Source organism: Shewanella sp. H8, from assembly GCF_040285065.1.
Classification (GTDB): domain Bacteria; phylum Pseudomonadota; class Gammaproteobacteria; order Enterobacterales; family Shewanellaceae; genus Shewanella; species Shewanella polaris.
This window is the reverse complement of record NZ_CP157213.1, coordinates 576714-634384: the sequence shown is the minus strand read 5'-3', so window position 1 is coordinate 634384 and position 57671 is coordinate 576714. Positions and strand designations below refer to the sequence as shown.

Sequence of the window (57671 nt, the reverse complement as noted above, 5' to 3'; positions counted from 1 at the left end):
TTGCCGGAACAGAAGCCCAAGCCTTTGTTACTGAGCATTTTGGTGATGTATCACAAGCACTCAATCTTGTAGAACAAGGTGTGATTATTCGTGATAACGAGCGCTTTATTGCCATTATTCACAATGCGGCAGCAGAAACCATCATCAGCCAGTCTGGACAAACGTTGTTTGATGCAAGTGCATGGCAAGCATTAGAAATTAAAGCCGGTTATCCAAACATCGATGCCGCTCATTCTGGTCAGTACGTACCACAAATGTGTAATCTGCAAGCCATTAATGGCATTAGCTTTACCAAGGGCTGTTACATGGGCCAAGAAACGATTGCTCGGATGAAATACCGCGGTGGCAATAAGCGTGCGTTATATATTTTGTCTGGCACCAGCAGCAAAAATATCAGCACTGACACACAATTAGAAATTGCCCTTGAAGACGGTTTCCGCCGTGGTGGTAATATTATTGAGTGCGTCCAATATGGCGATAAGGTATTACTGACGGCTGTACTGCCTAATGATACTGAAAATAGCGTTCAACTGCGTGTTGCCGAAGATGAAAGTTCACAGTTATCAATTATTGAATTACCTTATTCACTTATTGATGAGTAATTAATTCATTGTTTTACTTAAATTAAGCGAGCCATTGGTTCGCTTTTTTTATTTTTGAACAAAAACCACTTATATCGCGTATATTATTGATAACATTACTCAGTTAAGTCAGTTTATTAAAAGATGGAGCGACTATGACAAGCATCGTCACCTTAGAGAACATCAGTAAAGGGTTTCGTGATGGTGAGTCATTTCATCCAGTACTACAACAAGTAAACCTTACCCTGCAGCAAGGTCAAACGATTGCACTCACAGGCCCTAGTGGCAGCGGGAAAAGTACTTTACTTAATATCATTGGTGGCTTTGAAACCATCGACAGTGGCGACATGTTGATCCGCCAAGGTGATAGCATGCGCTCGGTATCGCAATGGCAAGATAAACAGTGGAGCCAATATCGACGTCAGTCACTTGGGGTGGTATTTCAACAATTTAACTTACTTACACCATTAAATGTCCGTGACAACATTCAATTTTCACTCGCGTTAAATCAATTAACTTGGAGCACTTGGTGTGATGAATTATGCCACCAGCTCGGATTAACTGCATTACTCGACCGTAACGTTGAAAATCTCTCTGGTGGGCAACAACAAAGAGTGGCGATTGCCAGGGCATTAGCCCATAAACCGCAGTTAATTTTGGCAGATGAACCCACAGGTAATCTCGACCAACACGCAGGCATGCAGGTGATGCAATTACTCACAGACATAGCCCAGCAAGCTAATTGTTGTATCTTAATGGTCACCCATAGCGAGCAATGCGCAGCGTTTATGCAACACCGTTGGCATGTTGAAAATCAACAGATTGTCGTTAACCCTATCGACAAAAAGCTGCAGGGTTAGAGCATGATGACCGCCTCATCATCGTACTTCTCAGCAATAAAGCGCTTAAGTTTATGCTTGCGTTTATTCGCCAGTCATTACCGGCATGCACCGCTACAAGCCAGTGCCATTTTGTTAGGCATTATGCTGGCGGTAACATTATTGATTGGTGTTTATGCAACCAATGAAAATGCCAAACAAAGCTATGGCAATGTATCAGAGTTACTCAGTCAGCAAGCACGCTTATCCATTAGCCACAGTACACAAGGCAGTATTGATGAGTCGGTTTACTTTGTATTAGCTAACGCAGGCTTCAATACTATTGCCAGTATTGAAGGGATCGCAACCGACGAACAAGGGAGACTATGGCGCGTTAATAGTAGCGATATTATTGCGGCAATCAGCAGTCGTAAGCAGCAAGATAATGACTCAAACTCATCGCATTCCTCTACCAAAATAACGTCGACTAATATTCCACTTGCCGAGTTAATCGGCGGTAAGCCTAAGGTATTGATGTCGACAAGCCAACGCGATCGCATTAGTAACGTCACCAATCAATCGAATAGCATAACCTTAAATGGCATGCCCCTTGAAATCATTGTCATCGATGATAGTTGGGGGCTGGGCTCGGCTTTGTTGGCTGACATATCACTAGCCCAACCCTTGCTTAATATGCAAGGGAAGCTAAGTTACATTGCCGTTTTTGGCTCTAGCTCCGCAGATACGGCTGAATCCGATGAGCAGCTTATCGCTCGGTTAACAGATACCCTAACTCAAGCTGGCATTGATACCAGCAAACTGAATTTCACTACTCAAACTCGTGAAGGTGAATCGCTAACCGCCCTAACAGCCAGCTTTCACCTTAATCTCGATGCCATGAGCATGTTAGCCTTTGTGGTTGGATTATTTATTGCTTACAACGGGGTACGCTACAGCTTAATGAAGCGTCAAAAACTGCTGGTGCAAATCATGCAGCAAGGACTCGATAGGCGCACGGTGATGCTTGCCTTAAGCCTTGAAATACTCATCTTAGTGTTTGTGGGTTGTGTATTGGGCTTTATTGTTGGTTTGCAGTTGTCGCAGTGGTTGCAACCTATGGTCGCGATAACACTTGAACAGCTTTATGGGGCTAAGCTATTACCTGGTATCTGGCAATGGCAATGGTTTGTTCAGGCGCTTGTATTGACCTTGTCAGCAGCCTTCGCAGCTTGCATTCCGATGTTGTTCAGCCTTATAAACACCCCATTAGCCCAAGGGGCTCAAAAACAGCCGCAAAACCAACGATTCAATATTATCCATTGGCGACAATTTGTTATCGCAGCGCTGCTATTATTGATCTGTACTGTCGCATTTGCCTTTACCGAGGAATATCGCCATAGCTTAGTGTTATTGGGTATTCTTTCAGTCGCTATTCCATTGCTATTACCACAATGTCTACATTGGGCGGTAAACGTACTCAGCCCATTGATGCCTAAAGGACTTTGGCAATATGTGATAGCCGAAACCAAAGAAATCATTGCCCCGCTCGCCCTTGCTATGATGGCCATGTTGTTAGCGTTGTGTGCCAATATTGCCATGAATACCCTAGTTGGTAGCTTTGAAATTACCTTGAAAAAATGGCTCGATGCCCGTTTACATGCCGATTTATACATTAGACCCAATCCTAATCAAATCGATGCGCTAACTATTTTATTAAAGCAAGATCCCAAGGTTGAAGCCATTTATGATCAATGGACTATAGATAGCCACCTCAATCGAATTACAACACCGCAAACACAAGTGCCCATTCACCTTGTTAGTCGTGACCATTTGTCGCTAACTGAAACAACCGTCTTTAAAATAACGGCCGATGATTTTTGGCCAACATTCACGTCTGGTGAAAGCGTGATGATCAGTGAACCATTATCGATAAAATACCAACTCGATATAGGCGACAAGGTTCAACTATCACAATTTGACCAACACCATTTAACCATTGGCGCTATTTATTACGATTACGGTAACCCTCAAGGCGAAGCCATTATTACTCAATCGTTATGGCAGCAATATAAGTTACCCGCCAAACCTATTAGTTTAGCGGTATCCTACCAAGGGGATATCACGTCACTACAAAACAACATTAGCCAGAAAATCAATTTGTCTTCCGCTTATATGTACAGCCAGCAGCGGATTAAAACGGAAGCGATTAACATATTTAATAAGACATTCTCAATCACTGTAGTGCTTAATAGCTTAACGTTACTGGTAGCGGCCATAGGTTTGTTCAGTGCCTGCATGATGTTGACACAAGCTCGACAAGCCCCTTTGGCACGCTTATATGCCTTAGGCGTCAGCCGTAATCAATTACGTTTCATGGTATTGGTACAAATGTTATTTATCGTGCTGTTAACCTGCTTGGTGGCTTTACCCACTGGCGCATTACTTGGCTATTTATTAATTCATAAAGTCACATTACAGGCATTTGGGTGGAGTATCGCTATGGTGTGGGATTGGGGCGCATATTTTCAAGTGGTGATGATTACGGTAGTGAGCTGCTTATTCGCCGTGTGTTTACCCTTATATTGGCAAACTCGAAAACCATTAATATCCAGCTTACAACAGGAAGCACTATGATCTCTTTTTCGTTCAAAAAAGTGCTCAGTTTCAGTTTAATCGCTTTTACCCTGACTACCTTAGTATCAGCTTGTTCGCCGCCACAAGCACTTGGTAAAAAACAGTCAACCATTAGCAGTATGTCAACAGGCTCTTCCGATGGTTATAGCAAGGTTATGGAAGGTAAAACCCTTCAATTTCCACAAGATCATTTAGCCCACGATGACTTTAAAATTGAGTGGTGGTATTTAACCGCTAATTTAACGACATCAACTGGTGAAGATGTTGGCGTGCAGTGGACTCAATTTAGGATTGCACTTTCACCGCCAACAGATGCTCAAGCACCCGCAAAAAACAGCTGGGCAACTAATCAGCTTTATATGGCCCATGCGGCTGTGACTACTAAAAGTGAACACTTACTTGCTGAAAAATGGTCACGCGCGAAGCCACAACTTGCCGGAGTAGACCCCCAGCCATTCCAAGTACATTTACAAAACTGGCAATGGTTAAGCCAATCAGACAAGCTGTTTCCTGCCACATTGAAAGTAGTGGGTGAACAATTTAGTTATCAACTTCAGCTTAATAGCCAACAACCTCTGCAATTACAAGGCAAACAAGGCTATAGCAGTAAAAGTGCAGATAAAAGCGTGGCGTCTTATTACTACAGCCAACCTTTTATTGATGTTTCTGGAGATATAACCCGTCACGGTATTACCGAACATGTCACTGGTAAAGCTTGGCTAGACCGCGAGTGGAGCTCACAATTTTTAACCAAAGCCCAACAAGGCTGGGACTGGTTTTCACTGCGTTTAGACGATAACTCAACACTCATGATGTTTAGACTGCGCGGAGCAACTGACGATGACCACTTTTACAGTGGCAGAAGAATGTTTGCCGATGGGAGTGGCCGCAATATCAACAGTAAAGATAACCCTAATGATATATCAATGGAGCCAAGCCAATGGCAACAAACTGCATTAGGTAACCACCCTATCGCTTGGCGTTTACGTATTAACAGCGAAGGGGTAGATGTAACAACTCAAGCACTGAATCCAAACAGTGACATGCTGGTATCAACCGCATACTGGGAAGGCCCAATTACCATTAAAGGCAGCCACCAAGGACAAGGTTATATGGAGCTAACTGGATATTAACCATACCTACAAAGATCCATCATTAATCAACATAACCAATCAATGAATCAATCTAGGTTAACCATATAGCCTAGATAGGTTTTCAATAAATAGAAAATCCCACACTTCAGGCACAACATGCTTTACAAGCAACTTCTAAAACAGCATTTACCTAATTGTTAAAATGAGATTTATATCACATGGAAAAATGTGACCTTGCACAACTATTAATCACTATACCCATTCGGAGGTATACCCATGTTGATTGTAAGGACTAGACTCACTCTATCACGTCACCTCCAATGACTATCACACACTAAGTAAACATTCTAAGAGTGAGGAACACCATGAGCATAAGCCGTCGCGAGTTTTTAAAAGCCAACGCCGCTGCCGCAGCAGCGTCGGCAGTGGGTATCGCTATTCCCATCAACATAGTTCAAGCAGCAGAAGGCAAGAGCGATGTCACGTGGGATAAAGCCCCGTGTCGTTTTTGCGGTGTTGGTTGTAGTGTATTAGTAGGAACCAAAAATGGCAAAGTGATCGCAACTAAAGGCGATCCAGAAAGCCCTGTTAACAGAGGCTTAAATTGTATTAAAGGCTACTTCTTATCAAAAATCATGTATGGCAAAGACCGTTTAACTACGCCATTACTAAGAATGACAGATGGTAAGTATGATAAAGAAGGTGATTTCACTCCTGTAAGCTGGGATGTTGCTTTTGATACCATGGCCGAAAAGTGGAAAGCCAGTATTGCTAAAAAAGGCCCAACTTCTGTCGGTATGTTTGGTTCTGGCCAATGGACAGTTTGGGAAGGTTATGCCGCGTCTAAACTTCACAAAGCTGGCTTTTTGACTAACAACATCGACCCTAACGCTCGCCATTGTATGGCATCTGCCGTGGGTGGATTTATGCGTACCTTTGGTATTGATGAACCAATGGGTTGTTATGATGACATCGAAGCCGGTGATAATTTTGTGCTTTGGGGCGCTAACATGGCAGAAATGCACCCAATCTTATGGGCTCGTTTAACTGACCGTCGTTTAAGCCATAAAGATGCACGTGTACATGTACTTTCTACCTATGAAAACCGCAGCTTTGATTTAGCTGATAACCCAATGGTTTTCAAGCCACAAACTGACCTTGTGATCCTAAACTTCATCGCTAACTACATTATTCAAAACGATGCAGTGAACAAAGACTTTGTCAGCAAACATACTAACTTTGCCTTAGGTGTTACCGACATTGGTTATGGTTTACGCCCAGAACATCCGCTAGAAAAGAAAGCTAAAAACTCTGGTAATGGTGGTTCTAAGCCAATTACCTTTGAAGAATATGCTAAGTTTGTCAGTACTTATACTGTTGAATACGCATCAGAAATGAGCGGTGTTGCAGTTGAAAACCTTATCACGCTAGCCAAAGTATATGCCGACCCTAAACAAAAAGTGATGAGTTTGTGGACTATGGGTATTAACCAACATACTCGTGGTGTATGGGCAAATAATATGCTCTACAACATCCACTTATTAACCGGTAAAATTGCCACCCCAGGCAATAGCCCGTTCTCTCTAACAGGTCAGCCATCAGCTTGTGGTACTGCACGTGAAGTGGGAACATTCTCACACCGTTTACCAGCAGATATGGTGGTTAAAAACCCTAAACATCGTGAAATTACCGAAAAACTTTGGCAAGTTCCAGCGGGTACTATTCCACCTAAACCTGGTTACCACGCGGTGCAACAGAGCCGTATGTTGAAAGATGGCAAGCTAAACTGTTACTGGACCATGTGTACCAATAACATGCAAGCAGGCCCAAATATCAATGATGAAATTTATCCAGGTTTCCGTAACCCAGAAAACTTTATCGTGGTATCAGATCCATATCCAACAGTAACCGCAATGGCTGCAGACTTAATTTTACCAACGGCAATGTGGGTAGAAAAAGAAGGTGCTTATGGTAACGCAGAACGTCGTACCCATTTTTGGCACCAGCAAGTCAAAGCACCTGAAGGGGCTACATCAGATTTATGGCAGCTAGTTGAGTTTTCAAAGCGCTTTAAAGTATCTGAAGTATGGCCTGCTGAACTAATTGCCAAGCAACCAGAAAATGCTGACAAAACACTTTACGATATCTTATTCGCCAACGGTGAAGTAAACAAATATCCTAAAGAACAGTGCAAAGGTGCATATAACGACGAAAGTGAACACTTTGGTTTTTATCTGCAAAAAGGTCTTTTTGAAGAATACGCTAAATTTGGTCGCGGCCATGGTCACGATTTAGACGCCTTCGATAACTACCATGAAAACCGCGGTAAACGCTGGCCTGTTATTGATGGTAAAGAAACCCTGCGTCGTTTTGTCGAAGGAAGTGATCCGTACGTAAAAGCGGGTGAAGGATTTAATTTCTACGGTAAGCCAGACGGTAGAGCGGTTATTTTCGCCCTCCCTTACGAGCCTGCTGCAGAAGAGCCAAACAAAGAATATGATCTTTGGATGTCAACGGGTCGAGTATTAGAGCACTGGCACACAGGCTCAATGACAGCTCGTGTACCTGAACTTCAACGCGCTTATTCTGACGCTCAAATCTTTATGCACCCAGAAGATGCAAAAGTACGAGGTTTACAACGTGGCGATGAAGTTGTCGTAGCGTCTCCTCGTGGTGAAGTTAAAACTCGTGTTGAAACCAAAGGCCGTAACAAGCCACCTAAAGGCGTAGTCTTTATGCCGTTTTTTGATGCGCGCCAACTAGTCAACAAGCTAATACTCGATGCTACTGATCCCTTGTCAAAAGAGACCGATTTTAAGAAGTGTCCAGTAAAAGTAATGAAGGCTTAATCAATACCCTAGTGCATAAATGGAACGCAATATCATGAGCAAAATTAATAGCAAACTAGCAAGTGTAAACGGTGTCAACCGTAGACAGTTTCTTGCAACAACGGCGAAAGCCAGTTGTGTAATGGGTATGGTCGGTTTGGGGTTAACAACTGTTTCCACTCAATCCCGTCCACTTGACCCATTTGCTATTCGTCCGCCCGGCGCATTGCCAGAAGACGATTTTCTCTCAGCGTGTGTTCGCTGCGGCTTATGCGTAGAGGCTTGCCCCTACGATACCTTAAAACTAGCACGCTGGTTTGATGGAGCCCCAACGGGTACGCCTTATTTTACTGCGCGTAATATCCCTTGCGAAATGTGTGATGATATCCCTTGTGTTAAAGCCTGCCCTAGCGGCTCGCTTGACCAAAAACTAGATAACATTGACGACTCAAAAATGGGAATAGCAGTCTTAATAGATGAGAAAAATTGTCTTAACTTTAGAGGTTTGCGATGTGATGTCTGTTATCGGGTTTGCCCGTTAATAGACAAAGCCATCACACTAGTACTGCAACGCAATGAAAAGAGCGATCACCATGCGATGTTTTTACCTACCATCAATCCAGATTTGTGTACCGGATGTGGTAAATGTGAACATGCCTGCGTGACAGAACAAGCAGTGATAAAAGTATTACCAAGGCATATTGCAATGGGTAAGGCTGCTGCTCATGATACTTATCAACACACCGAAGAAACGACACTTGAGATGCTAAATAAGGGGCTATCATTATGAATATAAAACATAGCAATAGCCCAAAATCAGCAACACGTTTTGCCAATGCTGCAGTCAACGAACTTGGTTGGTGGGGGGCACATCGTTTCCTCATTTTACGCAGAATATCGCAACTGAGTGTGCTGAGCTTATTTGCCATTGGTCCATTTTTGGGCTTATGGCTCCTTAAGGGAAATCTCTCAACCAGTTTACTGTTGGACACAATTCCATTAAGCGATCCGTTAGTAATGTTACAAGTGCTTATGAGCGGCCACTGGCCCGAAATAAGCCTGTTACTCGGCGCGGTTATCATAGTCGGGATTTATGCCCTACTTGGCGGAAGAGTGTTTTGCAGCTGGGTATGCCCAGTTAATATTGTCACCGATTTAGCCAGCTGGATTAGACGGAAATTTTCACTGCCTCGCACCAGTGAAATACCAAAAAATCTGCGTTATTACATGCTTGGATTAGTGTTGATATTACCTATACTCACTGGTGTTACAGTGTGGGAATGGCTAAATCCAGTCCCCGTCGTCTATCGCGCAATATTATTTGGCGCAGGCAGCGGGCTATGGGTATTAGCGGTTATCTTTTTGCTCGACACCTTTGTGGTTGAACGAGCTTGGTGTAGCCACCTGTGCCCAACGGGAGCATTATTTTCACTGATAGGCAAAGTTAGCCCAATAAAAATAGCCGCTATTCGAGCTGAAGCATGCAATAACTGCATGGATTGTTTTACTGTTTGCCCAGAACGTCAGGTGTTAAAACCTGTGTTAAAAAAAGGCAGTATTCAGCCATTTATACTCGATAGTGACTGTACTCTTTGTGGCCGCTGTATTGATGTTTGTGCACCGCGCGTATTCCAATATACCAACCGATTTAATTCAAATAATTCGAACAGAATTCCTCTTAAGGTGGAGAGCAAGTTATGAAAAAATTAATCACTTTAGCAGCCGTGATGCTAGCGATTAGCGCTTACTCAGGTCAACAAGCACATGCAAACCCTGAACCCGTAAAACTATCTTCTCTTGCGGGTGACTCGCAAGTGACAGAAGTACGTCCTGCAGACGAGATGCCAGTTTACCCAACACGTGGTAAAGCAATTGAACGCACGTTTGTACATCAACCACCCATTATTCCACATAAAGCAACTTACTCAATTACGACTGATAAAAATGGTTGTTTAAGCTGTCACAGTTGGGATAAAGCTAAGCGCATGAAAGCGACTCCAGTCGATAAATCACACGTGATGGACGACAAAGGTACTGTAAAAGGCATGTATTATTTTTGCGATCAGTGCCATGTGCCTCAAGCTGAGAATAAACAGCAATTGGTAGAAAACACCTTCAATTAGTCAACTTCCCCCCTATGACTATTTTGGCCGCTTGCATTGTAAGCGGCTTTTTTTTACCTGCTTAATAGGGAAATTAGAAGATTGAATAAAAAGCGACAATAACACGTAGTGAGTATACCAATACTCCTCAAGCGAAGGTACATACAGACTAATGACAAGAGGGGTATAAAACAGCAAAAAGCCCAGCTTAAGCTGGGTTTATTGGTTGAGATTTTTGCTCAATAGGCTGTGTACTCGGTGCAGCAGCTGTTTGTGACACATTAGATGATAACATCTCATGCTTCACTGGCATCGCCGCTTCCCATAATGCGCCAACCCATAAACTTGAAGTTGATTTCATTGCCATGGCTCCATTTCGTTAACGAGTTCAAAGTAATCCTTTATGCTTCATAGGTAAAATGAATAATCATAATAGACTGGATTCCATTTAAGCATGAACATCCCAATAAAGAACTTGCAGAGTTTTTTAACTTTAGTTGAAACCGAAAACTTTACCCGTGCAGCGCAAAAATGCTTTATGACCCAACCGACTCTAACAAAAATAATCCAACGTTTAGAACACGATGTGGGTGAACAATTGCTTGTTAGGAACAACCAAAAGGTTGAGTTAACTCAAGCAGGGCATCTCGTTGAGCAAAGTGCTCGAGAAATTTTAGGCCATTGGCATCGACTTCAAGAAGATATTAGTAATCTTAGTGGTTTAAAAACTGGACGCTTACGGCTTGGGATATGCCCAATGATGAGTAGTTTATTTATTGGTTTACTCACAACCTACAGAAAGCAATACCCAGGTATCGAAATGCAAATGTATGAATACGGTGGTTTTGGGTGTGAGCAAGCATTAATTAATAACAGCCTTGATATTGCCTTCACAGCGCTTCCAACGACTCACAAAACAGAGCTAGCCAATCAACTACTCATTAAGCACCCTATGCTTGCCTGCTTGCCTGAAGGCCACTTGTTAAGTGACAAAGCTGAAATCAGCTGGCAAGATCTCGAGTCTTATCCTTTTATTTTATATAATGAAGACTTTTCATTGGCTAAATTAATACGCCGCTTAAGTCGTAAAGCTGGTGTACAACTTAATATTGCTTTTCGAAGCGGTCAGTGGGACTTTATAGCAGCCATGGTTGAAGCTAACTTAGGCGTGGCTATTTTACCCGAACCCATTTGCCAACGATTAACCAATAACAAGTTAGTATTTAAACCGATGCAACCAGCAATGACATGGGACTTAGCATTAATATGGCGTGAAAACCTGCCGTTAACCCCACCAGCAAACGCATTATTAACACTTAGTAGAAACAGTCATAAATAATATTTATCCCATCAGTATTAAAGTCTAGTGCTGATATCATAAAATTAAGGCATAAAAAAACCGCTGCCTAAGCAACGGTTTTTATCAGCAAATCGAAACTAGAATTACTTCTTAGCTTCAGCAGCCTTACGCTCTTTAACTTGAGCAACTACTTTTTCAGATACGCTGTTAGGACATGGTGCGTAGTGAGCAAATTCCATAGAGAATTGACCACGACCAGAAGTCATTGTACGTAATGAACCGATATAACCGAACATTTCTGATAACGGTACGTCAGCTTTAATACGAACACCTGTAACACCAGCATTTTGATCTTTAATCATACCGCGACGACGGTTAAGGTCACCAATTACGTCACCAACGTTGTCATCTGGGCTGAATACGTCAACATTCATGATAGGTTCAAGAAGTTGTGCACCGGCTTTAGGCATAGATTGACGGAACGCACCTTTAGCAGCGATTTCGAACGCGATAGCTGACGAGTCAACTGCGTGGAAAGCACCATCTTGAAGTTCAAGTTCAACGTCTAACACAGGGAAACCAGCGATAGTACCGGTATTCATCATGCTCTTGAAACCTTTCTCAACAGCAGGCCAGAATTCTTTAGGTACGTTACCACCAACAACTTTCGAGGTGAAAGTGAAACCAGTGTTTTGCTCGCCAGGGCGAATAACGTAATCAATTTTACCAAACTGACCAGAACCACCAGACTGTTTCTTATGCGTGTAGCTATCTTCAATTTCTTTCGTGATAGTTTCACGGTAAGCAACTTGAGGCTCACCAACAATTAGGTCTACGCCGTAAGTACGCTTAAGAATATCAACTTTAATGTCTAAGTGAAGTTCACCCATACCTTTAAGGATGGTTTCACCTGAATCAATGTCAGTTTCAACGCGGAAAGATGGATCTTCTGCAATCATTTTACCGATAGCAATACCCATTTTCTCGCTTCCGCCTTTATCTTTTGGCGTTACAGAGATAGAAATAACTGGCTCAGGGAATACCATGGCTTCAAGAGTACAAGGGTGCTTAGGATCACATAAAGTGTGACCAGTTTGCACGTTCTTCATACCCACGATAGCGATAATGTCACCAGCTTGTGCTGATTCAAGTTCGTTACGTTCATCAGCTTGCATTTCAACCATACGGCCAATACGCTCAGTTTTACCGGTAAACGAGTTAAGGATGGTGTCACCCTTCTTGATACGGCCTGAATAGATACGTACGAAAGTTAATGCACCAAAACGGTCGTCCATGATTTTGAATGCTAATGCTTTGAAAGGCGCATCAACATCAACAATAGCGAACTCACCATTTTCGTTACCTTCTTCGTCAGTTAGAGGTTGTGGATCAACTTCAACTGGATCAGGTAAATAATCAACAACGGCATCTAGTAGTAACTGCATACCTTTGTTTTTGAATGCGCTACCACAATATGTTGGGAACACAGCCATTGTACGAGTACCGGCACGGATACAACGCTTAACGTCTTCTATAGATGGTTGAACACCTTCCATATAAGCTTCTAATAAGTCATCGTCTTGCTCAAGAGCAGTTTCGATTAACATTTCACGGTATTCTTCAACTAAGTCAACCATGTCAGCAGGTACAGGTTGAATTGTGAAGTTTTCAGGTAAACCAGTATCGTCCCAAACGTGAGCTTCGCGAGTTAATAGGTCAACAACACCAATGAATTCGTCTTCAATACCGATTGGTAAAACCATAACTAAAGGATTAGCCGCTAATACGTCTTTAGTTTGCTTAACAACACGTAAAAAATCAGCACCCATACGGTCTAATTTGTTTACGAAGATGATACGCGAAACTTCAGAATCGTTAGCATAACGCCAGTTAGTTTCTGACTGAGGCTCTACACCGCCTGAACCACAGAATACACCGATACCGCCATCAAGCACTTTTAGCGAACGATAAACTTCAACTGTAAAGTCAACGTGGCCTGGAGTGTCAATAACGTTAAAACGGTAGCCTTTCCAGAAACAGCTTACTGCTGCTGACTGAATGGTAATACCGCGCTCAGCTTCCTGTTCCATGAAGTCTGTGGTTGATTCACCATCATGTACTTCACCGATCTTATGGATCTTACCGGTTAGCTTAAGGATACGCTCGGTGGTCGTGGTTTTACCCGCGTCAACGTGAGCGAAGATACCAATGTTTCTGTATTTGGATAATTCGGTCATGATTCAACTTTAATGATTAGTTTAAGAAGTAGACGGAGCATGCGAAAAAGAACCGACACACCGCACATCAGGTTATTAAGGCGCATATTGTAAATTGGAACCTTGCTGGGCGCAAATAGCTGGTGCAATATTTATTTATTTTTAGCTCAAAAAATCGATATTAATGCCTAGAATCACATATAAAACAAACGACTAAAAATAATAGATTATTTTTTAGCCGTCACGTTATTTTACCCTAAAAATGTTAAATTCGAGGTTAAATACCTAAAATAGCATTTTTAGGTGCATTTTATGATGAATATGAGTTTGCCGCGATGCCCACTATGTTCTTATTATCGAATAAGACCAGTGACGAAAAAAGAGTATACACATTAATCAAAATAATTTTATCAGGCGCTACAATATTGATTACGCCCAGACTGCTTGGCTTTAAACAAAGCCCCATCGGCACGTTCAAAACAAGCTTGAATTGGTTCATTGTCCTTCAATAGGGCAATACCATAACTACAGGTCACTTTGATATTATTGTAAAAATGGAAGTGGGTAAGTTCATCAGTAATTCGTTGGCAAAGTTCGGTAGCATCGTGCAATGCTACATGCTGACACACCACCACAAATTCTTCACCGCCCCACCTTGCAACAACATCCAGATCTCTCACCGATGCTTGTAACACTTGTGCGACTTGAACTAATATTTTGTCACCAACAGTATGTCCATGCTTGTCATTTATTGCTTTAAAAAAATCGATATCAATAACAACCAAACTAATATTATTGTTTGCTTGTTTGTTCTGTTGAGGCTGCCTAGGATCATCTAAAAAGGTTTGATTAAAATATTGACGATTAAATAGTTTTGTCAATGGGTCGTGTTGAGCTAAAAAATCCAAATCGCTATTTTTTTGTTCCAATTCTAAATGCAATTGTTGTAACTGCTTATTGTTTTTTTCTAAGTGGACATTGTACTTACTCACACAAATCGTTCGATAAAGTAAGAATAGAATAAGCATCCCAAGTACAGTACCAACTTGGATAACAACACTATAATCAATGTCTTCAATGACGGTAATATTATGCCATTTTTTATAAATAGCATTATGATCAGCTTGAGTGATTTTTGCTAGACCAGCATTAATCTGCGGTAACAAAGTTTTTTTTGCCTTGATAACGCCTATGCGTAACTCATCTTCAGGGCCACCCCAACCTGCAATTTTAAGTGATGTTAATCCCTGTTGCTGAATATACGCATTAACCGAAAACATCGATCCGACAAATACGTCTACCTCACCATTAGCGACTTTTTCTAATCCCTGCCGTTCATTACTGGTTAATATGGTGTTAAGGCTGGGGTAATACCGTTGTACATACTCGACTAAGCGATAATCTTTGGGGATGGCCAATAAGCGGTTGCCGATATTTTCAAACCCTTGTAAAAATGGTTGAGATTTTAGTGACACCAATACATTTGGTGATTTAAAAAAGACCTGACTAAAGGATAGATATTGCTCACGTTTAGGCGTTTGATTTAAAATGGGCGTTAGTTCGCATTCACCCTGTTTGAGTAATTCCAGGCTCTGTCGCCAAGACGAAGTGGGGACTAACACAAAAGTCAGATTGGTATAATGTGCTAATAAAGCTAAATAATCAGATGAAATTCCAGTATGACGACCATCAACAATGGCTTCATAAGGTAACCAATCAGGATCAACACAATATCGTACGACATTACTATTTTTTAAATTAACGATGGATTGACTATCCACCACCGAAGCATGAGCATGCTTAGTGTCGATTCCATTAATCAATATCCAAAGCGTAATCAATAATACTTTAGAAGATCCAAGCCAACTCAATTCTCTCAATAGTGTGATCCAACAATTCTAATAAAATAGTTGAACGAAAAAGTGTATACAATGTTGAGTGTATTACAACATACGAAAGTATGACAAAAAAATACCCACCAAAAGGTGGGTATTTTATTCAACAATCAATCTAACGTATTATGCTTCGACTGGTGAGATAACAAACAGTAAGTCACCTTGTGACACTTGCTGACCATTACTATTGAGAATACGTTCTATGCGATACTTTTGATCTTCAGGATATAACACACCCGTTTGACGATTAAAGCCCGCTAACGTAAGTTGAGAGAACATCTTCATTGCTTCCATCAATGCTAATGTTTGTTCAACCGTGACAATGTCACCTTCTTTAACAAAGTCTGCTTCACCCGGTGCTGGAGAGGTATAGAAAATACCTGCGCCTTGGGCCAATACTTTCAGTTCATTACTTTCACCAACACGTAATGATTCAGTATCAACGCCAATGGTTTCAGCAGCCGCTTCCATTTCAGCAATCAGTGCTGGAATATCTAACTCAGCCATTAAACGTGGTAAGTAGTTAGTGTCATACACACCTTCATTGAACGTTGGATCTTTAAGGATAAGCTTCAATAATGGAATGTTAGTCGCAATACCTTTAATCACAACGCTATCAAGGTACTCATACATTTTAGCTACTACGTCAGCACGATCAGTACCGCGTATGATGATCTGTGCGATCAAGCTATCATAGTATGGCGACACTTCTTTGCCTGTTGCTGCAATCGAAATAATTTCAACATCATCACGCTGAGGCAAAATACATTCAGTAATGTTACCTGGATTAGGTATAAGCTGAAGAATACCTTGACTATCTAGTGCCGCTTTCTCTGCTGTCACACGCACTTCCATGGCGTAACCTTGGTCAACTGGCTCCAATTTTTCAATTGAACGACCTGCAGCAATATCAAACTGCGCACTAACAATATCAATACCAGATGTTGCTTCAGTGACGGGATGTTCTACTTGAAGACGCGTATTCATCTCCATGAAGTACACTTCGTTTGCATCCAAGTTATAGATAAACTCAACAGTGCCTGCGCCCATATAATCGGTCGCCTCACCTAACGCACGAGTGTATTCCATCACACGTTGTTTAAGCTCTTCAGGCAACATAGTTGAACCTGATTCTTCAATCACTTTCTGGTTATTACGTTGAACTGAACAGTCGCGAATACCCAATACTTTGGTATTACCAAACTTATCACGCAGTAACTGCACTTCAATATGGCGTAATGATGTAACGTATTTCTCTAAATACAAATCACCATTACCAAATGCAGCGGCGGCTTCTGTTGCGGTTCTCTGGAAGAAGCTAATCATATCCTCAGGACGTTTAACTACTTGGATACCTTTACCACCACCACCTTGTACCGCTTTTAATAGTACAGGATAACCAATTTCAGACGCTACGTTCACCGCTTGTTCGGCGTTACTCAAAATACCGTGACTACCAGGCACAACGGGAACATTTTGCGCTTGAGAGGTGTGGATGGCATTAGATTTGTTACCCATAGTGGTCATCGAATACACACTAGGACCGACAAAGTTAACCCCATTGTTTACACATAACGCTGCAAACTGCGGGCTTTCAGATAAGAAACCGATACCAGGATGTAACGCATCAACATCTTCATATTCAGCTACTTTTAATACTGAGTAAGCATTAAGGTAACTTTCATCTGAAGTATTACCGCCAATACACACAAGCTTATCGCTATCTTTAAGCATGTCTGCAGGAACAGATGTCATGTCAGGATCTGAGGCAACCAATACAACATTAATATTGTTGTCATGTGCTTTACGGATTAATTTAACCGCCGTACAACCACGAGCATGTATTAACACTTTATGAATTGGCTTCATCAACGCACGAGGATCATCTTGTACAATGACTTTTTCTAACTCAACGACTTCAGGTACAAGAGTAGACAAGGCTTTACCGATCACTTCTTCAATCTTCATTGTCGGTAATGGCATAAGTGGGTCAATACCAGACAACTGAGTATCTAAGGTCTCGCAAAACGGGTTATGAACTAACCCTGTCATCGCACCAGGTACTTTAGATAAGTAGTTCGATAAAGTTGCTGTTGACGGTAAGTACGCAGGTACTACCATTTGTCCAGCAAATGGCATATTGGTGCCTGACAAATAGTAAGTCTGCACTAAAGGGTGCGTCACGAAGCTAGCTTGAGCACCACCAGTACAATCACCAAAACCAAACATCAACACAGGTAATTCATTATCACGTATAAAGCGGGTAATACGGTCGTTTACAACAGCCATAGAGAATAGTGCTGCTGCACCTTCTTTAGTCTGCATACCACCAGAACTGATAAAGCAAATAACCGGTAATTTACGTTTAGCACATTCAATCAGTAACGAACTGAATTTTTCAGCACTGGCCATATCAAATGCGCCGGCTTGGAAGGCCGTATTTGAAACCGCAACACCTACGCGTAACTTGCTACCATTATTATTAAAATCAGCTAGACCAGTAATTAAACCACAAGGACGGATCTTTTTATCGATAGCATCTTCAATTGATAAACGGAAACCAGGGAAGTTAAGCATGTTAGCTGACATTTTGTCGGCATCAATTTCATCAAACTTAGTAAAGAACTGTTTGACAACACTTTCCCAGCCCATCTTGCCTTTCTTTTTCTCTTCACGAAGTACTTTTTGGATCAGTAAATCCTGGTAACCCATCGTTAAACGGTTCCAGAAATCTTTACGACGGCCAATACGTACAGGGTTAATTGTCCCAGTGTACTTATCATGATCGTCTTCGCTATCAAAGTACTCAGGTAACAAGCGTTCAAAGAAGTAAGTTAGGATAACAAAAAGCGAATCGTTTAATTGTGGGAAACCCACACTCTTCCATTGCTCTACACGTGTTAACAGTTCGGCACGATTCGATTGATCCATAAAGTATTTAAGCCACTTATAGAACTTGTTCTTATCGTTAGCGTTATCACTGTTCGATATTGCGTTATCAATCGCTTTATGAAGTAACTTATCCACTGACTCGCGAGACAAACTTTTAGACATCATGGCTTCTTTGGAAATTGACGCCAAACTGCCCACTACATTGTCATATAACGCATTGAAGATAAGCACGTTGTGACACTGCCAAATAAAGTCTTCACGTAATTCATCATTAACAACAATGTCCAGCACAGTAAGCTGACTAAGTTCTGGCCATGGAGCTTGGGTCGCAGACTTAGGCAGCGACTCTAAATACTTAATTAAGCCATTGAAGTTGTTAGCCGCATTACTTTTCCAACGATGATATAACGACCAACCGATGTTAAATAACAATGCTTTACGTGCTTTTTTGTAGTTCTCTTTAGGTTCACCCAAAATAAAACGCGTAATCACGTTACGTTCGGTAGAAATCTCTTTACGTTTAGCGCTAAACGTACCCCATAATTTATTTAACTCTTCATCGTAAACTAACTTATCAGGGTTAGTTAACCACGCTTGGAATACACGCTCTTGCTCTTGTTTAATACGCGCTAACAAATCACCTTCAGGCACGCTCACTTTTGACAAGCGACCATATTGGTCTTGTGTAATTGAATGAATACGACTGCGCAAGGTCAAGTAACGCAAATAACGATAGGCACTACCAAAAATATTGTGGTACATCGTTGGGTTATTGGCGACAGATAAACGAGTATTGTTTTCGAGCGTAAGTAAGTTAGCCGAAGGCGATAAGAAACGCTGTAAACTTCTATCGTAGTGCTCTTTTAAATCTGTAGAATCACGTACAAAATTCATCGCAGCGCGTTCAACAGCTTCAATAGAGCTAATAATCGCACGACGTAAATTATGCTGGCGTTCATCTTTATCTGACGGCGTAAAATCGATAATGCCGTCAATACAACCGGCGGTATACAACTCTTCTGGTGATACGCCAACAGACTTAGCACATTCTTGCCATGACAAGTTGTACTTACGCGCAATGCTTTGTAAGCCTTGTGGCTGGATAGTATTGAAAATACCGTCTCGTACAGATAGTAAAATGTTGGCGGCTGCTAATGGAATAGCGCCACCTGAATAGCCTGCACCAATCACAATACCGACAGTAGGCACATCAACGTTAGCACTTTCAGCAATGGCTTTAGAAATGGTATGCGCTTGGTTTTGACTATTGGCAACTTCACCAGCATCAGCACCTGGAGTATCAATTAAATATACAATTGGCATACACAATTCAGCGAAGTGACGAATTGCTTTACATGCTGCAAGATGATGCTCTGGCATCCAAGCACCGTTTGCGGTCGTACGCTCTTGCGCAATAAAACCGATACGGCGTGTACGAGTGCCAAAATTAAGTTCCACTTCAGCACGATAAAACGGTCCGATATGACTTTCGGCAATAATTTTGCCTTTTAAGTCAGCGATCATACGCTTCGCCCCTGGGCGGTTTTTATCCAACGTTGGTTGAATAACTTTATTGACATAACCATCAACGTCTAAAGATGCCAAACTTTTCAAGTTAGCTTGAATGGTATCTTCTGTTAATAGTCCTTTCACTTCTTCAGATAAACTCTGCTTGTTATGAGCAGGAAATAATGAAAAATCTTTAGCCAAGTGTTCAGCTTGTAAGAAAAGTGGGTCAGCCGATAGTACTTGGGTCTTGTTAGCGGGCTGCTTTTTGCTGGTCATCCTTAGATCCTCTGCTTATATAGCCTCTGAAAAATTTTATTAGCCCGTAAATATAACTTTGTTAATGGGTAAATTACCATATAAACTACGCTGGACGCTTTGTTCCATATTTGAGACAGTGAGGTTTGAATGCCCGATTTGAACGGTATGATGCTGTTTGCAGCCGTTGTTAGAGCCAGAGGATTCTCTCAAGCAGCACGAGAGATCGGACAACCTAAATCAACAATTAGCCGTAAAGTTGCCCAATTAGAAGAACAACTCGGGGTGCGATTACTCCAACGAGATACCCGAAATTTAAGTCTTACTCAAGTAGGCGCATTATTTTTTCAGCACTGTGATTCAATTAGTCATGAAATTGAGGCAGCCAAAGCCACGATAGAAAATACCCATAATGATATTTCAGGCTCATTACGCATTGCTATTCCAGTGTCATTTTCGCAAGATGTTATTGGCCATCTATGCTCTAGTTTTATGCGACTTTATCCCAACATAGAACTGGATATTCAATTTACAGACAGTGATGTAGGTCTTGTTGGTGAAGGTTACGATATTGCCATTAAGTATGGTCCGCTGCAGTCTTCCGATCTTGTGGCTCGATTATTATTTGAACGCCAACCTATTTTGGTTGCCAGCCCAGGTTATATTAAAAAATTCAGTAGTCCTGCAACACCACAAGAATTAACCCAGCACAAAGGTATTTTACTCGGTACGACTTTATCGGCCCCTATTTGGCCATTAGGGAAAGGCAACCGTAGAATCATGGCAACCTTTAAACGAAAAGTGCGAGTCAATAGTGCCAGTATGGTGAAGCGCTTAGCATTGGATGATTATGGTATCGCCATGCTGTCTAACACAAGTTGCAAACAAGAACTTGCAACCGGAAGCTTAGTACCCATTTTACAAGAATGGCCAATGGAACCCTTTAAAGTGTATGGGGTTTATTCAAGCCGCCGTCAGCTAGCCAGTAATATTAGTGCTTTTTTAGACTTCTTTACCAAGCGATATACCAGCCAAGAATCACTACATTCGATGATGAGTTAAGGCTAAACGACTTGTAAAAATATCGCCACCGCCCCTTTGTTATTGTGAATATTATTTAGTATTTAATACCAGAGCGATTAACGCGATAAATAACCTCAAATGGCCATATAATAAGCCTTTTGAGGTTATCTCGATTTAGAAACTTATAACGCTAAACTATCTGATCCGCACTAAAATCGATAAGGAAACCGCAAACTGATTTGGTAGTCAGGGGAGTCTTCTGTTAGTCCAGCACCCATTGATGTCACCATAGACAGATTAGGCGATAAAGCTAACGTAGCTCCAATACCTAAACTTGCGGTATTAGTGTCTGTACGAGGGATTTTCTCCCACTCCCCACCTTCTGGCCTTTGTTTGGTTTTACTGTAAAATCGCTGATTAAAGCTCATACTCAAACTCATTCGCTCAGACACCGCGAAAGCCAATCCCACGCTGTAATCCAGATAATCACCTAAATCAATTTCACCAGGGCTTAACCCTGTTGCACCAGATAAATCATCAAATGACTCTTTGAAGCTAACGCCATAATTCAGATTGAAAAATACAATTGCGGGATCAAACGTTTTTGCTAAGCTAAACCCTGTCGATACCCCCCAAACACCTGACCCTGTTGCCATTTCGGTCGGATAGGTCAAATTACCGGTTTCAGATGTTTCGAGCGGGATCCCAAACGGATCCTTTCCAGTTGGGGCACGAACTCTGACATTCCATACCCAATCGGGCCAATCTACTGATTCCGCATTAATTCGATAATAAACAGCACCACTGACATCGCCAATTTGACCACCACTAATTTTGGCGGTTTCATATCGTTGGCTAGAATTCCCTTCACCCACCGAGTCATATTGAGTCCATCGATACAGATACGGTAACCCGAGCTCGAACTGCCAGTTATCATTTAACGTATAACGGGTGGTGAGATCCAATTGTGTAGTATTCGTGCGAATACGATCTAAGTTTAAGTTACCCAAAAAAATGGCATCAAGCGCTAAAAAACCTCTCAGTATGAGATCTTTACGGCTGTAGTAACTATAGGTAAATGAAGGTTCTACAGTAAATTTTCGAGAAAAAACATTATGTGATTCTTGTAATACATCATCAGTACTTCTTGCTCTGTCTGGCGCTTTTTTTCGCTTTGTAGTCTGGCTGGCAATTACTGATTGCTGGCTTGATTGAGCACTTGGTCGCTCTGTTGGTAGTGCGGGTGCAGATGAGGGGGTTGATGCTGGCTGCTGGGTTGTTAAGGCGACATCTTTGTTGCTGGCTTGTCTGTTTAATGCCTCTTGCTTAAGCACCTGTTGAGCCATCTGATTAATCGTTTGTTGCTGCAATTTAATTTGTTGATTCAACTGAATCAGTTTTTGTTTAAGTGCTGCAATATCTTGTTCCGATAAGGTTGATTGTAAGGCTGGTTGAGGATCAATATCTGCAGCATATACAGGTACTGCCAATATTCCAGGCAGTATCACTGCAACTGCAGAGGTCCATTTCTTATTCATATATACATCCTTGCCTTGTACAGAATGAATTAAAATCCGAGTGCGGTTAAATCACTGATTTGCCTACCAAGTATATTTGACTCAATTGGCCCAACAGGCATACCGTCATACCTTAATGTTGACTGGTTTATCACGCCATGACTGAGTCCATCAATAAAAATGCTTTGAACTAACTGTCCATTACCATTTTGATAGCTAATACCTTGATTTGCCCTGCCTGAAGCCAGTTCGACCTGATAGCCAACGGTGTTACTGTTAGCCGAAAAAATAGTATTGCCATTATTGCTCACAAGCGTTGTCCCGACGGCAACATTGATTCCATTCAATAATGGTGCTAATCGACCTTGGGCCATGTCTAATTCATTTATGGCTAAGTTTTCATTGCCAGCAATTTGAATTCGTTGTTGTAACCCAGCAGTTTGTCCCAAGGTATCTAACTGAAAACTATTTTGACTAGCAACAACATTTGGATCGCTAATAGTAATATTTACCGAGGGTTGATTATCGACTTGAGCAAATTCGATTTGCATGCCAACCTGTTGCTGGACGCCATTATCTTGAATAAACTGCGTTTGCATTTGTAATCCAAAATAATAATCTTGACCATTATTGATGTATTTACCTTTCATTGAATCAAGTTCAAAATCAGTCAATACTTGACTGTGTTGAAATATCGTCAATGAAGGAGAACTCGCCATCACTGGAGCTGATATAGCCATTAATAGCATCATGCTTGGTTTCATACCTTCCTCCTTAAAGCATATCTGAATAAGAAAAACCAAATTCGAGTAACTCAGCATCTGTCATCGGTGAGAGTGGGTCGAGTGCTTGAAACGTTAATTTTGCTCTTGGGTGCAATAAAGGATTATCGCGTTGATATTCTTGCCCAATAACCACAAATACCACCCCATTCCACTTTTCGGTAAACTCATCCACTGTCATAATCCGATTTCCTAACGCAGGATCACCTAAATAGACGTCTCCACCATTCTGGCGACGAAAAACAACAAAATGGCTATAACCACCATCATTGAGTAATACAATTGCAGGGATTTTGAGCAATGACATTTCAGCTTCACCGACTTTATATCCCCGTCCCCTTAATCCTTGAGATTGCAGATACCGTTTCATATTAAGCAATGAAAAGCCTTGTTCCTTAACCATAGTCAAATCAGCATGCTCTAACATACCAATTAGCACTTTCTGCTCATCAATATCTTGACGGTCATAGGCATATTTCAACAAACTAGCCAAACTGGCGGCACCACATGAAAAATCTGTTTTTTGCTCTATAACATGTTCAAATTTTCTTTCACGTATACTCTGAATAGATTTAGAATAGGTTCCCATACCAGGCACAACCCCCGTTAACGGGATCTCGGCAGCATAATTGTAGTGAATGAAACTGAAAATGATCAATACACAGATAATCAATTGAGTAATGTTGCGCATAAGATGAATCAGGGGGCTAGCCCCCTGCCTTATTCATAAAAAGCTGAATAGCACTATTCAGCACTTACAAGTGTCGAAGCAGCGGTAATGCTAGTTAACGCTAAATTATTTGACTGTAAGTTACCGGTACCACTTGCCAAGTTAACACCAATGTTACCCGATGCATTTTGGAAAGCTGTTCCTGCTAACAATGAGGAATTGTTGGTTTTTTGCACTTCAAGGATAACGTATGGCAATACACCGCTCACTGTTCCGCTCAACTCAACAGTACCAATCTCTTCAAAAGTCATCATACCGGGGCTACTTGGATTCTCAGCATCAAAATCAATATGACCAATTACTTGGCCATTACCATGAGTTCCATTACCGGAGATTACTTCTGGATAATAATTCTCAGCTAGAGTTGACGTTCCGCTCGAGGTTCCATCAGCAGTGAAAGAAAGTTCTATATTAGCTTCTCCCATTGTTTCATGCATGGCAGCCATATTCATCGTGCCGTTATAAGCAGTTTTTTGAACATTTGATACACTGGCTTCACCTAAACGTCCATTATAAGTGGATGCAGCCATATTATTGGCTTGAATATTATTGTTACCTGCAGCTACGTTGACGCCAATATTACCTGTGGCATTCATGAATGAAGCACCATTAATAGTAGACGTATTGGTTGAGGCATCATTCCACACTTCATTGCCTCCGCCCATTTGAGTACTGAAAATTTCAGCATCACCAGAACCAAAAGCAAAGTCGGCATCAATGGAGGCTAACGCAGCTGAGTTACTTTGAGCATTGAAATCACCAGCGGCCTGGTTTACACCAATATTACCGCTTGAGTTTCTAAATGCATCGCCAGTGATTTTGGCGTCATTATCATGATAAAAATTCTCACCATAGTTACTGCTTGATTCTTGTACATTTTCTATAACAGCCATGCCTAAGCCATTTGCTGTAATAGTACCTTCAATGGTGACCTTTCCTTTGTATTGAAGCTCTTTAGACACATCTACTTTTTTATTTAGCTCAACACTGCTGTCAGAATCGTTCATTCCATTGCCATGTCCATTTCCTGGTCCATTTGCATATGCAGAACCACTCATTATTGCTGCAATACTTAGCACTAGAGTTAGTTTTTTCATCTTCCATTCCTCCGATCGATGATTATTAATTCCCGCTTGGTAACTGCAACGAGAACTGGTTAATGGCAACATTATTGTCACCAGAAATTTGATTAACTTGCATCACGCCCTGCGCATCCAAAAAACTGTCTGGAGCGATGTCGGCCTGATAGTATGATGATTGATAGGATGCCGGTGTCATTTGGCCTGACACTTGAGTTAGTGCTTCATCATTTAACCCCTGCCCCATAATGGTTTCTAGGGTCGAGTCCATGGCTATACTGCCTATGTTAGCTTGTATGTTTTGCTCACCGCTGACTTGATTAATACTTGCTAAGCCTTGAAACTGAGCAAATGCTTGACTGTCTATTACTGCAGTAAGTTGCTTAGTGGATTCTGGTAATAATCTTGGTTGAGTTAATTGACTATAATCAATCGTTTTGATCGATGTGCGTTGGCCTAATGCATGACTGTTAGACTGAATATTAAAATCGCCAGCAGCTTGGTTGATACTTGCTCGACCTGCTCCTTGCATCACATGTGAACCAATGACAGTAGAATCATCAGCGTAAGAATGAGCAACCAGTACTAACACACTAAGTTGTATTCCTCGTTTCAATGACAATTGCAATAGGCTGCAATATGATCTGCTAATGATATCCATAAGATGTTCCTTCCATACTCGATATAAGGATATAGCAACACTTATGCCAACATATAAAAGTTATTATTTTCAATTAGATAGATATTTTTTAGTGGAAGGGTATTCTCAAAATTAAGAATAAAAATTGCTAGGTTGTTGAAATAGCGTTTAATTTAAAATAAAAGCTAAATCTTAATAATGAGACTGAATGTGCCAGCAATATATTTTTTGAAGCTTTTCAACTCAGATCAAGAGATAAAATGGATAGAATAGATAAATAAAAGTGGGAATAACTAATTTTAATATCAATATTGCGGTTTTACATCTCAAGCACATTTATCTACAATCGTTACGCATTGTAGATAAAAGAATAAACTTGCATTGGATTACCTATTAGCAAGATTAAATTAGCTGTATGTGATGCTTATCCATGAGTCTATAAAAGGTTGCTCGAGAAATATCTAAATAACTTGCTGCCAATTCAACTTGCCCGTCGGCAATAAGAATAGCCTGTTGCAATGCTTGTTTCTCAGCATTGTCCTTTAAGGTTTTAAGTGATAATGCAATGTGACGTTTCTTTTCGATATTAGCTAACTCTAGATTTTGTGCTGTGATCTGTTGCGTGTCGCACAATACCACAGCTCGACGAACCCGATTAATTAACTCGCGGACATTACCTGGCCATGGATAATTTAATAATGCATGGCATGCAGATTGCGATAATGGTTTAGCCACTAGCCCATATTCATTCGAATACACCCGAATAAATTGATTGGCTAAACCGATTATATCATCACGCCTTTCTTTTAACCTTGGGGTATTAATGGTTATGCCATTTAAACGATAATAGAGATCTAACCTAAAACGGCCCTGATCAATAGCATTTTCTAAATCAACATGAGTAGCCGATAAAATTCGCACGTTAGCCGATTGCGTTATGCAGCCGCCCACTGAATCGAACAAACCTTCCTGTAAAAAACGCAATAAATTGACTTGTAACTCGGCGGGTAAATCGCCAATTTCATCTAAAAAGAGTGTTCCACCATCAGCCAATGCAATTTTGCCTTTTCTGTTACTTGTTGCGCCTGTAAAAGCACCTTTCTCATGACCAAACAAGTCCGACTGAATTAAGCCCGCCGCCATGGCACCACAGTTAACGGTGATAAAAGGTCCATCTTTTCTGGAAGATGATTGGTGTAATTGGGTCGCCACTAATTCTTTTCCAGTGCCAGATTCACCTCGAATAAGCACAGGAATATCTGTCGGTGCCACGCGCTCAATTTGCCTATATAGTTGCTGCATCGTTTCTGATTGAGTTATTGGATGTTCCGGGTCATTACAAGGTAGTTCAGGTTGCGGAGTTTGATATTGTTGCTTTAATTTAGACAAACCAAGCCCATGGCCCAAACACTTCTCTAATCTTTCGGGATCTATTGGGCTTGTACAAAAATCCCAAGCAAATTGAGCAATAAATGTTGTAATTTCAGAGTTATCAAGCTGAGCTTTGTTAATCAGTACAATAATATGTATCCTCGGATCCAACTCTTTAACCAGGTAGTTGATTTCATTTATAATATTGTCTGTACGAAGGTCGATTAGGCATAAAGCACAATTGGAAGGGATTTTATTTTTATCATATTTATCAATGTAATGAAGTTGAAAATGTAATCGAGCAAGCACTTCATTCAGCTCATTACACTGAAAACCTGCCATTAATAATGGTTCCATGTTGATATCCTTTCAATACTGTACACACAAAAGTGCTAATACAAGATTAGCCTGTGCATCATATCTATAGATATAACCGGATAATGTTACTTAAATACAAACTGGGTTTAGTTCATTTACTTGCCTATATCATCGGTAACCCATTACATAACGTTTGTAATTACTTATCAAAGGTATTTCATTTAAAAAGTATGAGCATACCTTGCTTTTTTATCATCTTAATATCAGTTTCTCACCCCAGATTAACCATATCGATGACTAATTTCAGTGCATTTTATCTCAGCTACATCTTATTATATGAACTTATTATGGTCTAAAATTGATAATAGTATACAAAAAAAAGCAATTAAATTGACATATCTGCAACATTTAACAATTCGCCAAATATCGGCTTAAATTGACGCTCAAAAAAGCTTACTGATGTGCAAGAATTAAAAGCACTCTTAAACCACCTAAACAACTGTGTTATAAATATAACTGAGATTAAACGTTAGTCCGCCTTATGGGCAATAAAGTCGTTAAACGCACCCCAAAAATAGACATCGAGGATCCTTAAGGAATCGTCATGAAAAAAAATCGTTCTGTTCTAGCCTTAAGTTCACTGGCATTATTCACCTTATCAGGTGCAGTTAATGCCAGCCTACTCCAAAAGAATATTGAAGAAATGCGGGTCTCTAAGGCTGAGCAAACCTTGCCTGATGTGGTTAATCGTTATCAAGCTATCAGCGATACTGTAGAGGTCAAGTTGGCACAAGCCACTGATGAATTGACCGTTACTGAAATGGTAGCGCATCAAGGACACAGATTATGGCAGCAAGCGGTGCGCGATATCCAATCGGGACACAGTGACGATCGCTCCTTGTACTGGAGTCGTTTAAGCATGCGTAACGTCTTAAAACAAGATAAAGCTGGATTTAATCTTGCTAAATGGCAACGCGATATTTTGGTCAAAGCAGTTGAGAAGTCCTCTCGCGGTTTTAGTGATATTGAGTTTTCCCCCGACAGCCAAATTAACATTATAGTGACTGGCTTTGATCCCTTTTTTCTTGATAGAAATATTGGCCAAAGTAATCCATCTGGTTTGGCGGCCTTAGCACTTGATGGTTATCAATTTGAGGTTAACGGCAAAAAAGTACAGATTGAAACGGTAATGATACCGGTTCGATTCAGCGATTTCGATAATGGTATTATTGAATCATTACTCACGCCTTTTTATCGTGACAACACTGTTGACATGGTATTTACCATTAGTATGGGGCGTGAAAATTTCGATATTGAACGTTTTCCGGGACGTAACCGTAGTGCAGAAGCCCCTGACAATTTAAATATATTAACCGGAGCCAGTCACACAAATCCTAAAGCACCATTATTTAATAATGGTGCCTCTGCTGATGGTAAATTAAATGGCCCTGAATTTGTGCAGTTTTCACTACCCGTAGAGGCTATGAAAGCAGTAAAAGGTCATTGGAGTGTTAATGACAACAATCAAATTAGCACCTTATCTCGGGGGCAGTTTAAGGCATCCTCACTGGCTGAATTGCAAAATGAAATTTCTGTAGAAGGCTCTGGTGGCGGCTATTTATCCAATGAAATTTCATATCGCAGTATTTTACTTCGAGATCAATTTAACTTGAAATTACCGGTAGGACACATTCATACTCCACGAATTAAAGGTTACGACTCACAAGTAGAGTCAGACATTGTTGAACAAATTCGTGCCATGATAGCTGCAGCTGCTAGCACACTGTAATGTCTGCAAACTTAAATTAAGAGGCCGATACTTTACTTGTCTGAATATTTCATTAGTCATTCAAGCAAGTGAAGCAATCCAACATGTTTAAAAGTATTTTCAATCTCACTCAACGTGCACACCAAGTGCTAACGCCAGATATCCACACAAAGGTGTCTTCGTTATCAGCGCGCCCCCACCAACCGCTGAGCACAACCGTTAGCGATCCGCTACAACAGCAGATCTTGGCCAAAGTCGAAGCGGACTACCAATTAGCCGAACAACATTTCAGGCGTCAGTTTCCTCGTCCTAGTGTGCATTTCAGCTTACGTGGAAAAAGCGCAGGCACAGCGCATTTACAAACCAATAAATTACGTTTTAATCCGGTGTTACTGGCTGAAAATCCAGATATTTTCATTACTGAAGTAGTGCCACATGAAATTAGTCATTTAGTGTGTTTTCATCTATTTGGTAAAGTAAGACCTCATGGTAAAGAATGGCAAAGCGTTATGCTGACGACATTTAATATTTCCCCCAAGACCACTCACCAACTCAATACTCAGTCTGTCAGTGGCCAACAATTCGAATATTTTTGCGGCTGTGGTAGCGTGCCGCTAAGCATAAGACGTCACAACAGAATTGTCCGAGGCCAAACTCAGTATCGCTGTCGCCGTTGTAAACAGACATTAACCCCTTTAAACCCTTTAAACCCTAAATAACCTTTGCTCGGAATAATAAACGGTATCAATTGCGTCATCGCATCTGATGGCTTAACATCAGCCAAAATGACAGGCTAAGCCTGCGCTGTAATGATGTTTTTGTTAATTTTAGGGTTTATTTTGCGCTTATCATCCACACACTCTTGGTTATTTGGGGTGTCGCTTTTGTGCGGCATTTTTTCATCGACACTTTTCGCCGCAGAACATCCAAGTAGTTTTGGTAAAGCGAAAAAAGTGGCCAAAAAGATTTATCAACAACACTTGCCCCTTCGTACCTTTTATTGTGGCTGCAACATCGCCATAGCAGGAAAATTATGGCAAGCAGACCATGCTAGTTGTGGTTATAAAGTGAGAAAGCAAATCATTAGAGCTAACCGGATCGAATGGGAACATGTTGTCCCCGCTTGGGAATTAGGTCATCAACTACAATGTTGGCAAGACGGCGGCAGGAAAAATTGCAATAAAAACAACAAGAAGTTTAAGACAATGACGTCGGATTTACATAACCTTGTCCCTGCTGTTGGTGAAGTGAATGGAGATCGCAGCAACTATCGTTTTAGTGATTGGGGCGGACAAGCGGATCAATACGGGCAATGTGAAATGATTGTCGACTTTAAGGGCCGCAAAGTTCAGCCACCCGAACGAACAAGGGGGCCTATTGCGCGGACTTACCTTTATATGCAACAAACCTATGGTTTGAAAATAAGTAATAGCCAACAAAAATTATTTAATGCATGGAACAAAATGCAGCCTGTTACCACCATAGAATGTCAACGTGATACCTTAATCGCCGCTAACCAAGGTAATCATAATGATTTTGTATTCAAACAATGCCAAAATAACGGCTTAGTTCGTTAATTGGCAATCAAGCTCCCCCTTGAACAATGGGTTAAATAAGGTCAACACTGATGAGAGTCCCACGTATTTTTCAGCCCCTAGACAATTTACAACAAGGGCAAACTCTTCAATTAGATGAGGATGGTGTCGCCCACATTGGCCGAGTGTTGCGAATGGGGATGGGTGACCAAATCAGCTTGTTTAACGGTGACGGCAACGATTACTTAGCTGAAATTATTGAAACCAGTAAGAAATCGATCGCTGTCACGGTCTTAAGTTGTGAAGCGAACAATAGCGAATCACCATTAGACCTGCATTTAGGTCAGGTGATTTCACGTGGTGACCGAATGGAGTTTACGGTTCAAAAGTCCGTAGAGCTTGGCGTAACCACTATTACACCGTTATTTTCTGATCGTTGTGGTGTAAAACTGAGTGGTGAGCGCTTAGACAAAAAGCTGCAACAATGGCAAAAAATTGTTATCAGTGCCTGTGAACAATCTGGCCGCAGTATTGTTCCGGTTGTTCGTCAGGCAATGACATTGGCACAATGGTGTGAAGAATCCACCGAAGCCCTAAAACTGAATTTGCACCCGAGAGCCTCACACGGTATTAATGGCTTGCAGTTATCCGGTCAACACCACAAAGTAAGATTATTAATTGGCCCAGAAGGCGGTTTGTCTGACGAAGAAATTACCATGACAGAAACCCAGCATTTTACCGATATTTTATTGGGACCAAGGGTACTACGAACAGAAACAGCGTCATTGACTGCCATTACCGCATTACAAGTTAAATTTGGTGATATTGGTTAAGCCGATATCTTCCCTGCACATTATTAAAGGATACACACATGATTAAGCTCGGTATTGTTATGGACCCGATTCGCGACATTAATATCAAAAAAGACTCGAGCTTTGCGATGTTATTGGACGCACAAGCTCGTGGCTACCAATTGTTTTATATGGAAATGCATGACCTTGCGATGGTCAACGGCAAAGCCATGGCCACTATGCGTGAACTAACGGTTAAACAAGACGCTAGCCAATGGTTTACCTTAGGCGAGTCCGTTGATACCCCTTTGGCCGAACTTGATGTGATTTTAATGCGTAAAGATCCGCCATTTGATACTGAATTTATCTACGCGACTTATATGCTTGAACGTGCGGAAGAAGAAGGTGTTTTGATTGTTAACAAGCCGCAAAGCTTACGTGATGCCAATGAAAAACTGTTTACGGCATGGTTTTCTGAATTTACGCCTGAAACCATTGTGACCCGTGATGCTAAGCGTATCAGAGCATTCCACCAGCTCAAGCAAGACATTATTTTAAAACCATTAGATGGCATGGGTGGCACGTCTATTTTTAGAGTAAAAAAAGATGATCCTAACCTTGGCGTGATTATTGAAACATTAACCAGTTATGGTCAACAATACGCAATGGCACAAGCTTTTATTCCTGAAATCACTCAAGGTGATAAGCGTATTTTAGTGATTGACGGTGAGCCAGTACCTTATGCATTAGCGCGCATCCCGATGAAAGGTGAAACCCGTGGTAATTTAGCGGCTGGCGGAAGTGGTGTTGCCCAACCATTATCGGAAAGTGATTGGAAAATTGCTCGTGCTATTGGTCCAGAATTGAAAAAACGTGGCCTTATTTTTGTCGGCTTAGACGTCATTGGCGATAAGTTAACTGAAATCAATGTGACTAGCCCAACCTGCATTAAAGAAATTGAAGCTGCGTTCGACATTAATATTACCGGCATGCTTATGGATGCCATAGAAGCTCATATTAGTCAGCAAAAATAGGATTAATCATGCATTTTTTATCTACCTACCAACGCCTGATCAGTAGGCTATTGTTGGTATCTAGCTTGATCGTAACGGGTGTAATGGCTGATGAAGTGGTTATGTCTCCTGTTGTGGCTGACACAACAAGTAATAATGTGCCAACAACCGGCCCGTCTAGACCAACAAATATTATCATCATGATTGGTGATGGTATGGGACCGGCGTATACCACTGCTTATCGTTACTATAAAGATAATCCTGAAACAGAAGAGATTGAACAAACGGTATTTGATCGCTTACTCGTGGGTATGGCAAGCACTTACCCTGCGCCAGTCAGTGGTTATGTAACGGACTCAGCCGCATCTGCAACAGCATTGTCTACTGGGGTTAAAAGTTATAACGGTGCCATTGCCGTTGATACCGAAAAACGTCCATTAACCACCTTAATGGAAAAAGCCAAATCATTAGGTTTATCTACTGGCGTCGCGGTTACCTCACAAGTTAACCATGCTACACCTGCTGCATTTTTGGCTCATAATGAAAGCCGTCGTAATTATATTGATATTGCCGAGGCTTATTTAACAACCGATGCCGATGTAATTCTTGGTGGTGGTCAGCAATATTTCACTCCCACATTGCTTGAACAGTTCAGAGCTAAAGGCTACCAAAACATCAGCGAATTCTCTGAGCTAGAATCAGTTACTACGCCAAAAGTATTGGGGCTTTTTGCTGATGTACAGCTACCTTGGGTCATTAACGATCAAGAAGCACATAAACTTAGTCATATGACCCAAAAGGCATTGGATTTACTGTCACAAAATAAACAAGGTTTTGTGTTATTGGTAGAAGGCAGCTTAATTGATTGGGCTGGCCACAGTAACGACATTGCGACCGCGATGGGTGAAATGGATGAGTTTGCATCCGCTATAGAAGTCGTTGAGCAATTTGTTCGCCAACGTAAAGATACTTTAATGGTTGTGACAGCAGATCATAATACCGGTGGCTTATCTGTTGGTGCACATGGGAAGTATGAATGGCATCCAGAAGTTTTGCATAAGGTCAAAGCGAGTCCAGATGTGATTGCTTCACAGGTGATTGCTGAAGACAATTGGCAGCCTTTAACTGCTTCACTCTTGGGTTTTACACCAAGCGAAACACAATACAGTCAATTGCAAACGGCACGCATGCAGGGAAACGAGCCATTGACTGTCGCATTGCGTAAATTAATTGATATAGAATCTAATACTGGTTGGACAAGTGGCGGCCATACCGCTATGGATGTGCAGGTATTTGCTGCGGGCCCTGGAGCAAGATTGTTTAGCGGCCATCAGGACAATATCGATATCGCAATTAAAATGTTTAGCCTATTACCGCAATCGGTACAAACACCTTAATGGCTGGCTAACTTAATCCCCCACCAGCTAATAAAGTGGGGATTAAGTTTGTATTGCCGAGTTTATCTTATCACTAGCATTATGAGCAACTTACGTGTTAACAAATCCTTCTCAAGCCTTAATAAGAAACAGCAATTACTTTGCTCAACATAATGTATTAGTGCTCAATTATGAAGCTGATACTTTTGCACATCAATGTCTTGAGTTTGCAGATAATGTCACTGCACTTGCGTTAGATTTTAATCACCACCTCACATTGTCACCCAATGCCAATGACAAATTACAATGCTATTTTGGTCATCAGCTGCCAGAGTCATTAGCAGAGACAAAATTTGATAGTGTCATTATTTACTTTCCGAAAGCTAAACCGTTAATGGGTTATTTGCTGCAACTTGCCGCGCAACATTTACGTATCGACGGTCAATTGATTATTGTTGGTGAAAATAAAGGTGGAGTTAAATCAATTGATAAACTCACACCTAATTATTATTCGCCACCGATCAAGCAAGATAATGCCCGCCACTGCCTAGTTTATGTCTGTTATTTAACCCAAGCAGCACCTGCGCTATTAATCAGTGATTGGGTAAGCCAATATGCACTCGTTACCCCACAGGGAACACTGCAAATATGTAATATGGTCGGTGTTTTTAGCGAGAAACGCCTTGATCAGGGTACCGAATTATTGCTGTCCCATTTGCCAGATAACTTACACGGCAGAGTGCTCGACTTTGGCTGTGGTGCGGGGGTCATTACGGCCGCATTGCTAAAAGTAAATCCTACCTTAAACATGGAATGTATTGATATTAATGCAATGGCATTAATATCTTGCGAATTAACCCTTGCAGCCAACAATATGCACGCAAAAGTCTATCCATCAGATGGATTTAATCAAATTAGCGGTAAATTTGATGGCATTATTTCCAACCCACCATTTCATGATGGCTTAATAAGTACCACAGATATTGCGACACAATTTGTCCAACAAAGTGCGACTCATCTAACATCAAAAGGATTATGGCTAATTGTAGCCAATCGTCACCTCCCATATTCCGATACCATTGCCACTCATTTTGGCAAAGTAAATACACTAGCAAAAAACAATAAGTACAAATTGTATCAACATCAATGCTAATGGCTTACTTTTCGGTTCGAATAATCTAGTGAGACTTATCGCTCATAAAGCTAGGTTACGACTGGAAATACAGATCGATATCAGCTAAATTGACTAAAGGCAAAATAACGCACATTTTTGAATTCATTCCATTGTTATTCTACTTGCTGCCATAATCTGAAATAAAAAATAAAAAAAACAAAGGATGTCATGTTAGAACCCTCAGTCGCCACATTAAGTGCAGATAAGACAAAAGTGGAATTACGCATAATTCCCAATACACATGGTCCAGTGTCAGAAGACGATATTAACGCCTTACTCACACAACCTGCTTTTGCAATGCTATTTCCTATTGCTCCCGCTATTCATAAAGCCGTAGCAGAAATAAATGCTATTTGTGGGCAAAACCCAGGAGATCATGAACTATTTTTTGCTATTGCTGAGCGTAAAGATGGCGTCGTAAGTATTAGTGTTAGTGACAATAAAATGCAAGCCAGCATGAAAATAACCTCAGCATGGGGTGGTAAAGAAATAACCCTCCCAGATGTACTAAATACTCTAAAAAATCAAAGAATTAAAATGGGGTTAAGCAAACCCAAGATCATGGCATTAATGCAACGATTGTCGATATTACCACCTGGTGAAGTCTGTGAAGGTATTATCGCCTGCGGTAAAGTTGCGGTTAACGGTGATAATGCCATCTTAGAGCGTAAAGTGGCTTTAGCTCGCGAACGCTTATTACAACCACAAGAACGTGAAGATGGCTCAGTTGATATGCGTAATTTAGGCGCATTAATTACGGTTAATCCTAATGACTTATTAATGATTAAAACCCCTGCCACTATAGGCACTCCTGGTTTTAATGTTCACGGGGATGTACAGCAACAAACGCCAGGTAAAGATAAACCGATGGAACCAGGAACTGGCACCAGTTTTCATCCAAAAGATCCAAATAAACTTATTGCCACAGTGTCAGGCCAGCCGGTTGAAAATAAGAAAGGTATGCAAGTTGACGATATGCTGCAAATTAAAGATGTTGACGTTCACTTAGGCCATGTTAACTTTAAAGGCAGTATATTGATAACTGGTGATGTACATGAAGGTATGGAAGTCAAAGCCACTGGTGACGTAACCGTTATGGGCTTTGTTGAGTCTGCCACCATTGAAGCCCAAGGCGATGTCATTATCAGTAAAGGGGTAATTGGACGCTTGATTAAAGAACAAGAACTGAGCACCCACATAAAAGCAAATGGCCAGATATGTGCTCAATTCGTACAGTATTCTAACTTAGACGCTCAAGGTAATATCTTGGTGACTAAGCAGTTATTACACAGTCATTCCAACGCTGGAGACAGCATTACCGTAAGTGATGCTCAAGGGCGGCGTGGAGACTTAGTGGGCGGTATTGCCAGTGCCGCAAAAGGAATTAGAGCTATCACATTTGGTGCCACAGCCGGCACCAAAACCGAATTATTTTGCGCTATGCATCAGGGTGAATTGAAACAGCAACTAAAAGCGCTAGATGACAGCATTAAAGCAATGGTTGTCGCGGGCTTAGATTTAGAGTCAAGGCTGCGAAAACTGCCTCCCAAGACAGAGTGGCAAAATGATGCAGGAATGATAGAGCAAGTTAAAATGATGCTCGAGCAGAAAAAACAAATGGCCGAAGAACGCATTAAAGAAGAGCAAGAATACGCATTATTATTTAATGAATCTGAAGGTTACTTTGATAACTATTATATCAAAGCAGAGAAACACATTTTCATTAACGTAGAGTTACATGTTGGTAATGCATTTTATCGCGCTCAGCGTGAGCACAGCACATGTGTGGTTAAAAATGTTAATCAAGAAATTTCGTTTGATTACAGTAATCGCTAGCTGGTTTTGCACAAAATACATTGAGATACAGGTAAACTATGAAACACATTCATTGGCCGGCCATATTGCAGTTTGATCAAGATGATGAGCTAATGTATTTACCCAACTATCAAGACTGGTTAAGCTTTATTTGCGCTAATCAATACACGGTTTGCACACAAGATAAACTTATCGATAGTACTGGTCACGTTTATCACATCCAAAAGCATCCGCCATTAGATCCATCAATTGATGCCAATGTGACAGAATTACCTCAGTTAATAAAACTTGATCAAAATATGAATGTATTACAAATGTTGCCGATTGTACGTCAATTCGGTCAATTTCAAGGACATTGTTGTAGTGCAAAAATTATCTTTACTACCATAGAGCAAGGTATTGCAACCGTTGCAGAGCTAGAACAACTGTATTAAAAAATGATTTTAAAATATTAAAATGTAGATAACAAACATATACCCAGCGTTTTAACCATTACCAACCTCAATTAAGCGACTCATTATTCATTTATAATGATTTAATTCATGTTAATGCCACAGATTAACGTCAAAATTTATGAATATAATTGTTGAACCCATTGAGCAACATACGTTGCTCTGGCAAAATGCCCCAAGCTCACCGTCCATAAACCCTGAGAATCCTTAATGGAACTACTAAATATTGAATGTCTTGGTAAACGATTACGCCTAGAAGGCTCTATTGCCGGTTGGCAGCAACTTTATTGGGACAATCAACTTGTATCGCAAAAATCTGCTAATGCCAGTGCTCAAGCGTTTTACATTCACTCGTTTGAACTCGCTCAACAATCAACGGCACCACTGAGTGAAACCAATAGCGATGGTGGCTCGACTATTGTTGATTCATCCAGTAAAGCAATTCCGATCCGCTTAGAAGTTGATGTTAATTGGCAACCGTTTCAACTCGATTATTGTTTGTTGGTAGAAGATGAACAAGTCGCCCAAGGTCAGCGAACCGTCAGCGACATAGAAAAGCAAACGCCGGAAGTGCCAATAGTAAAAAACCAAAAGATAAGTGTTATTGGTCTAGCATCGCTAGGATTTAAACTCCTTAAAAGCGCGAAAGTGGTAAAAGTACTATTTGCTGCTGCGAGCGTTGCTGCCTATTCATGGTTATTTTCATTCCAGTTTGCTATGGCGTTAATTGGTTGCTTAGTATTTCATGAATATGGTCATATTAGAGCTATGAAACATTTTGGCATGAAAACCAAAGGGATTTATTTGATCCCATTTGTTGGCGGCTTAGCCTTAAGCGATGAACGCATCAATACCCGCTGGCAAGATGTGTATATATCCATTATGGGACCCACATTCGGACTGATTTTATCGGTCATCTCTTTAGGACTTTATTGGATAACAGGAAATATATTTTTTGCTGGTTTGGCCAGCTTTAATGCACTGCTAAATCTATTTAATTTATTGCCTATCTTACCTCTTGATGGTGGTCATATTTTAAAAAGTATTAGTTTTTCAATGAACAGCCTTATTGGTCTTATTGCTTGCATAGCAGGTGCGGCTATCGGTGTGTTTATAAGCTATAGCTTAGGTCTTGCTCTACTTGGCTTTTTATTGCTTATTGGCAGTCTTGAGATTGTATTTGAGTGGCGTGGGCGGCATCAAAGTCATTTGCTACCACTGGATCGATACGGCCAAATATTTTCAACCGTGTGGTATCTGCTAACAGTGGCAAGCTTAGTCGGTATTATTTGGTACTTTGCCGGATCCGGTGATGAGATGTTAACCATTCCATTGCAGATTTTAGGCAGTTAATTGCAATTTACGCATCTACAAAAACGCCTGCAATTGCAGGCGTTTTTGTTTTTACTTATCTAAAGCGGTTAATCAACTAGACTGTAAAGAAAACACATTAGTCATCACCTTATACAACTCTGTACCTTGATGCACCGATGCAGAAGCAAAGTGTAAAATGGGCACACAATCCATAGGTAAACTAATGGCTTGGTATGCCTGTTCAGTACCATACAAATCAATACGCAAAATGTTCACTAAAGGTTTGCCAGCTTTTAATGGTTCTCCAACACTCGCACAATATTCAATTAAGCCAGCTTTAGGTGCATGAAACTTCTTATAATCCTTCAAGTAACAGCCAAACCTTTCCATACTGGCTGGATTCACTTTTTCAGCAATAACACCACGATGGCTTAAATAAGCCAATATGCCTTTGGCATCCTCTAACGCGTCAGCCAAATCAATTCGTTCTTGGCTGGCAAGTTCTAAGGTAAACGCTGATACAGGTACCAAAAACTCACGGCCCTGGCCCGTTGCATATTCAGTTAACTGCCACCAAGGGCAAAATATCGCTTCGTCCATAGCACCGCCAAAACTATTGGGGATAACCAAGGTATACGGAATTGAGAAAAGCCTAGCAGCATCAATATCATATTCAGGGCAGTATAAATGTTTGCAAGATTTAGGACCGGTATGGAGGTCAAGTACGATATCAGCTTGGTGCGCCATACTCTGTAAATTCACCGCTAATCGATGACCGGTTGTTATTCCAAAAGGATTAGTCAACCGAGCCTGACAAGCCTCAATCAACATCAAACGATATGCCTGAAACAACTCATCATTGGTTAAATGTTGGTGTTGGGTATACCAAGCTTGAACATCAACTTGGTGATCAAAATACTCTCGGTTCCAATTAACACCTGTAATGGGATCAAATCGTCCTAGGGTAAACTCACCACTTTTTTGATTAATCCCCAGAGGATTGGCCAATGGTGCAAGGGTAATATTACCTAGCACTTGATAACTTTCTAACAAAGCCATCAGTTGATAAATCACTGCATTTCCTTGCACTTCAGCACCATGGACATTGGCCTGAATATAAACACTTGGGGCTGAAGACTCGCTTCCAGAGAATGTATATAACGGAACCGTCAACGCTTGCCCTGTTGCCAGCTCTCCAACCCGTAGTGACGATTGTGTTACTTTAGTCATATGATTACTCAAACAAGTTTTGGTGCAAGGCATTAACCACTTGCGCAGCTTCCGACTCAGCCACCAATACACATAAATTATGTGGGCTGGCACCTTGGCAAATCATCCGCACATTATGGTTTTCAAGTACGTTAAACACCCTGCTACAAATGCCAGCTGTGGATGCGATACGATTACCAATAATAGCAATTAGGGCTAAATTCTCTTCGACTCTGACCCGACAATGCTGCGATAATTCTTGTAACAAGGACTCACTCAATAAACCCTGACCACTTGAATCAGAGCCAGTTTTATCTAAGGTAAGTGATACGTTAACTTCCGAGGTAGTGATTAAATCGACTGATATTTTATGTCGCGCTAAGGTCGCGAATGTTTCAGCCAAAAAGCCCTGTGCATGTAGCATTTGCAAACTATGTAAATTAAGTAAAGTTTGATCACGGCGCAATGCCACCGCTCTAAATACTGGGGTATCTTCAACTTGATGACGGATCCAAGTACCGCCCATTTCAGGTGCTTTACTTGAACCTACAAACACCTGAATTTTTTGTCTTACTGCCGGTAAAATGGTCGCGGGATGCAATACTTTAGCGCCAAAGGTAGCCATCTCAGCAGCTTCATTAAAGCTGATTTCAGCAATCGGGCGGGCATTAGGGGCAAGTCGTGGATCCGTGGTATAAATGCCTGCCACATCGGTCCAAATTTCAACTGCAGTAGCCCGAAGAGCTTCAGCAAGTAAAGCAGCTGAATAATCACTACCACCACGGCCTAATGTCGTCGTCAATCCCTCTTCATCGGCACCAACAAAACCCTGAGTGACGATGACATAATGCGAAAGTAATGGCTGTAAAAATTCGTGAGTAAGTGTGGCTATCACTTCAATCTGTGGTTCAGCACGACCAAAGTGGCTATCGGTACGCAATACTTGGCGAACATCAAAATGATCTGACGCAGTACCTTTTTCGCGAATAACAGCAGAAAATAAAATCGATGAACATTGCTCCCCGGTAGACAACAATTCGTCCATAACCGCTTTACTGCGATTCAGTTCTAACGATTCACTGAGTACCGACATCTGGCTCAGTATGTTATCAATAATGGCAGCCACATCCTGTGGACGACCTAGTTCATCTAATATTGCATATTGAATTTGTGCGATTTGCTTAAGTAGAACTAAGCGGCGCTCGTCATTAACGTTAGCTTGGGTCAATTCAACCAATAAATTGGTGACACCACTAGATGCGCTAACTACCACAAGACGGGTGGCTTGATTAGACAACACAATATCTGCACAACGGCTCATAGAGGCATAATCAGCAACTGACGTGCCGCCAAATTTAGCAACGACTAATTCAGGAGTGTCAATTTCAGATTGAAGAAGGCTCATACTGATACCTCCGCAGTGTGCGAAAGGCTAAAAAATAAGATGTGATTTACTAACATGATATACGCTCCGAACATACTACGTTCGAAGAGCCTGGTGCTAAGATAACGCACCCTTATAGAAGGGAAACAGCAATCATCACCAGAAGCTCTCCACCAAAAAAATAGGTGACAATCGTTAGGATTCAGCCTATACGACCGATATCAGTGTTTACCAAACAAACCGATACCTCGGCGTTAATCTCCATCATAAGTTGTCATCGGAATGGCATCCTCTCACTTACTACCTAGCTAACGCTCCTCTTCTGTTCCTCCCGAAGGAGGGAGTTGAAAATAGCAACAAATGCACTAACAAGTCAATCAACAAACGCAGTAAAAGCATACTAGTTTACTTTTATTCACCTTCTAATACGGCATTCATACCTACAATGTTTAACCCTTTATTGAGGATGTAGCATTGTTCGTAATAAAGAAAAAACCACCTAATCAATCGTAAAAAACTTAAAAACAACAAAATACCAATACAATGTTACGTGTAACCAACCAAATAATGAGACAATAAGGGTAATTGAACAAATCATCCCTTAAACTAACCCTATAACGGTATTATGAACACTAAGTATCTGGGAATTCACTGACTAAACGTAAGCGATGGTTAAATGCCCCCATATCCACTTCCTCTTTAATCGAATCAACACAAGCAACTAAAGACAGCAAGCCTTTGTTGACATAATAAATAGCATGTTGATTAAACTCACGTCCCAGCTCAAGCGCTTGTTCTTTATCAATAAAAATCGCCCAGCTCTTTTCCATATGCGACAAGTCTGGAGCTGCTCCAATTAGGGATCGGTAAAGGCATTTATATTGTTGGATTTTAGATTGAAGCTGACGATCGAGTAAACGATTCTGACTGGGAGAAAGTAATAAACCGTGAGGATTATGGGCGGTAACAATAGCAAACGGGAGATCATGAGAAAGGCGTTGAGTAAGTAAAAAATGACTACTTTGGTACTCATTCCACAATGCATCGATAACATTTTTCATAATAAAATTTCGTCAATTAGGCCGAAAACAGTTTAACAGAAGGTAATAAAATCTCAAAGGCTTGTGATATCAGTCACAAGTATTGAACTTAAAATAGTATGATTATTAGCTACTTAACTGTATTAATCTTTCATATACTCGACAATTATATTAATTATTTAACATTTAATTTGTTAACAAATGCCTAAAACGAGTACAATAAACATCACTTACTATTAAATCACTATGACTAAGTCAATAACATTGATAGTAAAAAGGCAGCAGACAGCGTTTTATGGAGACTGTAGTAAAGTTTCATAGAAGTGTAGCCTTTCATATTTTTATACGCTTAATTTACACTTAAACGATTTATGTTCTACATTTGATAAACATGAATACGGTTAAAATAAGTTTGTAACAAATGGAACTATCTTCTTAAATCGTATTCATAGTAGTTAGCCTGTTGGCAAAAAATTTAACTCATTAGGCATTAACGTGCATTTTGTATTGGCGTAATGAGACTTAATCGACGCGAGACAACTCAGTAACCCATATTTTGCGTTACATCATACGAGTTTATAAGAGTGTTTAATTCAGGGCAGACATAGATAAACACCAAAAACACTGGAATATTCGCGTAAAAATAATGCGCTATTACAACTTACTAGCAACGAATCGCTAGAATCAAATTTTATAAAATTAGGTATATATCATGCAAAATCCGCATATTTTAATTGTTGAAGATGAAGCAGTAACTCGTAATACATTACGCAGTATATTTGAAGCTGAAGGCTATGTTGTCACCGAAGCTAACGACGGTGCAGAAATGCATAAAGCCATGCAAGATAATAAGATTAACCTTGTTGTAATGGATATCAACTTACCGGGTAAGAACGGTTTGTTGTTAGCACGAGAACTTCGTGAAATTAATAATATTGGACTTATTTTCTTAACGGGTCGTGACAACGAAGTTGATAAAATCCTAGGTCTTGAAATTGGTGCTGATGACTACATCACTAAGCCATTCAACCCTCGTGAATTAACCATCCGAGCTCGCAACTTGTTAACTCGTGTGAACAATGCTGCAGCAGAAACTGAAGAAAAAGGTTCTGTTGAGTTTTACCGTTTTAACGGCTGGAGTTTAGAAATCAACAGTCGTTCTTTGGTTAACCCACTAGGTGAGTCTTATAAGCTACCACGCAGTGAATTCCGTGCGATGCTTCACTTTGTAGAAAATCCAGGCAAGATTTTAACCCGTGCGGATTTATTATTAAAAATGACTGGCCGCGAATTAAAGCCTCATGACCGTACTGTTGACGTGACTATTCGTCGTATCCGTAAGCATTTTGAAAGCTTGCCAGACACGCCAGAAATCATCGCGACAATCCACGGTGAAGGCTATCGTTTTTGTGGTGACTTAGAAGCGTAATCTTCTAACGTTAATCACAATAAAAAACCAGGTGAATCACCTGGTTTTTTATTGTCTTTTTTCTAACGAAGAAATCTAATTAAGAAATCAAGCTAAACAATTTAGCTAAACTGATTATTTTAACTGTTGGTCTAAAAAAGCCGCCAAGGTTTTATATAAATGATTACGCACTTTCTCGCCACGCATTGAATGCTTAGATCCTGGATAATCCATCATTTGAAATAATTTTCCCTCATCTTGAAGTGCTTTATATACACGAGTGCTATTTTCAAACAATACGTTATCATCCGCCATACCGTGATACATCAATAAGCCTGACTGATAATTTTTCACATAAGGTAGAATGCTACTGGCATCATAACCTTTTTTATTGGTTTCAGGGTTGCCCATATAACGTTCAGTATAATGAGTATCATATAAACGCCAATCAGTAACTGGTGCCCCCGATATAGCGGCTTTAAAATAATCAGGAGCTTTAAACTGGCTCATCAACGCCATGTAACCGCCATAACTGTGGCCATAAATAGCGATGTTGTCACCATCAATAAATGGCAAACTACGCAAGTAATCAACACCTACTTTTTGATCGTTGACCTCAGCATCACCCATGTTCTGATAAATCACATGTTCAAATTGAGTACCACGATGTGCCGAACCACGGTTGTCTAACTGGAATACGGCATAGCCTTGCTGCAATAAATACTGAGTAAAATAATCGGCTTCGCTCCAGCTGTTAACGACCAACTGAGCATGTGGCCCGCCGTATACACGCACCACTACCGGATATTGTTTAGCCGCATCAAAAGGAACCGGTTTAAACAAACGATACATTAAAGGCTGACCATCTTCAGCGCTTAATTGACCAAACTCTGGCATCTGCCATAAACCTGCAAGGTCATATAACGGGTGTTCAGTATTAATTTCATTCTGTTCAACCCACGCCAATAATTGACCACTGTCATTGTGTAAACTGATTTGTGGTGGCTGTTGTAAACTACTAAAGTAGTCCAAATAAACTGGCTTTTTATCAGCAAAAACAGCTTCATGCATACCTGATTCTTGACTAATTCGCTCAATGGAGTCCTTGCCTTTATTAAGATTGACTCGATACAAATGACGCTCAACCACACTGTCTTTACGACCACTAAAGTACACCCAGCCTGTCGCTTCATCGACAAATTCAAGCGCGTCAACCGCCCAGTCACCTTGGGTTAATTGTTTAAGCTGCTTTCCTTGTAAATCAAATAAATATAAATGATTAAAGCCGTCACGTTCAGAGCCCCAAATAAAGGCCGCTTGTTGCTTTAGGAAGTGCAAATCTTTGTTTAAGTTAACCCAAGCGTTACTGCGTTCTTCAATCACGGTTTCTGCTTGCTTCGGGTTGGCTATAGAAGCGATGCGTAAATCCAGTGTTTGCTGATCGCGGCTTTGCCATTGAAATGACACATGTTGGCTGTCTGGTAACCAATCAACACGTGGTAAATACATATCTTTTTGTTTGCCTAAATCAATCCAGTTTATATCGCGACTTTTTAAGCTCACCACTCCTAACGCTATCTCAACATTGGCCTTACCTGCATAAGGATAACGCTGCTCGGTTAATTTAATGCCTTCGGCATAAATTTCATTGCGTGTCACTAACTCAACACCCGTTTCATCAATACGCGTAAAAGCAATGACCGACTCATCTGGCGCCCACCAATAACCAGTCATACGATCCATTTCTTCTTGGGCGACAAACTCAGCCATGGCATTTTTAATTGGCCCTTTACCGTCAGTAGTTAGGGCGGTAACGAGTTTAGTTTCAAGCGACAATACATATAAATTTTGATCGCGCACAAATGATACAAAGTGACCTTTTGGAGACAAACGCGCATCGGTGGCAAAACCGTCTCCTGTTGCTAGCTCTGCGACCTCATTATTAGCAACATCATATAAATACAGTTTACCCGCAGCAGGAATTAAAATACTGGCGCTGTCTTCAGACCAAAAATATTCCATGATCCCTTGACCGTAAATACGTTGGCGTTCGCGGCGGGCTTTCTCTTCATCAGACAGCTCCCCACCTTCTAATTGATCTGCATTAATCAACATGCTGCGCTTGCCTGTGGCGATATCCATTTGCCATAAATCATAAAAATGTTGGTTATCTGATCGGCTCGATAAATAGGTCACCCTCTTTCCGTCTGGTGACAATGCCAACCCACGAGGACTTGAACCCGCTAATGCTGGCGATGCGTGAATGCGCTCAATACTCAAAGGCATAGTATTACCTTTGATCGCGGTCAGTGTTGCGGTGGTCGAAGAGTTCATGATGCTGCCTGTATGGGCTGTTGCTGTTGCCGAAAAAGTCGAGCTGGTAAAAAGAAGTGGAACGGCAGACAATGCCGCCAAAGCATGATGCTTCCATGTTGTTGTCATTATTATTAATCCTTGGGCAATTCAATCCGCCCACATTTTGCCTTAATTTGTAGCAAAACCAAAACCCAAGATAACAATCGCTGAAATTAGCTTCATTGTGGGGTATGATTTATACATAAGAATTAATGACATCGACCTTAACCTCAACCTCGCAAAATCTCATAGGAAAAATCATGCAGACTTTGGCACAAACCCTTAGCGCACAAGCCGTAAATGCGTCTTTAACAACATTACTGTTAACCTTAGCTGACACATCAAAAGCCATTAGCGGCGCCGTTCGTCACGGTGCATTAGCAGGTGTTTTAGGTGCGACTGAACATGAAAATGTGCAAGGCGAAACCCAGAAAAAACTGGATGTGATCACCAATGACATGCTTAAAGATGCGCTTAAAGCCGACGGCCATGTCCGAGGTTTAGCATCAGAAGAAGAAGATTACGTGGTTGAAGTGAATGCCCAAGGTGAGTACCTAGTGTGCTTTGATCCTTTAGATGGTTCTTCAAACATTGATATTAACTCTTTAGTTGGCACTATTTTTTCTGTGTTACCAGCTCCTGCAGGTGAGTTAAACGAGCAAAGCTTTTTACAAGCAGGCCGCAAACAAGTCGCGGCCGGTTATGTACTGTATGGCCCATCAACCATGATGGCGTTAACCACAGGCAAAGGCACTCAGTTTTATACCCTGGATCCAGACAGCCAAGAGTTTTTACTGACCGACGATAACGTTCAGATCACTCCAGACACAGCAGAATTTGCTATCAACATGTCAAACCAGCGCTTTTGGGAAGCACCAATGCAAACTTACATTGGTGATTTGCTACTCGGTGACATCGGTCCACGCGAGCAATCATTTAATATGCGCTGGATTGCTGCAATGGTGGGCGATGTGCATCGTGTATTATGTCGCGGTGGTATTTTTACTTATCCAACAGATAATAAAAATCCAAACAAACCATTCAAATTGCGCCTGATGTACGAAGCAAACCCAATGGCATTACTCGTTGAGCAAGCGGGCGGTAAAGCCTCTACAGGTTATGAAACAATATTAGATATTCAGCCAACAGCAATCCACCAGCGTGTGGCAGTGATTTTAGGCAGTACTAATGAAGTTGACACCTGCTTGAGCTATCACGGTATTGATTACAGCGAAGAGCCATCAATTGACTAACAGGCCTCTGTTAAGGGTAACAACGCTTGTCAAACAATCTACATATACACTTTAGCCCTTAACGTAAAAAGCAGTTCAATGGCCATCATTGAACTGCTTTTCATCACCATAGATTACATCATCATACTATTCATTATCAGTAACAGATTTTTTATTGTTTAATTGATGTGCTTGTTCCGTTTGATCGACAATGGTTAATACCGCGGTGTCACCCACTACGTTACATGACGTTAATACCATATCGATAATACGGTCTAATGCAGCAACAATAACAAACGCCTCGACAGGTAATCCTAATTGATAAATCAATACGCCAATCATCACCATTCCACCGCCAGGTACACCACCTGCGCCCACTGACAGTAAAAACACACTGAATAATAACGATGGGATTTGATCATTGCTGATTGGCATACCAAAGGCGTTGGCAACAAAGAAAATAGCGATAGTAATATAAATCGATACTCCGCCCATATTCATGGTCGCGCCTAGTGGCACACCAAAACCAGCAACCGCTTTACTCACACCAAGCTTGTCGGTTAATGTGCGCATTGTGACTGGGATGGTGGCATTAGAACTGGCTGTTGATAGCGAGAATAAAATTTGCTCTTGGGTTTTGTCGCGAAAGGTTTTCGCTGAAATGGGGGTAAATAAGCTGACAGAATATGGGTATACGATAAAAATCCAAATTAACAATAATGCCAAAATAAGCACTAAATATTCAACCACACTAACAAAAATCTCAGGCTCTAAGGTTGCACCTAGTTTAAACATTAATGCAAACACACCGTAAGGCGCTAGGCTCATAACCACTGAAATTAAACGCATCATGATTTTATTGGCTGTTTGAAAACCTTTAACTGCACCTTCAACCGAGGCACCCATTGATTTCATTACCCCGCCCATTAGCAGCGCCATAAAAATCACTTGTAACATATTGCCAGAGGTAAAAGCGGAAAATGGATTATTGGGCACAATGCTAACAATTAACGACATTAAGTCGGGTAATTCTGTGGCGGTAATATCCAGTGAACCACTGCTCGACATATCCACGCCTTTACCAGGCTCAAACACCATTGCAACAGCAAAGGCTGCTGTGATCGCCACCATGGTATTAATAATATAAAAGCCAAAAGTTTTACCGCCTAAACGACCAAAGCTTTTTAAATCTTGTAACTCACACACACCACAAACAATGCTGACGAACACCAAAGGTACTACAAGCATCATGATCATATTAACAAACATGGTGCCAATGCCACTTGCAAAGGTCACTAATGTTCCGCCAAAAAAGGCATTGTCGGCGAGTGCAAACTGGACAAGACTGCCCAGTAGAACGCCCAAAAATAGACCGATAAAGATCCGTGCTGAAAGTGATTTTGTCATGTACTAATTTCCCATTCGAAATGGCAACTTCTGTTGCTGATTATTGTTATACCAATCCTGGTGTTTATACTTTTCGATCGTTGAAATACTGAGACATAGCGCAACATATTTCAATCATCTTATTAACAAAAATGGTTACTAAATAATCGCTTAGTTTTTAGTGAATATAAAAACAATATATAACAAAAGGTTAAACCGTTTTTTAATTCTTAAGATTGGAATTGTTTGGTCAATAGAGTGACTCAAAATGCATGCAACGGAATTAGGTGGCGAGTAAAGAACTACTGGCGAATATTTAACAAACTGAGTGGTAAAGAGTTAGCCAACATATGCTGCTGCTTAATACTGACATTATTACGCCCAAGCCAGTGAACTAACGTTAACCATTGCGGACAATATATTGTAGATGACGAGCTCGATTGCTGACTCGCAGACAATGTCGATGCAGACTGAAACAATAATCGATTAAGATAAGCCCATTGCTTGTGTTGTTTATGAAAGTCAGCCGTTGAATTTATTTGCGTTATCGCTAATAACTTTTCAGGCGATTCCAGTGCCAACGTCGGCACAAGCATGCTGTGGCAAGACTCAAGCGTATTGGCAATCATCAGCCCAGCGGGATCAAGGTCAGTAAAACCAATGATATTTATCGCAGATGAGCTAAGTTGGTGTAGAAAACGCTTTCGACCTGCGGGTGAATGATCATGACTACCGCGGTACAACACCACACAATTATTGATAATGGCCTGCAAATCGGTTGCAAATACATAATCAAAAAAGTTATCAAAACTGTCGAGGTTTTCGACCACGACGAGATTAGCGACATTGAGTTGCTGACAAAGCGCAAGCGCATTGTCGACCTTTAACCGTAATGAACAGTGATGCACCGAGACTAAATCGGCCACTAAGCCAGTCACTAGGCTTTGAGATACGCTAGGCACCAATTTAATTAATACATAATCAGCTTCTGGGCTGATATTCGCATATTTCTCATTGGCGCTGAGCTGCGACATTTGTTGGCGAGACACATCAAAGTCGAGTGCCAGAATATCCAAGCCCGAATCAACTTGAGCCATATTTCGCAGTAAAACATAATCGTTACTGGTTAAAAAAAGGTATTTCTCCGCGCCATCCGGCTCACCGATATCCCATAAGCGATACAATTTTTTCCAACTGGCATTAAAAGGTACTCGCGGCAAACGTTGTTCTGCCGCACGAGCGATAACCTGTAACTGGCTTTTGGTTAAGCTAGCCATAACTCAACATCATGAATAATAAAGTTACCGTTATAGACAGGATCAGGTTTACCAATCGGTTCTAGCTCAAAGTAATTTTTATGCTCATCAGCCAACCCTTCATAGCCACCAATCACCTGATAAAGCCAACTTTCAGCATCCCACTGCAATTGTTTCTCAGTTAAATAACTCAGTGCCGATTGACGTAAACCAGAATCAATCACTTCGCAGAAATATTCATCTACTGCAATTTTGAGTGGGTTTTCTGGGATATCAAAATCTTCAGTATCGCCCATTTCAAAAGTCACATTTTGATCGCGAACAACCGATGGTAAAGCATCACGGCTAATGGCTTTCACCTGCGCGACTATGCTCATTAGTTCGAGCTCATGATGCGGATTACTCACATCAACATTTGCGGGTGCTAATAAGGCCTCTGCAGAGTTAAATAAACTCGGTACCACTTTATGACCAACATGATTTTCGGGTTGGTAATCGGGATGCATGTCAGTGTGTAATAACCAGCCTTTCAGTAATCGCGTGCGTCCTTGTATTTGTCTAAAGCGGCCCAGTAATTCATATAATCGGCCTTGAACAATACTTAACTCTTGGGTGCACTGACTTAAGGTTTCTTGCAGACTGGTCATCAACAGTCGGCGCAATTCACGAATGTCGCCGGCAATTTCACCAAGCTCACTAAATTGAAACATCTCTAAACCATTGAGTAGATCCGATACTTGGCTTTGAGCGAGTTCATTCTCGCGAATTTTGGCACTAATGGTTCCCACATAACCAAACTCGTTATTAATCCGGCTCCACAACACTCGAATCGAATAACGCAAGCTGTCAGTAAAACTATAAACGTGTTCGTTTAAGTCTGCTAAATAAGCTTCTGCGGCACTGTAATCAACATTATGACGGGCTTCTTTGTAATGATCTGCCAGGGTTTTAATGGTGGCTAAAGACGAACCGACATTAGAGTCGATTTGGCGATTACGCTCGTCACTTAACGCTTCTTCAAGCAATGCCCGCACAGAACGCTTTAAACGCAATTCTTGATCAGGTTCAGGGCGCCATAAAATGCCGCTTTTTTTCAGTTTTTCGATAACGCCTGCATCATGAGTTGAATCACTAATCGATCCAGCCAAATACGCATCCATGATGACATCAGCATGCCGCCCGAGTTGTTTGAGCAGTTTTACCCCAGCTTGGTGTAAGTTACTGCTCATATCAGATCCCTTTGAGTTGCCGTTTCTGCCTGTGCCTCAAGGCTTAAGCCTTCAGTTTCGTCAATAAAGCGAATAACTTCATATAAATAATCAAGCTTACCGGTAGCGATATAAATCTGTTTTTCACTGTTAGGTTTGCTTAGGTAGCCCAGCTCTACCAAACGCTTAAACACCAATTTAATTTGGCCGTCGACATTACTACTGGTTGAGCCAAATAAACGATATTGACTCAGCTTGGCTAATTGTTCTCTAAAGGCCGGGGTGTCTTCAATACGCGCTTGTAAATCGGTTAAGCGTATCGGTGCACCCTCGCTTAATGGTGCATCTTGGCCGCTGGCTTCTTGCACCAATACTAACCATTCCACCAGCGGAATAAGCGCTGAACAAATGTCTTTAAACTGCGATGAAATGACTTTGCGCTCAGCATCACCCAATTGTAAGTAACCACAAAAAAACACTTCACCTTCACCAGCGCTGGCCAATGTACGGTTAATTTGATTTAAGTAGCTTTCTACTCGTTCACGAGTGCTGTTATTTTTCAGCGCGCGCCAGCCATCTTCATTGGTGACTCGGCAAATAAATTCACCACGCAGCAACTGTTCAATTAGCGCACTAGTGCCCACTAAGGTTGTTTCATTTGAATCAGACATTAACTGTGCTCCTTAGTCGACTCTGCATTCGCTATTTTTGCATTACGTTGCGATAAGCGTGCTGCTAACGGATTGGCTTGGGGCTTCACAACTTGTAGCTTTTTAGTTTGTTTATTAATGATGTAGCGGTTAGCAAATAGGTTTAGCACTTCAGATTCAGGATTAGGGAAAGCACCTAACACGCTGATGTTATTATTTTCACAGGCATCGAAAATTTTCTTCACGTTAGTGTGATGCAATGTACCTAACTCATCGATGGGCCAATGGATGGTGACGTCCGCTTTACCCCGTAACAAGCGAGTAAATGCTAGTAAGAACTTACATAAAATTAAGTACGCCATACCGTGACTAGACGATTCGTTTAACTGGCGATCGGTACGGATAATTAAGTCACTGTTACCTTCTTTTAGCCGTAGCTCAATTTCGAGCAATTTAGCAATGCCACCGGTTAGCGCTGCACGACCAATAATGTCTAAGGCGCGGCGCATTGAATTGGTGTAATGCTCGTCAGGGAGTTGACTAAAGCCGTCGGCTTTCCAAGCTTTAAAGGCTTTTACAAACACTTCCAGTTCAGGCCAAAACTCAAGTTCACTAATGCGTGACCGAATACGCACCGCTGATTCAGATACACCATCGAGGAATAACTCTTCACCTACTTCGCGAGTAATACGAGCACTTTGGCTGGCAATTCGGCGATCGATATCAGTTAACACATCATAAAACGCGGTTAAATCAATACCAAAAATACGCCCTTGTTCGCGAATAGCCATCAACGATTGCGGCACCATCACATTGAGTAACTGTTCTAGTTGTGGCACTAACTTACGGTAGTCGAGTAAGCGAATACCTTTGTCACTAACAAAGCTTGACTCATCGCGGGCACGCTCCCAAAACTCGGCTAAGCTCGAGCCTGATTTACTGGCAATGACCGAATCAAAGTGCTCTACATATTGCTTAACAGAACCCATTAAATAGTCACGTTTTAGCAATAGGTCTTCGCCTTGGCGCAAACGCTCGCCTATGCCGCCAATGGCTTCGTCGTTATTAGGTGGTAGTTTAAGCTCAGCGAGTTTGCGCATTACTGCGCGCAGCTTAGTCAGGTTTTCTGACGCCTCAACCTGGGCAGCATCACAGGCTTTACGATCGGTTTCTAACGTGGTGCGGCGCTGTTTAATCTCAGCCGTTTTGGCTTTTAATTGTTGCTCAAGTTCTAATGCGGCGCGCTTGACTTCTGCTAGTTGAGTTTGCAGTTTTGGCTTACGGGTTAACCAAGTATGTTGGTACCAATCATCAAAGCGCAGTACATCGCTACGACGTTGTTCTGCTTGGCTAATTTTTGCTTCAAGATCACGTATTTGCTTTTTAAGAGCCAAAATAGTGCCTTCATCGACACCGCGGGATTTAAGTTCGTTTTTGTACCAGGTTTCACAGGCCTTTTGTTCGGTTTTAGCTGTTGTCCTGCGTTGCTCAATATTGGCTTTTATTTGGCCTAACTGATTATCGATAGCACCAACCACTTCTTGCCAGTAAGCATTTTTGTCCATGCGCGCTTCAAGTGCTTGCTCTTTTTGTTCTGCAAGCCATTCAAGATGCTGGTTATGAAGCTGTTTTAGTTCGTTATCGAGCTGTACTAATCGTTTGCCTGATTCGGTTTTGCGATCGGCTACGGCTTGGTTGATCTTTTGTTGTTCGCTGCGTTTTTCATCAAACAGGCGACGTAAATCTTCACGGCTGTTTTTATAGGCTGTGCGCGCAAATGTCAGCTCACGGGTAATAACATCAAGGGCGTTATTCATTGCCACCAGTTGATCTTCGGCTTCAGCATGCATTTCTTGGGCGCTTTTCAATGCCTCTTCCGCTTTAGCAAAACGAATACGCAAGTCTTGCTCTGTTGCAGCATATTCGGGCACATCAATGGCATTGAGATCTAAGTTCACCCCAAACAAAGCTTCGCTACTGTCTTTAGCCAAACTTGGGTGTAAATCACTGCGATGTAATAGCTCAGGAGCGATGACTTTACCAAATGACTGCTCCCAGCCTTGCGCTTCTTTACGTAAAAACTCCAATAACGTATGCGACTGCGGAAACAGCATATGATGCAGTTCTTCTTTGGTGTTTTCACGCTCGTTAATGCGAATACTGGCAATGCGCAGTGCTTCATTGGCTTGATCGCGTTTAGCTCTTTGCTTGCGTTCTTCGCTGGTTAAACGATCGACTTTTTGGTTACTGGTTTCTTGTTCTTCGTCGGCTAAGCTGATGCGCTCATCAAAAATGGCCAAACGCATTTTTTCATCTTCGGTGTAAGTAACCCCGTCAACTTGATGCTTAAGCTCGGCAGCCGTTAATTTAAGTTGATACTCTTGCTCGCTAAATTTGGCTTTACCTGCGTCGGTTTGATCACGCCATTGTTGCTCGAGTTTAGCAAGATCGTCGTTAGCTAACTCACGCTGTTTGTCACGGGCTTCCCGTTGAGTGTCTTGTTCGGTATGTAATGTTTCGAGTTCACGATGTAACTGTTCGGCAATTTTATTACGTCTGGCATTAAAAGCAGACTCAATGTCTTGATGTTTTTCGGTTTGTAGCTTGTGACGCTCGTTAAGATTTTCAACATCACTACGCCAATTGGGTAGATTGTCTAAATCCGCTTTAGCTTGTTCAATATCGGCATCTAAAAAAGCCGCATGCTGGTCTTCAATGGCATCAAGTTCATATTCAAACTTGCCTACATCACCTTTGGCGGCAGACAATTCTTGGTTTAACTCATCACGAATGTCTTTCCATTCATCATCAAGTAAGCGCAATTTAAGATTGAGCTCTTTGCCTAGCGTTTGGTTGCGATCTTGACGTTCGGCTTCGAGAGTTTCATCGTCTCGGTAGCCACGGGACAAACTGGCTAAACGTAATTCTGCACTTAATAGTTGATTAAACTCTTGTTCAAGCTTGTCATACTCGGGGCGTATTTGCTCAAAGCCCTGTACTAATTGGCTTTCACGGATCCAAGTTTCAACCCGCTGCGGGTTCAATCTAGACGTTGGCGGGTTAACCCCATCTTCTTCTAAAATGGCGGCGATCATTGATTTGACCGTTTCCATCTTGCCTTCTTTGGAGTGCACCGCTTTAGCCAATTTTTCAATATGGCGCAGGGAGTGTTCACCGTCGCATAATGAGAACTGGCGCGCATAGGTGCGCAGTTCGTTACGATTGCTACCAGTGTTTAATAAGCTGCGATCATTTTGAATGATTGCCCGAAATTCACGGGTATTAATTAAATTGGTATGAGCAATGCCATCACGTTTTACTTCGCGACCTAATTCGGCCATCGAATGACAAATAATCGTATCGCCATTGCGGGATTTAATATAATGCTCTAGTTCAAAACCTCGGGCGATAAAACGGTAATTAACCCCTTTACCGTCACCTGCTGACGCTAGCACTGCTTGATAAAGCAAACCATCGTCTTTTTGATACTCATAAATAATGTAGCTGGAGTCATGGGGTAAATACCAACGTTCGAAACTGTCACGTGTTGACGGCACTACGCGGCTGGGATACTCGCCATAAAAAACGGGCACCAATCGTTGTAACGTTGTTTTACCAGACGCATTGGTACCACAAATATTGGTGTGACCCTTTAATAACAGTTCGACCACACCCGGTAGGTGGGTATTAATTAACACGATTCTAATCAAGCTTGGCATGATAATCCTTTTCCAAACAGCTCACATAACAGTGACAAAGAAGCAAAATACAGATGAAAAAATAACATTTATTTATTCAATTTAAATAAAGTAAAACAAACATAGCTTAGAGGCAATTTTCACCCACAAAAATTGGCTTTATAATACGCTAAATAATTCAAAAATGGCGTCTAACAATGCAGCCAATATCTCTAAACTGTTTATATGCAATAAATATAACCAAGTGACACAACTAAATAGAAGATTTTAAACTAGAACATAAACAAAAAAGCAGAGATTTCTCTCTGCTTTTAATTATCGTGCGGAATTAGGGACAATATTATAATTTAAATTGTGAAGTAGCATGGCTAAGCTCATTAGCAAAACCATCTAGTCCTTCTGATATATCCTGTACTTCTGCAAGAATACTGAGCGTTTGCTCGAATGAAGCATTCATTTCGGCCACATTATTAGCAACACTAGCAGCAACCATAGATTGCTGCTCAGTAGCAGAAGCTATATGAGTATTCATGCTATTAATACTGACAATTTTTGACTGAATTGAACTTAATACCTCTCCGGTATCTTTTGCATAACGCTCATTTTCAGATGATTTAGTGATAGCAACATCCATGGTGCTGACTGATGATTCTGCCGCAACTTTCAGTTTGTCGAGTACACCACGAATTTCACTTGTGGCATCCGCTGTTTTAGACGCCAAAGCACGTACTTCATCAGCAACAACGGCGAATCCTCGCCCATGCTCACCCGCTCTAGCGGCTTCAATGGCGGCATTTAACGCCAATAAATTTGTTTGATCTGCAATAGAGGTAATCACATTCAAAATGGAGCCAACACTTTCGGTGTCTTTGGCTAACTCATGAATTGAGTTCGATGCCAGCTCAATACCTGAGTTAAGTTCTTGTGAAATTCTCACTGTACGTTGTACTACAGCCAAACCCTCAGTAGCTTCTCGCTCAGCAACTTGTGCAGCCTCTGCAGCTTGCTGAGCACTATGTGAAATATCATTTACCGAGTGGCGCATTTCTTCCATCGACATATGCACGGCTTTAGCATCGTGGCTTTGTTGCTTAGTGGCCTTCGTCGCTAACGTCATTCGTTCTTTTAACGATGATGCACTGTCTAATAGCGGACTGGTTACACTCACCACACGCTCAATCGAATCTGCAAGTAAACGTAAAAAACGGTTAAAATTACTCGAGACTTGTCCGAGTTCATCAGTACCAGCGACAGTAAGTTGGTGACGTAAGTTACCTTTACCGTCAGCTAATTCACCAAGCGAACTGGCTACATCACCAGCAGAACCACTAATGGCTTTAGCAATTGAAATGGTGACAATAGCCATTAAAACAAGCAATGAAAGCCCAATGCTTAATGTCAGATATAAACTTTGTTCAGAGCGATCGCTAGCTTCTTTAATTGTCGAACTAAATTCATTTACTTTATCTGCTTTATAAGCCGTGATCCCTTTCGTTAATTGATCAAAAACTTTGGCTTTTTTCTGACTAATTTGCCCTACATCAGCCATATCAATAGTGCCATCTAACATCCCTTTAGCGAGCGATGCTGTCATGGTATTGTATTCATGGAGGCTCTTAGATAATAGCGATAAAGCTGAAGTTTCTAACTGATCGATAGCGAGTAAGTTGGTTAAATTATTATTCAGTGAAGAGAAAGTTTTATGAGCATTCTCGAGCAAATCTTCATCCGCAAAGGATACTGACTGAGTATATAGTTCATCTAAACGCTGCACATAAATAACGTTTTGATTTGCAAGTTCAACTCGTTGCGCCACTTGAGTTTCCATAAAAGATAAAGTGTTGCGATTTTTGTTAATTGCAACTGTGCTAATTGCAAGATTCACCGCAAAAATAATGACTGACAAAACAAAAATCAATCCTACTTTTTTAAAGATTGACATGTTACTAAACCAATTCATAGTGCGCTCCCAAGCGGTAATTCAATGAAAATAAAACAAATATAGAGCTTTTCAACCAGCTAC

At 41.2% G+C, this 57671-nt stretch carries 42 protein-coding genes and 1 riboswitch (1 of these 43 only partly in view); of the genes, 22 read left to right on the top strand and 20 right to left on the bottom strand.

The window, feature by feature from the left end; genetic code table 11:
* From ygfZ to ABIS04_RS02680, 8 genes are all read left to right on the top strand, one after another.
* Positions 1 to 602, top strand: the 3' portion of a protein-coding gene (gene ygfZ, locus ABIS04_RS02715) for a tRNA-modifying protein YgfZ (protein WP_350432514.1). Its footprint begins 361 nt before the window's first position; the window shows 602 of its 963 coding nt (coding positions 362-963); the start codon falls outside the window, past its left edge; it ends in the stop codon at positions 600 to 602.
* Between the two features lie 134 nt (positions 603 to 736).
* On the top strand, positions 737 to 1441 hold the full coding sequence (locus tag ABIS04_RS02710) for an ABC transporter ATP-binding protein (protein WP_350432513.1): 705 nt from the start codon (positions 737 to 739) through the stop codon (positions 1439 to 1441).
* A 3-nt stretch (positions 1442 to 1444) separates the two neighbouring features.
* The gene (locus ABIS04_RS02705) at positions 1445 to 4033 is read left to right on the top strand and encodes an ABC transporter permease (protein WP_350432512.1); all 2589 of its coding nucleotides are present in this window, start codon (positions 1445 to 1447) and stop codon (positions 4031 to 4033) included.
* On the top strand, positions 4030 to 5166 hold the full coding sequence (locus ABIS04_RS02700; protein ID WP_350432511.1) for a lipocalin-like domain-containing protein: 1137 nt from the start codon (positions 4030 to 4032) through the stop codon (positions 5164 to 5166). Before ABIS04_RS02705 ends, ABIS04_RS02700 begins: the two co-directional genes overlap by 4 nt.
* A 326-nt stretch (positions 5167 to 5492) precedes the next feature.
* Entirely contained in the window at positions 5493 to 7976 is a 2484-nt protein-coding gene (gene napA / locus ABIS04_RS02695; protein ID WP_137223131.1) for a nitrate reductase catalytic subunit NapA, read from the top strand.
* Between the two features lie 34 nt (positions 7977 to 8010).
* Complete coding sequence (gene napG / locus ABIS04_RS02690; RefSeq protein ID WP_137223133.1) at positions 8011 to 8745, top strand: ferredoxin-type protein NapG; 735 nt, start codon at positions 8011 to 8013, stop codon at positions 8743 to 8745.
* Positions 8742 to 9656: a quinol dehydrogenase ferredoxin subunit NapH gene (napH, locus tag ABIS04_RS02685; protein WP_350432510.1), complete on the top strand. Its 915-nt coding sequence runs from the start codon at positions 8742 to 8744 to the stop codon at positions 9654 to 9656. Before napG ends, napH begins: the two co-directional genes overlap by 4 nt.
* Positions 9653 to 10078: a nitrate reductase cytochrome c-type subunit gene (locus tag ABIS04_RS02680; RefSeq protein WP_137223137.1), complete on the top strand. Its 426-nt coding sequence runs from the start codon at positions 9653 to 9655 to the stop codon at positions 10076 to 10078. The genes napH and ABIS04_RS02680 overlap by 4 nt, the downstream gene beginning before the upstream one ends.
* Positions 10079 to 10265: 187 nt before the next feature.
* Here ABIS04_RS02680 and ABIS04_RS02675 read toward each other — a convergent pair whose 3' ends face one another.
* Positions 10266 to 10418: a hypothetical protein gene (locus ABIS04_RS02675; protein WP_167495963.1), complete on the bottom strand. Its 153-nt coding sequence runs from the start codon at positions 10416 to 10418 to the stop codon at positions 10266 to 10268.
* Positions 10419 to 10511: 93 nt separating this feature from the next.
* Between ABIS04_RS02675 and ABIS04_RS02670 the strand changes: the two genes are divergently transcribed.
* A complete protein-coding gene (locus ABIS04_RS02670) occupies positions 10512 to 11396 on the top strand; it encodes a LysR family transcriptional regulator (protein ID WP_350432509.1) in 885 nt (294 codons plus the stop codon).
* A 104-nt stretch (positions 11397 to 11500) separates the two neighbouring features.
* Here the strand turns inward: ABIS04_RS02670 and fusA are convergent, their stop codons facing one another.
* From fusA to ABIS04_RS02655, 3 genes are all read right to left on the bottom strand, one after another.
* Positions 11501 to 13594: an elongation factor G gene (fusA, locus tag ABIS04_RS02665; protein WP_140233252.1), complete on the bottom strand. Its 2094-nt coding sequence runs from the start codon at positions 13592 to 13594 to the stop codon at positions 11501 to 11503.
* 389 nt (positions 13595 to 13983) lie between these two features.
* Positions 13984 to 15453 (bottom strand): diguanylate cyclase, encoded by a 1470-nt coding sequence (locus tag ABIS04_RS02660; RefSeq protein WP_350432508.1) that lies wholly within the window; start codon positions 15451 to 15453, stop codon positions 13984 to 13986.
* A gap of 138 nt (positions 15454 to 15591) precedes the next feature.
* Positions 15592 to 20145, bottom strand: coding sequence for a biotin carboxylase N-terminal domain-containing protein (locus tag ABIS04_RS02655; protein WP_350432507.1), 4554 nt, complete (start codon positions 20143 to 20145; stop codon positions 15592 to 15594).
* Between the two features lie 129 nt (positions 20146 to 20274).
* Between ABIS04_RS02655 and ABIS04_RS02650 the strand changes: the two genes are divergently transcribed.
* Positions 20275 to 21186, top strand: a complete 912-nt coding sequence (locus tag ABIS04_RS02650; protein WP_137223147.1) for a LysR family transcriptional regulator — start codon at positions 20275 to 20277, stop codon at positions 21184 to 21186.
* Positions 21187 to 21356: 170 nt separating this feature from the next.
* Here ABIS04_RS02650 and ABIS04_RS02645 read toward each other — a convergent pair whose 3' ends face one another.
* From ABIS04_RS02645 to ABIS04_RS02620, 6 genes are all read right to left on the bottom strand, one after another.
* The gene (locus ABIS04_RS02645) at positions 21357 to 22685 is read right to left on the bottom strand and encodes a transporter (protein WP_206194441.1); all 1329 of its coding nucleotides are present in this window, start codon (positions 22683 to 22685) and stop codon (positions 21357 to 21359) included.
* Positions 22686 to 22714: 29 nt separating this feature from the next.
* The gene (locus ABIS04_RS02640; RefSeq protein WP_140233249.1) at positions 22715 to 23428 is read right to left on the bottom strand and encodes a hypothetical protein; all 714 of its coding nucleotides are present in this window, start codon (positions 23426 to 23428) and stop codon (positions 22715 to 22717) included.
* 10 nt (positions 23429 to 23438) lie between these two features.
* Complete coding sequence (locus tag ABIS04_RS02635; RefSeq protein ID WP_350432506.1) at positions 23439 to 24137, bottom strand: C39 family peptidase; 699 nt, start codon at positions 24135 to 24137, stop codon at positions 23439 to 23441.
* A 53-nt stretch (positions 24138 to 24190) separates the two neighbouring features.
* Positions 24191 to 25273 (bottom strand): hypothetical protein, encoded by a 1083-nt coding sequence (locus tag ABIS04_RS02630; protein ID WP_350432505.1) that lies wholly within the window; start codon positions 25271 to 25273, stop codon positions 24191 to 24193.
* Positions 25274 to 25298: 25 nt separating this feature from the next.
* Positions 25299 to 25916, bottom strand: a complete 618-nt coding sequence (locus tag ABIS04_RS02625; protein WP_140233246.1) for a hypothetical protein — start codon at positions 25914 to 25916, stop codon at positions 25299 to 25301.
* Between the two features lie 381 nt (positions 25917 to 26297).
* A complete protein-coding gene (locus tag ABIS04_RS02620) occupies positions 26298 to 27623 on the bottom strand; it encodes a sigma-54 dependent transcriptional regulator (protein ID WP_350432504.1) in 1326 nt (441 codons plus the stop codon).
* A 565-nt stretch (positions 27624 to 28188) separates the two neighbouring features.
* Here ABIS04_RS02620 and ABIS04_RS02615 point away from each other — a divergent pair.
* The 10 genes from ABIS04_RS02615 (at position 28189) to ABIS04_RS02570 (ending at position 38861) form a co-directional block, all read left to right on the top strand.
* The gene (locus ABIS04_RS02615; RefSeq protein WP_350432503.1) at positions 28189 to 29373 is read left to right on the top strand and encodes a hypothetical protein; all 1185 of its coding nucleotides are present in this window, start codon (positions 28189 to 28191) and stop codon (positions 29371 to 29373) included.
* An 83-nt stretch (positions 29374 to 29456) separates the two neighbouring features.
* A complete protein-coding gene (locus tag ABIS04_RS02610) occupies positions 29457 to 30071 on the top strand; it encodes a SprT family zinc-dependent metalloprotease (RefSeq protein WP_350432502.1) in 615 nt (204 codons plus the stop codon).
* 93 nt (positions 30072 to 30164) lie between these two features.
* Complete coding sequence (locus tag ABIS04_RS02605) at positions 30165 to 30929, top strand: endonuclease (protein WP_350433372.1); 765 nt, start codon at positions 30165 to 30167, stop codon at positions 30927 to 30929.
* Positions 30930 to 30979: 50 nt separating this feature from the next.
* The gene (gene rsmE / locus ABIS04_RS02600) at positions 30980 to 31720 is read left to right on the top strand and encodes a 16S rRNA (uracil(1498)-N(3))-methyltransferase (RefSeq protein WP_350432501.1); all 741 of its coding nucleotides are present in this window, start codon (positions 30980 to 30982) and stop codon (positions 31718 to 31720) included.
* A gap of 38 nt (positions 31721 to 31758) precedes the next feature.
* A complete protein-coding gene (gene gshB / locus ABIS04_RS02595) occupies positions 31759 to 32712 on the top strand; it encodes a glutathione synthase (RefSeq protein ID WP_350432500.1) in 954 nt (317 codons plus the stop codon).
* Positions 32713 to 32795: 83 nt separating this feature from the next.
* Positions 32796 to 34088 (top strand): alkaline phosphatase, encoded by a 1293-nt coding sequence (locus ABIS04_RS02590; protein ID WP_371833629.1) that lies wholly within the window; start codon positions 32796 to 32798, stop codon positions 34086 to 34088.
* 94 nt (positions 34089 to 34182) lie between these two features.
* Positions 34183 to 35220 (top strand): class I SAM-dependent methyltransferase, encoded by a 1038-nt coding sequence (locus ABIS04_RS02585; protein WP_350432498.1) that lies wholly within the window; start codon positions 34183 to 34185, stop codon positions 35218 to 35220.
* 189 nt (positions 35221 to 35409) lie between these two features.
* Entirely contained in the window at positions 35410 to 37077 is a 1668-nt protein-coding gene (locus tag ABIS04_RS02580) for a FapA family protein (RefSeq protein ID WP_350432497.1), read from the top strand.
* A gap of 38 nt (positions 37078 to 37115) precedes the next feature.
* Entirely contained in the window at positions 37116 to 37490 is a 375-nt protein-coding gene (locus tag ABIS04_RS02575; protein WP_140233237.1) for a DUF4144 family protein, read from the top strand.
* 228 nt (positions 37491 to 37718) lie between these two features.
* Complete coding sequence (locus tag ABIS04_RS02570) at positions 37719 to 38861, top strand: site-2 protease family protein (RefSeq protein ID WP_350432496.1); 1143 nt, start codon at positions 37719 to 37721, stop codon at positions 38859 to 38861.
* A 72-nt stretch (positions 38862 to 38933) separates the two neighbouring features.
* Here ABIS04_RS02570 and ABIS04_RS02565 read toward each other — a convergent pair whose 3' ends face one another.
* From ABIS04_RS02565 to ABIS04_RS02555, 3 genes are all read right to left on the bottom strand, one after another.
* A complete protein-coding gene (locus tag ABIS04_RS02565) occupies positions 38934 to 40052 on the bottom strand; it encodes a succinylglutamate desuccinylase/aspartoacylase family protein (protein ID WP_350432495.1) in 1119 nt (372 codons plus the stop codon).
* Between the two features lie 4 nt (positions 40053 to 40056).
* Positions 40057 to 41436 carry a lysine-sensitive aspartokinase 3 gene (gene lysC, locus ABIS04_RS02560; protein WP_140233235.1) on the bottom strand — a complete coding sequence of 460 codons (1380 nt, stop codon included), beginning with the start codon at positions 41434 to 41436 and terminating at the stop codon, positions 40057 to 40059.
* Positions 41437 to 41570: 134 nt separating this feature from the next.
* Positions 41571 to 41745: riboswitch (Lysine riboswitch) on the bottom strand.
* A 302-nt stretch (positions 41746 to 42047) separates the two neighbouring features.
* On the bottom strand, positions 42048 to 42476 hold the full coding sequence (locus tag ABIS04_RS02555) for a DUF3293 domain-containing protein (RefSeq protein ID WP_140233234.1): 429 nt from the start codon (positions 42474 to 42476) through the stop codon (positions 42048 to 42050).
* A gap of 691 nt (positions 42477 to 43167) precedes the next feature.
* Between ABIS04_RS02555 and arcA the strand changes: the two genes are divergently transcribed.
* Positions 43168 to 43884, top strand: coding sequence for a two-component system response regulator ArcA (gene arcA, locus ABIS04_RS02550; RefSeq protein WP_137223179.1), 717 nt, complete (start codon positions 43168 to 43170; stop codon positions 43882 to 43884).
* A 114-nt stretch (positions 43885 to 43998) separates the two neighbouring features.
* On the opposite strand, the gene ABIS04_RS02545 is transcribed toward arcA, so the two are convergent.
* Positions 43999 to 46305 (bottom strand): DPP IV N-terminal domain-containing protein, encoded by a 2307-nt coding sequence (locus tag ABIS04_RS02545; RefSeq protein ID WP_350432494.1) that lies wholly within the window; start codon positions 46303 to 46305, stop codon positions 43999 to 44001.
* 173 nt (positions 46306 to 46478) lie between these two features.
* Between ABIS04_RS02545 and ABIS04_RS02540 the strand changes: the two genes are divergently transcribed.
* Positions 46479 to 47471 carry a class 1 fructose-bisphosphatase gene (locus ABIS04_RS02540; RefSeq protein ID WP_140233232.1) on the top strand — a complete coding sequence of 331 codons (993 nt, stop codon included), beginning with the start codon at positions 46479 to 46481 and terminating at the stop codon, positions 47469 to 47471.
* Positions 47472 to 47597: 126 nt separating this feature from the next.
* Here ABIS04_RS02540 and ABIS04_RS02535 read toward each other — a convergent pair whose 3' ends face one another.
* From ABIS04_RS02535 to ABIS04_RS02510, 6 genes are all read right to left on the bottom strand, one after another.
* Complete coding sequence (locus ABIS04_RS02535) at positions 47598 to 48857, bottom strand: dicarboxylate/amino acid:cation symporter (protein ID WP_140233231.1); 1260 nt, start codon at positions 48855 to 48857, stop codon at positions 47598 to 47600.
* A 281-nt stretch (positions 48858 to 49138) separates the two neighbouring features.
* Complete coding sequence (locus tag ABIS04_RS02530) at positions 49139 to 50113, bottom strand: hypothetical protein (protein ID WP_350432493.1); 975 nt, start codon at positions 50111 to 50113, stop codon at positions 49139 to 49141.
* Complete coding sequence (locus ABIS04_RS02525) at positions 50101 to 51321, bottom strand: phosphoenolpyruvate carboxylase (RefSeq protein WP_350432492.1); 1221 nt, start codon at positions 51319 to 51321, stop codon at positions 50101 to 50103. The genes ABIS04_RS02530 and ABIS04_RS02525 overlap by 13 nt, the downstream gene beginning before the upstream one ends.
* Positions 51318 to 51971 (bottom strand): hypothetical protein, encoded by a 654-nt coding sequence (locus ABIS04_RS02520; RefSeq protein WP_350432491.1) that lies wholly within the window; start codon positions 51969 to 51971, stop codon positions 51318 to 51320. Before ABIS04_RS02520 ends, ABIS04_RS02525 begins: the two co-directional genes overlap by 4 nt.
* Positions 51971 to 55669 carry an ATP-binding protein gene (locus ABIS04_RS02515; RefSeq protein WP_350432490.1) on the bottom strand — a complete coding sequence of 1233 codons (3699 nt, stop codon included), beginning with the start codon at positions 55667 to 55669 and terminating at the stop codon, positions 51971 to 51973. The genes ABIS04_RS02520 and ABIS04_RS02515 overlap by 1 nt, the downstream gene beginning before the upstream one ends.
* Positions 55670 to 55988: 319 nt before the next feature.
* Positions 55989 to 57608, bottom strand: a complete 1620-nt coding sequence (locus ABIS04_RS02510; RefSeq protein WP_350432489.1) for a methyl-accepting chemotaxis protein — start codon at positions 57606 to 57608, stop codon at positions 55989 to 55991.
* Positions 57609 to 57671: the final 63 nt, after the last annotated feature.

Coding starts and splice junctions, on each gene's coding strand:
- ABIS04_RS02705 (WP_350432512.1), top strand. CDS start 1,445: ATGATGACCGCCTCATCATCGTACTTCTCAGCAATAAAGCGCTTAAGT.
- fusA (WP_140233252.1), bottom strand. CDS start 13,594: ATGACCGAATTATCCAAATACAGAAACATTGGTATCTTCGCTCACGTT.
- ABIS04_RS02675 (WP_167495963.1), bottom strand. CDS start 10,418: ATGAAATCAACTTCAAGTTTATGGGTTGGCGCATTATGGGAAGCGGCG.
- ABIS04_RS02625 (WP_140233246.1), bottom strand. CDS start 25,916: ATGGATATCATTAGCAGATCATATTGCAGCCTATTGCAATTGTCATTG.
- ABIS04_RS02520 (WP_350432491.1), bottom strand. CDS start 51,971: ATGTCTGATTCAAATGAAACAACCTTAGTGGGCACTAGTGCGCTAATT.
- ABIS04_RS02640 (WP_140233249.1), bottom strand. CDS start 23,428: ATGAAACCAAGCATGATGCTATTAATGGCTATATCAGCTCCAGTGATG.
- ABIS04_RS02635 (WP_350432506.1), bottom strand. CDS start 24,137: ATGCGCAACATTACTCAATTGATTATCTGTGTATTGATCATTTTCAGT.
- ABIS04_RS02565 (WP_350432495.1), bottom strand. CDS start 40,052: ATGACTAAAGTAACACAATCGTCACTACGGGTTGGAGAGCTGGCAACA.
- ABIS04_RS02525 (WP_350432492.1), bottom strand. CDS start 51,321: ATGAGCAGTAACTTACACCAAGCTGGGGTAAAACTGCTCAAACAACTC.
- arcA (WP_137223179.1), top strand. CDS start 43,168: ATGCAAAATCCGCATATTTTAATTGTTGAAGATGAAGCAGTAACTCGT.
- ABIS04_RS02545 (WP_350432494.1), bottom strand. CDS start 46,305: ATGACAACAACATGGAAGCATCATGCTTTGGCGGCATTGTCTGCCGTT.
- gshB (WP_350432500.1), top strand. CDS start 31,759: ATGATTAAGCTCGGTATTGTTATGGACCCGATTCGCGACATTAATATC.
- ABIS04_RS02590 (WP_371833629.1), top strand. CDS start 32,796: ATGGCTGATGAAGTGGTTATGTCTCCTGTTGTGGCTGACACAACAAGT.
- ABIS04_RS02570 (WP_350432496.1), top strand. CDS start 37,719: ATGGAACTACTAAATATTGAATGTCTTGGTAAACGATTACGCCTAGAA.
- ABIS04_RS02555 (WP_140233234.1), bottom strand. CDS start 42,476: ATGAAAAATGTTATCGATGCATTGTGGAATGAGTACCAAAGTAGTCAT.
- napH (WP_350432510.1), top strand. CDS start 8,742: ATGAATATAAAACATAGCAATAGCCCAAAATCAGCAACACGTTTTGCC.
- napA (WP_137223131.1), top strand. CDS start 5,493: ATGAGCATAAGCCGTCGCGAGTTTTTAAAAGCCAACGCCGCTGCCGCA.
- ABIS04_RS02610 (WP_350432502.1), top strand. CDS start 29,457: ATGTTTAAAAGTATTTTCAATCTCACTCAACGTGCACACCAAGTGCTA.
- lysC (WP_140233235.1), bottom strand. CDS start 41,436: ATGAGCCTTCTTCAATCTGAAATTGACACTCCTGAATTAGTCGTTGCT.
- ABIS04_RS02540 (WP_140233232.1), top strand. CDS start 46,479: ATGCAGACTTTGGCACAAACCCTTAGCGCACAAGCCGTAAATGCGTCT.
- ABIS04_RS02630 (WP_350432505.1), bottom strand. CDS start 25,273: ATGAAAAAACTAACTCTAGTGCTAAGTATTGCAGCAATAATGAGTGGT.
- ABIS04_RS02645 (WP_206194441.1), bottom strand. CDS start 22,685: ATGAATAAGAAATGGACCTCTGCAGTTGCAGTGATACTGCCTGGAATA.
- ABIS04_RS02620 (WP_350432504.1), bottom strand. CDS start 27,623: ATGGAACCATTATTAATGGCAGGTTTTCAGTGTAATGAGCTGAATGAA.
- rsmE (WP_350432501.1), top strand. CDS start 30,980: ATGAGAGTCCCACGTATTTTTCAGCCCCTAGACAATTTACAACAAGGG.
- ABIS04_RS02670 (WP_350432509.1), top strand. CDS start 10,512: ATGAACATCCCAATAAAGAACTTGCAGAGTTTTTTAACTTTAGTTGAA.
- ABIS04_RS02575 (WP_140233237.1), top strand. CDS start 37,116: ATGAAACACATTCATTGGCCGGCCATATTGCAGTTTGATCAAGATGAT.
- ABIS04_RS02655 (WP_350432507.1), bottom strand. CDS start 20,145: ATGACCAGCAAAAAGCAGCCCGCTAACAAGACCCAAGTACTATCGGCT.
- ABIS04_RS02710 (WP_350432513.1), top strand. CDS start 737: ATGACAAGCATCGTCACCTTAGAGAACATCAGTAAAGGGTTTCGTGAT.
- ABIS04_RS02530 (WP_350432493.1), bottom strand. CDS start 50,113: ATGGCTAGCTTAACCAAAAGCCAGTTACAGGTTATCGCTCGTGCGGCA.
- ABIS04_RS02510 (WP_350432489.1), bottom strand. CDS start 57,608: ATGAATTGGTTTAGTAACATGTCAATCTTTAAAAAAGTAGGATTGATT.
- ABIS04_RS02680 (WP_137223137.1), top strand. CDS start 9,653: ATGAAAAAATTAATCACTTTAGCAGCCGTGATGCTAGCGATTAGCGCT.
- ABIS04_RS02535 (WP_140233231.1), bottom strand. CDS start 48,857: ATGACAAAATCACTTTCAGCACGGATCTTTATCGGTCTATTTTTGGGC.
- ABIS04_RS02515 (WP_350432490.1), bottom strand. CDS start 55,669: ATGCCAAGCTTGATTAGAATCGTGTTAATTAATACCCACCTACCGGGT.
- ABIS04_RS02580 (WP_350432497.1), top strand. CDS start 35,410: ATGTTAGAACCCTCAGTCGCCACATTAAGTGCAGATAAGACAAAAGTG.
- ABIS04_RS02615 (WP_350432503.1), top strand. CDS start 28,189: ATGAAAAAAAATCGTTCTGTTCTAGCCTTAAGTTCACTGGCATTATTC.
- ABIS04_RS02650 (WP_137223147.1), top strand. CDS start 20,275: ATGCCCGATTTGAACGGTATGATGCTGTTTGCAGCCGTTGTTAGAGCC.
- ABIS04_RS02700 (WP_350432511.1), top strand. CDS start 4,030: ATGATCTCTTTTTCGTTCAAAAAAGTGCTCAGTTTCAGTTTAATCGCT.
- napG (WP_137223133.1), top strand. CDS start 8,011: ATGAGCAAAATTAATAGCAAACTAGCAAGTGTAAACGGTGTCAACCGT.
- ABIS04_RS02605 (WP_350433372.1), top strand. CDS start 30,165: ATGTTTTTGTTAATTTTAGGGTTTATTTTGCGCTTATCATCCACACAC.